Genomic DNA, 57,671 nt, shown 5'->3' with positions numbered 1-57,671 from the left:
TGGAGCGCTCGATTGCGACCCGCAGGTTGCTGCCCGCAGCCGCGGCGATTCTGATCGCCGCGCTGACGGTCACGTGCGGTCCCTCCGGATTCATCTGCTTCGCGCCGCTGATCGCCGGGGCACGACCGGTGTTGCAGATCGTCGTGGCCCGCGCGCGGCAGTTCCGCAGCCCTGTGCTGGGCGCGGTGACGCTGCTCGCCCCGCTGATCGCGTCGGGCACGGTGGTTCTTGTGTTCGCGTTCGGCAACCAAACCGTGGCCGGCATGCTCGAGATGCAGCGGGTGCACAACGCGGTCGGGCCGAGCCAGGCCTGGTTCGACGAGTACCTGCGCTACCAGTGGCTGATGAACATGGACATCGACGGATCGCTCGCGCGCCGCTTCGGAGTGTTCGTGATGATCGTCTCGCTGATCACGGTGGTCGTGGCGATGCTGCGCAAGGGCGGCAAGATTCCCGGCACCGCAACCGGTCCCGCGCGTCGGATCGTCGGCATCACCGTCGGGGCGATGGCCCTGATGATGATCACCCCCACCAAGTGGACCCACCACTTCGGTGTCTTCGCCGGACTCGCCGCGTCGGTTGCGGTACTGGCAGCCCTGGCGACCGGTGCGGCGGTACTGCGATCGCGGCGCAACCGACTCCTCTTCGCCGCATCGGTTTCGTTTCTACTGGCCGTCGCATTCACCGGAACCAACGGCTACTGGTACGTCTCCGCATGGGGAGTTCCGTTCTGGGACAAGCCGATCCTGGTAGCCGGCCTCGGCATCTCGACCATGTTCCTCGGTCTGACCCTGCTGCTGTTGCTCGCCGCCGTCTGGTTCCACCTCCGCGAGCCCTATGTGCGCACCGACAAACCGATGGCGCGATGGTGGTCGGTGCCGCCGATCGCTGTCGGGGCCGCCCTGATGGTGCTGGTGGCCGTCGCGTCGATGGCCAAGGGCGCTGTGGCGCAATGGCCGTCGTACTCGATCGCGAAATCGAACCTCTCGGCGCTGACCGGTGACACGTGCGGTCTCGCGAACGACGTGTTGCTCGAGACGAACCCCAATGCCGATGTGCTGCAACCGGTCAGCGGGGACGCGTTCGCCGCACTGGGCGCAGAGAACGACGGGTTCACCCCCGACGGTGTGGCGGGCGACCTCACCGCAGACAAGGAATCCTCGGCGTCGGGCACCTCGAACACCGTCGATACCGAGGAACAACAGCAGCCGACGTCGACCACCGGAGCCGGAACCGGTGGCAGCGCATTGCCGTTCGGCCTGGACCCGCGAGAAGTCCCGGTGCTCGGGTCGTTCGGATCCGATGCCCCGGCCACACTGACGACCGGGTGGTACGCACTGCCCGCCGATCCCGGCGACCTGATCTCCATCGCCGCTGCCGGACGCATCCGCTCGGTCGACTCCGACGGCATCGTCACCTACGGGCAGAGCCTCGAACTCGAGTACGGCGTGGACGGCCGAGCAGAGGGGCGAGTGACGCCCATCGACATCGGCCCGACGCCGTCGTGGCGCAATCTGCGCGTGCCCATGGACCAGATTCCGGCCGATGCCAACACCATTCGGCTGGTGCTCACCGACGCCGATCGCGACCCCGACCAATGGTTGGCGGTCACCCCGCCGCGAGTTCCGCGGACCCAGACGTTGAACGAGGTCGTCGGCCGTGACGCTCCGGTGCTGCTGGACTGGGAGGTCGGCTTCAACTTCCCCTGCCAGCGTCCGTTCGATCACCGCCTCGGCGTCGCCAAGGTTCCGCAGTATCGGGTGCTGCCGGACCGCAGCGGTGCCGTCATCACCAACGCGTGGCAGGACCACTACGGCGGCGGGCCACTCGGATGGATCGACATCGTTGCCTCGGCCCGCACCATTCCGTCGTATCTGGCCGGCGACTGGGACCGTGACTGGGGATCGATCGAGCAGTACACCCCGTACGACGACTCGGCGCGGGCGGCGCAGATCACAGCCGAAGAGGTCCAGCGTTCGGGTCTGTGGACGCCCGGTCCGATCAAGACCGGTTAATCTCTACGCGTTCGGAAGTCCTTTTACCGACCAGTAGAGAAACGGGGACAGGGCAATGGCGAACGCTATAGAAGTAGAGGACCTCGTACTTCGGTACGGCAAGAACGTCGCGCTCGACGGGATCGATTTCACCGTTCCCGAGGGCACGGTGCTGGGTGTGCTCGGACCCAACGGTGCCGGAAAGACCACAGCAGTCCGTATTCTCGCCACCTTGCTGCAGGCGACATCGGGCTCGGCCAGAATCTTCGGACTCGACGTCGCCAAGCAGGCGAACGAGGTGCGCAGCACGATCGGACTGACCGGCCAGTTCGCGGCCGTGGACGAGTACCTCACCGGGTACGAGAATCTCGAGATGGTCGGCCGACTGTTCGGCCTGCGCAAGGCGGAGGCCAGGAAGCGCGCCGACGAACTGCTCGTGCGCTTCGACCTGGAGTACGCACGTGACCGCACCGCCAAGCAGTACTCGGGAGGTATGCGTCGGCGACTCGACATCGCGGCCAGCCTGATCGGGCGGCCACGAGTGGTGTTCCTCGACGAACCCACCACCGGGCTCGATCCACGAAGTCGAATCACCATGTGGGAGTTCATCGCAGATCTCGTCCGCGACGGAACCACCATTCTGTTGACCACCCAGTACCTCGAAGAGGCCGATCGTCTGGCCGATTCGATCATCGTGCTGAACAAGGGCAAGATCATCGCCCGCGGCACTGCAGACGAGCTCAAGGCTCAAACGGGCGGCGAGCGAGTCGAATTCGTGCTCACCGATCGATCCCAGGCCGATCGTGCGATGCAGATCCTGGCCCCGATCGGCGTCGAGCCGCCCACCCTCGACGATCAGGTCGGCCGGATCGTGATGCCCGTCAACGGGGGATCGAAGGACCTGTCCGCCGCACTGGTCCAGCTGGAAACGAACGGAATCGAGGTGGTCGACGTCGGTCTGCGGCGGCCGAATCTCGACGATGTGTTCCTGAGTCTGACCGGTCAGACCACCGGCGAGCCCGAGACGGCGGAGGAAGAGAAATGAGCAACGTTCTCCTGGATTCGGCGATCATCACCAAGCGAAATCTGATCAAGCTCAAGCGAGTTCCCGATCTGCTGTTCTTCGCCACGCTCTCCCCGATCATGTTCGTCCTGCTGTTCGCCTACGTCTTCGGCAGCGCGATCGAGGTTCCCGGCATCGACTACAAGAGCTTCCTGATGGGCGGCATCTTCGTGCAGACGATGATCTTCGGTGCCTCCATCACCGGGTCCTCGCTGGCCGAGGATCTGCAGAAGGGCGTGATGGATCGGTTCCGGTCGTTGCCGATGGCACGGTCGGCCGTCGTCATCGGGCGCACCGCAGCCGACGTCGGAAACAACATCGTCACCATCACGATCATGTCGATCACCGGCCTGATCGTGGGTTGGCGGATCACGTCGTCGTTCTTCGACGCTCTGCTCGGGTACGTGCTGCTGCTGCTGTTCGCATACTCGATCTCGTGGGTGATGGCGCTGGTGGGCCTGATCGTGCGCTCGCCGGAGATCTTCAACAACGCGTCGTTCATCGTGATCTTTCCGCTGACGTTCATCGCCAACACCTTCGTCCCGATCGACAATTTTCCCAGCGTGCTCAAGACGATCGCGGAGTGGAATCCGATCTCGTCGGTGACGTTGGCGGTGCGAGAGCAGTTCGGCAACACCAACCCGATGGCGCCGCCGCCGGAGGTGTGGCCACTGCAGAACCCCGTGCTCTACACCCTGATCTGGGTCGTGTTGATGCTCGTGGTGTTCGTGCCGCTGTCGGTACGCAAATACCAGAAGACGATGACCGCCTGACCCTGCACACGGAAAAGCACCCCCGGTCGCTTGGCGACCGGGGGTGCTTTCGACGTCTTCTGAGAGAAGGCTTACGTGTGGTACGGCTCCGCGCTCACGAGCGTGACCTTCATGGTCTTGCCGTTGGGCAGCGTGTATTCGCGGGTGTCGCCGACCTTGGCGTCGATGAGCGACCCGCCCAGCGGTGACGCGGGGGAGTACACCTCGAGCTTGTTGTCGCGGGCACCCTCTTCACGAGTGGCGATCAGGAACGTCTCCGTGTCGGACTCGTCGCCGTCGTAGTAGACCTTGACGACGGACCCGGGCAGTGCGACACCGGACTGAGTGGGTGCCTCGCCGACCTTCGCGTTGTTGAGCAGCTCCTGCAGCTGGCGGATACGTGCTTCCTGCTGGCCCTGCTCCTCACGCGCAGCGTGGTAGCCGCCGTTCTCCTTCAGATCGCCCTCTTCGCGACGCTCGTTGATCTCGGCGGCGATGACGGGGCGATTGGAAATGAGCTGGTCGAGTTCGCTCTTGAGCCTGTCGTGTGATTCCTGGGTAAGCCAGGTCACCTGGGTCTCGGTCATCTCGATCACTCCCTCGTAGTCGGAATCTCGAGTTCGGATTCCGGTTTCTGAGCAGGTAGGGCACGCAACGAACAGGGGACTCCAATGGTTGGATCCCCTAGGTCGGCCCACATCCTGGAGCCGTCGTCGTCGTTCGCAGGTGAACCCTGCCCGCAATGCAGCAATACACGGCACCTACTGCGGTGGCCGTGTATGGGCCGAGCTTACCACGAACAGGCAGTTCGCCTATCGGGCTCGTAAATATTCGGGAACATCGAGGCTGCAGCCGTAGACGTCGCCGACGGCAGGGGCGGCCGACGTCGTCACCTCGGTGGTCATCTCCACGGTGGTCGACGCCGACTCCGGTGGGACGTACACCTCACGTCTGCCGGTCTCGGAGCCGTCCCGCGATCGGGCGCGAACGATGCACACGGCCGGTTGCTCGGGATCCTGCCGGGTGACGCTGAACCTGATCGACATCGTCGAGTCGTCGACGATGTCGAACGAGAGTTGACTCCCCTCGATGGGTTTGACCGAGAACTTGCTGTACGCGTAGTAGGCCACGCCTACTCCGACCAGCAGGACCAGGGCCACCAGTGCGATCTTCGTCGCACGTTTCGGAGCCTGCCGAATGCCGCTGGGACCGGAACCCGACGGGTATCTACCTGCGGGAAGTGCGTTGGTCATGTCAGCTCTCGGGGTCGATTCGGGGGTGCCGCTGGGGGCCTGTCGGCGTCAGGTGGAACTATAGGTCAGGCAAGAACCAGGCGAATCCGAGGTGAGGAAGAACGTGTCCGGACTGCGGCTCATGGCAGTGCATGCCCATCCCGACGACGAGTCCAGCAAAGGTGCTGCGACAACGGCTCGCTACGCGGCCGAAGGGCACGAGGTTCTGGTCGTCACGCTCACCGGCGGCGAGCGGGGCGACATCCTCAATCCGGCGATGGACATTCCGGGTGTGCACGAGCGCATCCGGGACGTTCGACGCGAGGAGATGGCCGAGGCCGCCCGCATCCTGGGCGTTCGGCAGACGTGGCTCGGCTTCGAGGACTCCGGTTTGCCCGAGGGCGATCCTCTACCGCCTCTCCCCGAGGGTTGTTTCGCGCTGGTCCCGCTGGAGGTCTCCACCGAGGCGTTGGTGAAGGTGGTTCGCGAGTTCAAGCCGCACGTCATCACCACCTACGACGAACGCGGCGGCTACCCGCACCCCGACCACATCCGATGCCACGAGGTCTCGATGGCGGCATGGGAGGCAGCGGGCGATCCGGAACGCTTCCCCGACGCAGGTGAGCCCTGGACTCCGCTCAAGCTCTACTACTCGCACGGGTTCATCCGCAAGCGCATGCAGCTGTTCCACGACTGGTTCATCGACCGCGGTGAGGAGAGCCCGTTCGTCGACTGGCTGAAGCGGTGGGACGGCCAGCGCGACGAGATCATGGGTCGCATCACCACGCAGGTCACCGTCGGCGACTGGTTCGAGCAACGCGACGACGCACTGCGCGCACACGCGACTCAGATCGATCCCAACGGGTCGTTCTTCGCCGTGCCGCTGGACGTGCAGCGCAAGCTGTGGCCCACCGAGGAGTTCGAGCTGGCCCGCACTCGGGTCACGACGTCGCTGCCCGAGACGGACCTGTTCGCCGGAATAGAAGAGACCGACAAATGATCGTTTCGATCCTCGCCCAGCAGCCCACCGGTCCCGAATTCGGCAAGTCGTCGCCGATCGGACTGGTGATTCTGGTCGCGCTGTTGGTCGGAACGGCACTGCTGATCTGGTCCATGAACAAGAAGATCAAGCGTCTGCCGGCCACGTTCGAGAAGGAGGATCCGACGCTGGATCAGGCCCTCGACGAGGGCACCGATCGCGGCGGGATCGCAGATCCGTTTCCACCGGAACCGAAGCGAACCGAACCCGCCGTCACCGACGAGCCCTGATGCTCGACGCCAATGCCCTGGGTGAGTCCACCAGCCCGTATCTGAGGCAGCACGCGGACAACCCGGTGCACTGGCAGCAATGGGGACCGCAGGCTCTGCAGTCGGCCCGCGATCGCGATGTTCCGATCCTGCTGTCGATCGGATACTCGGCGTGCCATTGGTGCCACGTCATGGCCCACGAGTCGTTCGAGGACGAGGCGACCGCGGCGCTGATGAACGAGCATTTCGTGTGCATCAAGGTCGATCGCGAGGAACGACCCGACCTCGATTCGGTGTACATGAACGCCACCGTCGCGATGACCGGCCAAGGTGGGTGGCCGATGACGTGCTTCCTGACCCCCGACACCGAACCGTTCTACTGCGGCACGTACTTCCCGCCGTCCCCGCGTCAGGGAATGCCGTCGTTCCAGCAGTTGCTCACCGCGATCGCCGACACCTGGTCGACGCGGCGACAGGAGGTGTTCGACGCCTCCGCCGACATCGTCACCGAACTGCGTAAACACAGCGCAGGCGTGCCCGCAGGCGGTCGCCCGATCGACGCCGACGCACTGGCGGCGTCGGTTTCGGCGATCTGCGCCGACGAGGACACCACCTACGGCGGCTTCGGCCGGGCACCGAAGTTTCCACCGGGCGCGCTGCTCGAAGGTCTGCTCCGGCACTACGAGCGCACCGGCGACACCGAGGTCCTCGGCGTCGTTCGCCGTACCGCGTCCGCCATGGCGCGCGGCGGCATCTACGACCAGTTGGGCGGAGGATTCGCGCGTTACTCCGTCGATGCCGAGTGGGTCGTCCCGCATTTCGAGAAGATGCTCTACGACAACGCTCTGCTGTTGCGCTTCTACGCGCACGCAGCCAGGGTCGACGACGATGCGCTCGCCCGGCGGGTGGCGTCGGACACTGCGGAGTTCATCCTCCGTGAATTACGCACGGCCAACGGTTGTTTCGCGTCGGCGCTCGATGCCGACACCGAAGGCATCGAGGGTCTGACCTACGCGTGGACCCCGGAACAACTGATCGAGACCCTCGGCTTCGAGGACGGCGTCTGGGCAGCCGGGTTGTTCGCGGTGAACTCGGCAGGCACGTTCGAGGCCGGCATGTCGGTACTGCAGCTGCCCGCCGAACCCGAGGACTACGACCGATTCGCCCGGGTGCGCGGAGCTTTGTCGGCCGCGCGCGCGACACGGCCGCAACCCGGCCGCGACGACAAGGTCGTCACCGCGTGGAACGGGTTGGCGATCACCGCACTGGTCGAGGCCGGTACCGGGCTGGGGCAGCCGCGGTGGGTCGACGCGGCAGTCGAGTGCGGCGAGCAACTGTTCGCCGGCCACGTCGAGTCGGGCCGGGTCCGCCGTGCGTCTCTCGGTGGCGCGGTCGGCGAAGCCACCGGTGTGCTCGAGGACTACGCGTGTCTCGCGGTCGCCGCCGCAGCGCTGTTCCAGGCCACCGGAGACGCAGTCTGGACCGAGCGCATGACGTCGATCATCGATGCTGCGATCGACCATTTCGCCGACCCCGACGACGTCGGCGGGTGGTTCGACACCGCCGACGATGCGGAGACTCTCGTGACCCGGCCTCGTGACCCGATCGACGGGGCCACCCCATCGGGAGCGTCCACGATGGCCGAGGCGCTGCTCACCGCAGCTGCGATGGTCGATCACAATTCCTCGGCGCGTTACGGCGAACTGGCGACTGCGTCGCTTTCGCGATCGGCGTCGATTCTCGAACGAGCGCCCAGGTCCGGTGGGCACTGGCTGGCCGTCGCGGAGGCGTCCGTTCGAGGTCCGATTCAGATCGCGGTGTCGACGGCACCGGGTGGTGACCTGCTCTCGGCCGTGCGGGCACTCGCCCCGGGAGGTTCCGTGGTGGTGGCAGGCGTGACGGATTCGTCGGTGCTGCTGACCGACCGTCCACCCGTCGACGGCCTCGAAACGGCGTACGTGTGTCGCGGCTTCGTGTGCGACCGTCCTGTGACGTCTGCCGAAGATGTGCGGTTCGCACTGCAGAGGTGACCACGCTCGTCGATGCTTCGACGGAAGAACAGTACTGTTGCCGGGAGTTTCCTCGGCCTGGGGTGGTCGAACGTCTACCAATGGATCGACGGTGTCATGAGTGAAGGTGTCATGAATGAGGGTGTGACGCGTGCGGACACCGTGCACGTGGCAGTGACAGACGAACAGCGCGCTGCCGTCGCCGAGTTCGTGGCCGCAGTGCCGATGGCAGCCATGGTGCATTCGATGCAGTACGAGGTGGTCGGTGCCAACGTCCTGTGCGAGGGCGTGCTCGGGTGCGCCGTGGACGACATGGTCGGGCGACCCGTGGCAGATTTCGTGCCGCTCGGCGATCGCGCGTCGGCGACGCGCATCGCGGTCGAGCTCGAGCACCGCTACCCGGACGCAGGCTCCACCGAACACGGTCGACCGATCGGAGCGCTGCGTCGCGTGCGGCGCGGCGACGGCGAGGTCGTCTCCTGCTGGATGCATGTCGGAATCGCGACGATCGCCGGGCGTCGGTTCATCGTCGCACTGCTGGACCTGGTCAATCCCGTCGTGGACGACACCGTTCGTTGGCGCGATCGCGCCGAGCGCGACGAGCTGACCGGATTGCTGCGACGTGGGCCCTTGCTCGCCCACGTCGACGAATGGATCGTAGAGGATCTGCCGGTCGCTCTGGCCTTCGTCGACGTCGACAGGCTGAAATCGATCAACGACTTGCACGGTCACGCTGCGGGCGACGCCATTCTGGAGGCAGCGGGACGTCGCCTGCACCAATGGTCGCCGCGCGGGAGCGTCGTCGGTCGGTACGCGGGAGACGAGTTCGTGTTCGCCGTGTCGTTCGACGGAGCGAAGGGGACCGACAGCGCCCATATCGCGGATTCGGTGCGGTCGGCGATCTGCGGCGAGCCGGTGCCGTTCGGATCGACTCTGCTCGGGGTGTCGGTCAGTGTCGGCGTTGCGGTGCGTGAGCCGGGGGAGTCGAGAGACCGACTGATTCAGCGTGCCGATGCACTGATGTATCGAGACAAGGCAGCCCGAAACACCTGAGGGCGGATCAGAACAGTACGAGCCACACGGCAACCAGGTGGCAGGTTGCCGCCAATACCGTTGCCGCGTGGAAGAACTCGTGATGGCCGAAGGTCGTCGGCCATGGATTCGGCCACTTGGTGGCGTACAGCACGGCCCCGACGCTGTAGAAGACTCCGCCCACGAGCAGCAACAGAAACGGTGCATAGCCGACGTGCTCGATCAACGCGGGCGCGACCGGGACGATCGCCCAGCCGAGCAGCAGGTACAGCGGTACCCCGACCCAACGGGGAGCGGTGGGCCACAACATCTTCAAGGCCACTCCGGCGAGAGCCCCGACCCAGACGACGATCAGCAACATGCGTCCGGTCGACGCGGGTAGACCCAGAACGGCGAACGGGGTGTAACTACCTGCGATGAACAGGAAGATCATCGAATGATCGGCTCGCTTCATCCAGATCTGCGACGCCGTGGTCTTCCAGTGCACGCGATGGTAGGTGGCACTGACCCCGAACACACCGCAGACGGTGATTGAATACACGCTCACGGCCACACCCGCACTGACCGAGACCATGCTGAACGCGAGCGTGACGAGAGTGATCGCGCACACCACCGCCACGCCGAACGCGTACAGGTGAATCCAGCCGCGCATACGTGGTTTGACGGGTATCTCGTCGAGTCCGAACATCGTCATGTCGATTGCCTCCCGTGCCGCCGCCTGAACCTACGCAACCGTAGGTTCTGACGCTACTGTACCGGCGACCGGCTCGCAGACGTCGGCGTAAGGTGATCCTTCGTGGTGATGAGAGCAGCGGTGACGGGGCAGTGGTGACGAAGCAGTGGTGATCATTCCGCAGAAGGTCCGCGGCGTTCTCTACAACGTGTACGAGCGGCGTCTGCTGAGCCAGCTCGAAGGGGTTCAACACCCTCGGCACGTGGCGGTGATGTGCGACGGCAATCGCCGCTGGGCGCGCGAGAACGGATTCACCGACGTCGCGCACGGGCACCGCATGGGAGCCCTGAAGATCGCCGAGATGCTCGGCTGGTGCGACGCGGCCGGAATCGAGATGGCCACCATCTACCTGCTCTCCACCGAGAATCTGCGCCGAGACGCGGACGAACTGGATTCACTGCTCGACATCATCACCGACGTCGTCGAGGAGATCTGCGGACCCGAGATGAACTGGGGCGTCAAACTCGTCGGCACCCTCGACCTGCTGCCCGCCTCGACTGCGCGTCGACTCAAGGAAGCGGCAGCGCTGACCGAGGGACGATCGGGAACGCACGTCAATGTCGCCGTCGGATACGGCGGGCGGCAGGAAATCGCCGACGCCGTCCAGTCCCTGGTGAGCGAGAAGATCGCCGAGGGCGTCAGCGGCGACGAGCTGGTGGCATCGATCAACGTCGACGAAATCGGCAGTCACCTCTACACCTCCGGCCAACCCGATCCGGATCTCGTCATCCGCACCTCGGGTGAACAGCGACTCTCCGGCTTCCTGCTGTGGCAGAGCGCGTACTCGGAAATCTGGTTCACCGAGGCCTACTGGCCCGAATTCCGGCGCGTCGACTTCCTGCGCGCACTACGCGACTTCGCGGCCAGACACCGCCGGTTCGGTATCTGACGTGCGAGGCAGGACTGTCCGGTCGTTCCGCGGGCTCCACTCCTGCTCGTAGCTTGCTACGAATTTCCGCTCACGACCCCGGAGCACTACGTACTTGTGGTTGTACCGCTACGTAATCTGTAGCGCGATCGTCTCGAGGCTCGGAAAATTTGCCATCGTGGACTACAACGTGCTCGGACCCATGGTGGTGCGCGACGCGACCGGCGTGAAGGCGGTCGGAGGGCTCAAACAGCGAGCCGTGCTGGCGGCGCTGCTGGTGGACGCGGGGAACGTCGTCGAGTTCGATCGGCTGATCGATCTGGTCTGGGACTGCCGTCCGCCGGCGAAGGCACTGACGTCACTGCGTGCGTACGTGGCCAATCTGCGTCGGGTACTGGGCGCGGAGGACGGCGCTCGGCTCGTCACGACGTCCTGGGGTTATCGGTTGGATCTGGGCAGCGACCGACTGGATATGCGCGAGTTCGAGATGCTGGCCACGCGCGGGCGGGAGGCACTCGGCCGGCGTCGGTTCGCCGAGGCCGACGGCCAGTTCGGTCGCGCCCTTGCGCTGTGGCGGGGCCCAGCTCTCGTAGAATTCGGTGATCTGGCTTTTGCCGTCGACGAGCGGGTCCATCTCGACGAGGTGCATGCCGTGGTGCTGGAATCGGCTTTCGAGGCCCGTCTGCAGCTCGGTCGACACGAGACGGTGATCGCCGAGATCGAGCGTGCACTACGGGCCGCCCCGTTGCGCGAACAGCTGTGGGGTCAGTTGATGATCGCCCTCGACCGGTCACACCGGACGGCCGATGCGGTGGTTGCCTTCCGTCGGGCCGAGGCGGTTCTGCGAACCGAGCTCGGAGTGGCACCGTCGCGATACCTGCGCGATATCGAGGCCTCGCTGTACACCGGCACGGTCAATCGAGCAGTGATCCTCGTAGCGATGTGAGCTCGGCGCGGGTGCTGATTCCCAACTTTCCGAAGATGCGATTGAGGTGCGTTTCGACGGTGCGGATCGACAGCACCACGGCGTCGGCGATATCGCGGTTGGAGAGGCCGGATGCGGCGAGGGACGCGATCTGCCGTTCGCGTGTCGTCAGGGCCGGGTCTCGTGTTCCGTGCATCAGCGGGGTGCTGGGATGTCCACAGCGCGCGGCCAATACGTGGCCCTGCCTTCCCGCTGTCGCCGCGGCGCGAGGGCTACTGCGCAGCAACAGGTTCTGCGCATGGAAGTACATCTCGGCCGCGTGCAGGTCCAGGCCGTGTTTCTCTGCGCTCGCGGCCACGGCCACCACTTGTTCGGTGACCGCCTCGTTCGACCCGGACGAGGCGGCGAGCACCTCGACCATACGTACCTCGGTGCGGGCGAGATCCCCTTCGATCAGGCCTGCCAGCTGGAGGACGGGACCCAGCGCCGCAGCTGCCGCGCCGCACCGAGCGGCATCGACGTAGGAGAACAGGGCAGGCAGATGGTGGTCGATGGCCGCATGGGCCTCGGCGGAGGCGATCAGCAGCTCGCAGGCCTCGCCGACGTCGCCGCGGGCTGCGGCGGCCCAGCCCAGCGCCGCCAGACGCGTGCCGCGAGCTCCGAACAATGCGGGCGACGCCGGATTGTCGAGGTCGGCCGCCTCGATGAGATCCGACGCCTCCTCCGCACGCCCGTCGAGCGCCAGGGCGCGGACCAGATCGCAGGCCACCATCGGTTCCATCGACCGCTGGCCGAGAGTCCCCGCGAGGGTGTAGGCCTCCGAGCACCACTGGATCGCTTCGGTCGCGTGGCCCCGGGAGAGCAGGAGACCGCCGCGGGCCCAGCCGAACCAGGCCTGCTGCAGGGGCGAGAACTGTTCAACCGCTTCGTCGTACCGATACCGAGCGAGAGCGGTGGCCTCCTCGAAGTTGCCGGCGCAGGCGATCGTGAAGCACCGCGTCAGGTCCAGCACCGTTGCCGCCGGGTTGTGGGGTTCGGGCTGCACCCGGGCGAGTGCGGAGAACGCGGCCGACAAACGGCCCGCGACGGTGGCCCCGGCGGCGACGGCAAAGCTGGCGGAAATCAGCGTCGCGCCGTCGAGATCGTCCATCAGAGGTTCGAGCAAGGCCAGCGAGCCTGCCGTGTCGCCGATGGCATGCATCATCAGGCCGCGCTGCGCCCGCAGCTGTGTGCGAATCCCGGGATCGACGACGGCGAGTTCGGTACTGGAGTTCAGGGCCAGTGCCCGCGTCGGATCCGCCAGCCGCAACACCATGTTGTCGGTGCACGCGCGCACGGCCGTCGCGCGGCGAATGTCGTTGTCGGCCCCACGAAGAAGCTCGTCCAACCGCAGCTGCGCCGACTCGGTCATGCCGAGCTGACTCTCCGCGGACGCCAGAATGAGCTGGGCGTCGAACCCGCCGCCTGCCGCCGCAGCGGCCGAGGCCAGCTTGCGCGTCGTCTCCGGGGGTACGAAACGCCACGACAACCGAGCCGCTTCCACTGCTGTCGGGGCATCGAGCGAGACGCCGGCATCGATACGAAGCAGTGCGGCGATGACTCGTTCGCGCGGTCCGAGCCCGTCTCTCGAGGCGTCGAGAGCGTCGGCCACCGTCCGGCTCAGTCGACGTCTGCGCAGTACTGCCATGTCGTCGGTCCGCACCTGGGCGGTGATGGGCGTCGAGAACGTCACCCTGTCGACGTTCTGTTCGGTCCGGATCGTCAGTACGCCCGCCGATTCGAGTTCCTCGATCAGCCGCGGATCCATCACTGCGGACGCGGCTCCGAACGCCAGCGAACCGGCCAGGGCGACCATGTCGAGCGCGTCGTCGATCTCGGCCGCACCGGCGTAATCGGCGAGTGCGATCACCTCGGCCAGATGATCGCGCACCACATCGGCCAGACCGGCCGACACGGGGAGGGGAGAGGCAAGGCGCCACACGTGGGACGCGACCGTCAGTGCCCCACGATCGACCGCCGTCGACACCAGATCTCGCAGCACCACGAGATTGCCCGAGGACAGCGCGGTGACCGCGAAAGCTGCTGCACTGTCGACTATTTCGCCGTTGCGGCGGAGCATCGTTTCGATCGACGACCGGCACTGCTCGGGCGTGAGAGGTTCGAGATCGATGCGGTCGATCACGCCGTCCTTCCACAGTGCGTCGAGCACCGGGGTGCGGCGTCGGCCCGCGCTGACACTCGCCAGAACGAACAGATCCCTCGAACCGATACGACGCGCGAGGAGTTCGATGGTCGAATCGGCGAGCCACTGGGCGTCGTCGATGACCACGACCGTGCGCCTGCCGCTGTGCGCGTCGGCCAGCGCGGCGGCGAGAGCTCGGTCCGATTCGACGGGAACGAACCCGCTACCGGTCGGCATCACCGTCACCACCCGGTGGGGATGCCACCCGAGACCCACCAGCGACCGCACCGCCTCGGTCAGCAAGCGGGTTCGGCCGACACCGGGCGCGGCCTTGACGGCCATCCCGCCGTACCTGCCGGCGGCATGCAGAATTCTCTGCATTTCGCCGTCTCGACCGATCAGCGGCACCTCGCCGATCGACCGCTTGTCCACCGTCATTGGTGGATTATGGTCTACAACTTACGAAGCCGCAGCCGGTTGATCGCGTGGTCGTTGTCCTTGCGTAAAACCATCGTCGCTCGCGGTCGAGTCGGCAGGATGTTCTCCACCAGATTGGGCAGATTGATCGAATGCCACAGATCCTCGGCCGCGATCTGCGCGTGGTCGTCGGACAGGCCGGCGTAGTGGTGGAAGTGCGAGGACGGATCGGTGAAGGACGTCTTGCGCAATGCGAGAAAGCGTTTGACGTACCAACTCTCGATGTCCTCGATCCGCGCGTCGACGTAGATCGAGAAGTCGAACAGATCCGAGACCATCAATCGCGGTCCGGTCTGTAATACGTTGAGCCCCTCCACGATCAGGATGTCGGGCTGCCGGACCATGTGGTACTGACCCTTGACGATGTCGTACGAGACGTGCGAATAGACCGGTGCGCCCACCTCTTCGGTCCCGGACTTGACCTCGGTGACGAATCTGAGCAGCTTGCGCCTGTCGTAACTCTCGGGAAATCCCTTGCGGTGCAGTATGCCTCGACGCATGAGCTCGGCCGTCGGATACAGGAATCCGTCGGTGGTGACCAGATCGACCCGCGGATGATGGTCCCATCGGGCCAGGAGTGCCTGCAGCACACGGGCCGTCGTCGACTTTCCGACGGCGACACTCCCCGCGACACCGATGACGAACGGGACCTGACGGTCGGGGTGCTTCTCGCCGAGGAACGTCGCGGTCGCGGCGAACAGTCGTTGCCGAGCCGCGACCTGAAGGTGGATCAGTCGTGCCAGCGGCAGATAGACCTCCGCCACCTCGTCGAGATCGATCTGTTCCCCCAGACCACGCAGACCGACGAGTTCTTCCTCGGTCAGCACCAACGGCGTGGATTGGCGCAGCGTGCGCCACTGCACACGGTCGAACTCGACGTATGGGCTGGACTCGCTCACGCACGACTCCAACAGGTCGGAGCTGCGGAGGGTTCGGCTGAGCTCCTGTCGAGCGCGAGTCGCATGGTTCCAGATTGTGCTCGGTGCCGGTCGATCGCGCACGGGCGGGGTCGTTCGCCGTACTAGGGTTCGGATATGGATGCTGCTTCCCTCGTTCGTGAATACCTGCTGCTGGGCCTGAGTTTCGACCGGCTCGAAGACGGATTCGTCGACGCGTACACCGGCGATCCCGAGTTGCGTCGTATCACCGAGAACGCCCCCGCGCCCGAGCCGCGTGAGCTGATCCGTCGAGCCCAGACACTGCGTGCCGAGCTCGGAAACGTCGATCTGACACCCGAGCGCACGACGTTCCTCGACGTCCACCTGCGCGCACTCGAATGCTCGGCGCGCAAATTCGCAGGCGAGGACATCGGCTTCGTCGACGAGGTGTACGCGTACTTCGACGTCCGAATCTCCGCGGGCGATCAGGACCAGTACCTGCAGGCACACCGCAAGATGGACGAGGTCCTCGCCGGTCCCGGGTCGCTCGGCGAACGGTTGATCGCGCATCGCCGTGCCGACGTGATTCCGGCCGACCGACTGCAGGACTGCGTCGAGGCGTTCTCGTCCGCGCTGCGCGACCGCGTCCGCGCCGAATACACGCTGCCCGACACCGAGAAGGTCACCTACGAGGTCGTCGGAGACAAGCCGTGGTCGGGATTCAACTACTACCTCGGCGACTACCGCTCGACCGTCGCGATCAATTCCGACATCGAGCAGCAGATGGCCAATCTGCCGCACCTGATCGCGCACGAGTCCTACCCGGGACACCACACCGAACACTGCCGCAAGGAGACCGGACTGGTCGGTGCAGGGCAGCTCGAGCAGACGCTGTTCCTGGTCAACACCCCACAGTGCCTGATGGCCGAGGGCCTGGCCGATCACGCGCTGGGAGCCGTCGTCGGCGAAGGGTGGGGTGCGTGGGCGCAGGAGATCTACGCCGATCTGGGACTGCGATTCGACGGCGAGAAGGCCGAGCGTCTCGCGGCCGCGTCGAGCCAGCTGTTGGGGGTGCGGCAGGACGCTGCGCTGCTACTGCACGATCAGCACAAGAGCGAGGACGACGTGGCCGCCTACCTGGAGCGATGGTCGTTGGCATCGCCGCAGCGCGCCCGGCACAGCCTGCGGTTTCTGTCCTCCCCACTGTGGCGGGCGTACATCAGTACCTACGTCGAGGGCTACAAGCTGCTCGCCGGCTGGCTGGACCGTGGTGAGACGGCGAGTGAGCGCGCGCAGTTGTTCGGCAGGCTGCTCGACGAGCCACTGACACCCGGTGCATTGCGCGTCTCGTAAACTGGCCCACGCCCCTCTTACTCGCTGTCCCTTGGAGACTCTCGTTATGACTGACGTCAACAACCTGTCGCTGGCCGAACTCGATCCCGAGGTCGCCGAGGCGATGGCCGGTGAACTGGGACGTCAGCGCGACACCCTGGAAATGATCGCCTCGGAGAACTTCGTTCCCCGTGCGGTGCTGCAGGCCCAGGGCAGCGTCCTGACCAACAAGTACGCCGAGGGCTACCCCGGCCGTCGCTACTACGGCGGCTGCGAGCACGTCGACATCGTCGAGGATCTGGCGCGTAACCGGGCCAAGGAACTCTTCGGTGCCGAGTTCGCCAACGTGCAGCCGCACGCAGGCGCACAGGCCAACGCTGCCGTACTCATGGCCTTGATCAACCCGGGCGACAAGATCATGGGCCTCGACCTGGCGCACGGCGGCCACCTCACGCACGGCATGAAGCTCAACTTCTCGGGCAAGCTCTACGAGGTCGAGTCATACGGTGTGTCCAAGGAAGACCACCGAATCGACATGGACGAGGTGCGCAAGCAGGCCATCGCCGCCAAGCCACAGGTGCTCATCGCCGGCTGGTCGGCCTACCCGCGCCACCAGGACTTCGCTGCGTTCCGCTCCATCGCCGACGAAGTGGGCGCACTGCTCTGGGTCGACATGGCGCACTTCGCCGGACTCGTCGCCGCAGGCGTGCACCCCTCACCCGTGCCGTATGCAGACGTCGTCTCCTCGACCGTGCACAAGACCCTCGGCGGACCGCGCTCCGGCATCATCCTGGCCAAGAAGGAATGGGCCAAGAAGCTCAACTCCGCAGTGTTCCCGGGCCAGCAGGGCGGGCCGCTGATGCACGCCATCGCCGCCAAGGCCGTGGCCTTCAAGATCGCTGCGACGCCCGAGTTCAAGGAACGCCAGGAACGCACCCTCCTCGGTGCATCACTGCTCGCCGAGCGACTCACCGGTGCCGACGTGGCAGACAAGGGCATCTCCGTCCTCACCGGCGGCACCGACGTGCACCTCGCACTCGTCGACCTGCGCAACTCCGAGCTCGACGGCCAGCAGGCCGAGGACCTCCTGCACGAGGTCGGCATCACCGTCAACCGCAACGCAGTGCCCTTCGACCCGCGCCCGCCGATGGTCACCTCCGGCCTGCGCATCGGCACCGGCGCACTGGCCACCCGCGGATTCGGCGAAGCCGAGTTCACCGAGGTAGCCGACATCATCGGCACCGCCCTGGCCACCGGCGAGGCCAGCGATTCCCTCAAGAACCGCGTCGTGAAGTTGGCACAGAGCAAGCCACTGTACGAGGGCCTCGAAGACTGGGGATTGCTCGGCTGATCCAGCTCTCGCGCCAACCCCGGTCCGCGTCAATGGACCATTGCACCGCTCAGACGTATGCAGTGGTCCATTCACGCAGAACCCTGGTCTGGGTCAATGGACCATTGCAGCGCTCAGACGTGTGCAATGGTCCATTGACTCGACGGGGGAGGGCACTTTCGGCACCGCTCGATTGCCGACCTGGGGCGATTCGGCCGTAACGCGTTGTTCACCGACACGCCAGACTTCCAGCGAGCCGAACCTCGATTTCGGCTGTACCGTCGGCAGTAACAGGCAGCGGGGAAGCTACCTGTGCGGGAGGTTCTGATACGTGACTGAGCTAGTGAGCGCGAGAGGGCCGGTACCCGGTCCTCGTGTCACCTGACACATCGGACCCGACCGGCCGAGCGACAGAGTTTGCGCGGTACCGCGCAGACGTAGGAGCCCCACGTGACCACTTCACGCTCCGTTTCCGCCCCTCTTCGGACATTCGTGCTCGATACCTCGGTTCTGCTCTCGGATCCGTGGGCAGTCATCCGGTTCGCCGAGCACAATGTGGTACTTCCGCTGATCGTCATCAGCGAGTTGGAGGGCAAACGCCACCATCACGAATTGGGATGGTTCGCGCGGGAATCCTTGCGCATGCTCGACGACCTGCGTGTCGAGTTCGGTCGACTCGACCAGCCGGTTCCCATCGGAACCTCCGGTGGCACACTGCAAGTCGAGCTCAATCACACCGATCCTTCGGTTCTTCCCGTCGGCTTCCGTACCGACTCCAACGATTCTCGAATCCTCGCCTGCGCGCTGAACCTGAAGGCCGAGGGCAAGGACGTCGTGCTCGTCAGCAAGGACATTCCGTTGCGCGTCAAGGCCGGTGCCGTCGGGCTTCCCGCCGACGAGTACCACGCTCACGACGTCGTGCCGTCCGGTTGGACCGGAATGACCGAACTCGAAGTGCAGTCCGACGCAGTCGACACACTGTTCAACGACGGCGTCATCGATCTCGCGGAGGCGCGAGACCTGCCGTGCCACACGGGAGTTCGACTGCTTGCCGGACGGCAGAGCGCGCTGGGGCGCGTCACGCCCGACAAGCAGATTCAACTCGTGCGCGGTGAGCGTGAGGCATTCGGCCTGCACGGCCGTTCGGCGGAACAGCGAGTGGCGCTCGATCTTCTGCTCGACGAGAGCATCGGCATCGTCTCGCTCGGTGGAAAGGCCGGCACCGGTAAGTCCGCTCTGGCGCTGACCGCCGGGCTCGAGGCTGTCCTCGAACGTCGCTCGCATCGTAAAGTCGTTGTGTTTCGGCCTCTTTACGCCGTCGGCGGCCAGGAGCTCGGCTACCTCCCCGGTAGCGAGAGCGAGAAGATGGGCCCCTGGGGTCAGGCGGTCTTCGACACCCTCGAAGGGCTCGCCAGCCCGGAGGTGATGGAGGAGGTCATCGCCCGCGGAATGCTGGAAGTGCTGCCACTGACGCACATTCGCGGTCGATCGCTGCACGACTCCTTCGTGATCGTCGACGAGGCACAGTCGCTCGAGCGCAACGTGCTGCTGACGGTTCTGTCCCGACTCGGTTCGGGCTCACGCGTCGTACTCACCCACGACGTCGCTCAGCGAGACAACCTGCGCGTCGGACGACACGACGGTGTTGCTGCAGTGATCGAAAAGCTCAAGGGGCACCCGCTTTTCGCGCACATCACCCTCACCCGCAGCGAGCGTTCACCGATCGCGGCACTGGTGACGGAAATGCTCGAAGAATTCGGGCCTTCGGGAGCCTGACCCCGATTGTGAGCGTGGAGCCTGCGGGTCGTTCCGCAGGCTCTACTCCTGCCTCGTAGCCCACTACGAAGTTCCGCTCACAAGGGTCACCGGCCAACCGCGGCCCGGAAAACCCCTCGCACAGTACCTTTCAGGAAGTCGACGCTGTCGAAGTAGTCCCGCCACACGGCTACTTTGCCGTCGCGCAGCTCGAAGGTTCCGCACACCCAGAATTCGATTCGGAGCCGCCGCCAGATCAGCACGTCGGTGCGTTCGGTGAGCACGACATCTCCGTCGGCAGCGATGTTGTGCACGATCACGTCGAAGCCGAACGCGGGCTTGGCAAGCGTTGCCATGAACTTGCCCACGTTCGAGTGGCCGCGTACCTTCGGCAATCCGACGTTGTGCCAGACGATGTCGCCGTCGAGGAGCGACATCGCGCGCTCGGTGTCTCGACTTCTCAACGCGTCGAACAGATTCACTACGGTCTGGGTTGCCTGCTGTGTCTCGGTCATTTCGTGAATCGTCCCAATCCATCGCCGTCGAAGAATTCCAGCGTCAGCGTATTCGCGTTGAACGTCGCCTGGGAAATGGATCCGTCGGGTGCATTCTCACCGCTCGGCTCGAAGGTGAACGTGTCACCGTCCCAGTGCGTCAACTCGTAGGAGGTTCCGTTCGGCCCGATGGCCAATACCAGTTTCCCGTTGACCTCCGTTATCGTCGCCGGTCCCCAATAGCTGTTCTGGTAAACCCCTGTGTACGACGTGAGTGGTTGTGGCGCAGCAGCATTCGTGGGAGGGGTCTTGCCGGCGAGCTCGCCCTCCGGTTCGCTCATGCCGGCAAACGCATTCTTGTACAGCGTTCGCCAGTCCTCCCGCACCTCGCCGAACTGGACGAGGTCCGCGAACTCGGCGGTCACCGTTTCGGCGATGCCGATGGGTGCGGCGTTGGTCAGTACGACGATGGCCACGTCGAGCGATGGAATCCAGACGAAGTTGGTGCCCGCTCCGAGCGCGAATGCTCCCGAATGGCTCACCGTCGTGCGACCGGCGGCACTGGTGGAGACGTTGAATCCGTATCCGTAGTAGCCGGCGCGTGAATCCGGTGTCGCCGACGGGCTCGAGACGATCTGCGCGCTGATCGCGGGCAGGAGGGCGTCGGGATCCACAAGCTCTCGCCCGTCGTGGCTTCCGTCGGCGATCAGCATCGTCAGCCACTTCGCGAGATCGTTCACCGAGGAACTGACGCCACCGGCAGGGGTCTGTGGATCGGGTTCCCGCTGATACTTCGCCTGGTACTCGCCGTCGACGAGTACGTGGGGTACGGCCCGATCGGCCCGCGTGATGTAGTCCGCGAACGACGAGCTGGTCGAGGTCATGCCGAGCGGGCCGTAGATCGTGTCCTGGCTGAGGGTGTCCCAGTCCTTGCCCGACGCCGCGGCGACGGCCTCGGCCGCGGCCGTGATGCCGAAGTTGGTGTAGTGGTACGTGGAGCGGAACGGGTCGAGGGGGACCTCGCGCAGGCGTTCGAGAATCTGTCTGCGGTCGTAGCCGAGGTCCTCGAGGAGATCGCCTTCGTGCTCGGGCAGCCCGCTTCGATGTGCATAGAAGTCGCCGACCGTGACGTTCTGGGTCACCCACGGGTCGTCGAGCGCGAACCACGGCAGCTGCGAGACCACCGGCGTCGACCAGTCGACCACGCCCGCTCCCACCTGGGACGCGATGACCGTCGCACCCACCGATTTGGACAGCGACGCCAACTGGAACACCGAGTCCCCGTCGACCGGGTCGTCCGTGCCCACTTCGCGAACGCCGAACCCCTTCGAGTAGACGACGTCGGATCCGTGCACGACGGCTATGGCCATACCGGGAATGTTCGACGACGCCATCAGCTCCTCGGCGATGCCGTCGAGCTTGCCGACCGCGTCGTCGACGCGGCCGTCGGGAACGTCGACTCCCGCGACCTGACCAGGGGAGAGGTCGCTGGTCGGTGCGGGCTCGGAGGTGGGTGGACTGTCTGCGGTCGGTGCGTCGTTCGAGCATCCGACCAGCACGATCATGGAGCAAGCAACAGCAAGACACAGAAAATTTCGACCCGACCGCATCACGAGGAGTCCTCACTTCGGTGACTGGATGCACCTGAGAATAGACCCGCAACGACCTGGCGTTAGGAGAATTCACAATGGTCAGGGGCGCGACGTCGGGCGCTCGGGTGTAGGCGCTACGGTTACCGCATGTCTACGAACCTGTCCGACGGTGATCTGCTGGTCCGTTTGGAGCCCGCGGTCGAAGAGAATCTACGACGCCACATCGAGGCAGCGAGCGATTGGCACCCCCATGACCTCGCGCCGTTCGACGACGGCAAGAACTTCGCTTTCCTCGGCGGCGAGGACTGGACGCCGGAGCAGTCGCACCTGAGCGATGTCGAAATCCTGTCCGCCACGGTCGGCGTTCTGGTGGCCGACAACCTGCCCGCGTACCACCGCGAACTGGCCCACGCGCTCACCGGCCTCGGAGCCTGGTGGAAGTGGACCGGCCGATGGACGTCGGAGGAGAACCGGCAGTCGATCGTGCTGCGTAACTTCCTGGTGCTCACCCGCGCAGTCGATCCGGTCGCGCTCGAGCGGGTTCGGATGGAGCACATGACACTCGGATTCGACGCCCCCAGCCAGGGTCTGCTCGACATCCTCGCGCATTTCGCCATCGAGGAAGCCGCCGCGTCACTGCGCAACCGCAACACCATCGCCCTCGGCAAGGACCCGGTGCTGGCCACGATCCTCGGCAAGATCGCCGACGACGACGCCCTGCAGTCGACGTTCTACGCCAACATGATCGACGAGGCATTCGCGGTGGTGCCCGACCAGGCCGCCCGCGCCATCGCCGACCGGATCAACGGATTCAAGATTCCCGAGGTCGATCTCCCGGACCGCGGTAGCAGCACCGCCGCCCTCGCCGAAGCCGGAATCTACGACGCCGATCAGGAACGCGACAAGGTGTTCAAGCCGCTGCTCGCGGGCTGGAAAATCTTCGATCGCACGGATCTGGGCGAGGACGGACTGAAGGCACGCGAGGAACTCGCTCACCTCGCCTGAGGTTCGGCCCCTTTCGAAAGCGTGAATGGTCCATTGCACACGTCTCGGCGGTGCAATGGACCATTCACGCGTTCAGGGGTTCGGCGGGCGAACGGGAAAGCTAGTCCTTGACCTTCGCCATGGCGAGGACGTCGAGGCGCTTGTCGAGTTCGGCTTCGCTGAGCTTGTCGCCGATCAGTCCGCGGTCGATGACCGTCTGACGGATCGTCTTCTTCTCCTTCAGTGCCTGCTTGGCGACGGCGGCAGCTTCCTCGTAGCCGATCGCGGAGTTCAGCGGCGTCACTATGGACGGCGAGGACTCGGCGAGGGTCTTGAGGTGCTCGACGTTGGCTTCGAGGCCGACGACGCACTTGTCGGCGAACAGCACCGAGACGTTGGCGAGCAGCTTGAACGACTCGAGGACGTTGCGCGCCATCATCGGGATGTACACGTTGAGCTCGAATGCGCCCGACGCGCCGCCGAATGCGACTGCGGCGTCGTTGCCGATGACCTGAGCCGCGACCTGCGTAACAGCCTCGGGCAGAACGGGATTGACCTTGCCGGGCATGATGGAACTACCGGGCTGCAGGTCGGGGAGGGCGATCTCGCCGAGTCCGGTGAGCGGTCCCGATCCCATCCAGCGAATGTCGTTGGCAATCTTGGTCAGTGAGACCGCGATGGTACGCAGTGCGCCCGATGCCTCGACGAGTCCGTCACGTGCGGCCTGCGCCTCGAACGAATCCTTGGCGGCGGTGAGTGCATCGATACCGGTCGACGCGACCAGTGCTGCAACCACTTTCGGGCCGAAGCCGTCGGGTGCATTGAGTCCGGTGCCGACGGCGGTGCCGCCGATGGGCAGTTCACCGAGCCGCGGCAGGGTGGCCTCGACGCGTTCGATGCCGGCTTCGATCTGACGGGCGTAACCGCCGAATTCCTGTCCGAGGGTGACCGGAACGGCATCCATGAGGTGGGTGCGGCCGGACTTCACGACGTGCTTCCACTCCGTTGCCTTGACGACAAGAGCCTCGTGGAGGTGACGCAGCGCGGGCACGAGCGACGTCACGGCTGCCTCGGTGGCGGCGACGTGAGTGGCCGTCGGGAACGTGTCGTTGGAGGACTGCGACATGTTCACGTGGTCGTTGGGGTGCACCTCGACGCCTGCCGCCTTGGCGATCGACGCGATGACCTCGTTGGCGTTCATGTTCGAGCTGGTGCCCGAGCCGGTCTGGAAGACGTCGATCGGGAACTGGTCGTCGTGCTTGCCGTCGGCGATCTCGGTGGCGGCGGCGATGATCGCGTCGGCCAGCGTGCCGTCGAGCAGACCGAGGTCCTTGTTGACCTGCGCGCAGGCTGCCTTGAGCAGGCCCATCGCACGAATCTGAGTGCGCTCGAGCGGACGGCCCGAGATGGGGAAGTTCTCCACGGCACGCTGCGTCTGGGCACGCCAGAGCGCATCGATGGGAACGCGAACCTCTCCCATCGTGTCGTGCTCGATCCGGAACTGCTGTTCGTTCTCTGTCATTGACCTCTTGCCTCGGTAGGGGAGCGGAAACTGCGTCGAGCGGACGGTCAGAAGGACGGGATGGCGCCGGAGGTGTCGCCGTCGAAGTCGATGGTCGAGTACTCCTTGAGCTTGTTGAGCTGGTGGTACGCGTCGATCATGCGGACGGTGCCGGACTTCGAGCGCATCACGATGGACTGCGTGTGTGCGCCGCCGCCCGAGTATCGGACGCCCTGGAGCAGGTCGCCGTCGGTGACGCCGGTTGCGGTGAAGAAGACGTTCTCGCCCGAGACCAGGTCCTCGGTGGACAGGACGCGATCGAGATCGTGTCCGGCGTCGATCGCCTTCTGGCGCTCGTCGTCGTCGGTCGGGGCCAGCATGCCCTGGTGCGCGCCACCCATGCAGCGCATGGCGGCGGCGGCGATGATGCCTTCGGGAGTTCCGCCGGTGCCCATGAGGATGTCGATGGGGGAGGTGGGGCGGGCGGCGGCGATGGCACCGGCGACGTCGCCGTCGGAGATCAGTCGAATGCGAGCGCCGGTGTCGCGCACCTGCTGGATCAGCTCGGCGTGCCGGGGTCGGTCGAGGATGCACACCGTGACGTCGGAGGTGGATCCCTTCTTGATCTTGGCAACGCGGGCGATGTTCTCCGCGACCGGTGCGGTGATGTCGATGACGTCGGCGAAGTCGGGTCCGACGGCGATCTTCTTCATGTAGAAGACGGCGGACGGATCGAACATCGCGCCGCGCTCGGCGACCGCGAGAACCGAGATGGCGTTGGGCATGCCCTTGGCCATCAGCGTGGTGCCGTCGACGGGATCGACGGCGAAGTCGACCTCGGGGCCGTTGCCGTTGCCGACCTGTTCGCCGTTGTAGAGCATCGGCGCTTCGTCCTTCTCGCCCTCGCCGATGACGACGACGCCGCGCATCGAGACCGAGCTGACCAACTGACGCATGGCGTCGACTGCTGCTCCGTCGCCACCTTCCTTGTCGCCGCGACCGACCCAGCGACCCGAGGCGAGCGCACCGGCCTCGGTGACGCGTACGAGTTCGAGTGCGAGGTTGCGATCTGGCGCCATGGCGCGAGTGGTCTCGGTGCTGGCCGTCATCGGTTTGTAGCCTCCTGGTTGGTGGGGTGTTACCCAGGCGCGATTATCTCACTTCTGTGATGCCCGCGGTGGGGTCGGGTCGTCTGTGAGGCACGCGCCGATCGAGCACTGCTGCGCAGAGGGGATACTGGTGGGGTGGCAAACAGCAAACCTCGGATTCTCAACAACAGCCGCGACATGGTGTGGTCGCTCATTCCGCTGGTCATCGCGTGTTTGTTGATTGCGGGCATCGCCAGTCAGTGCTCGCTGAGCCCCGGCGGGCCCCAGCAGGGCCCCATCCCCAACTTCGACATCGACACCGCGCTGCAGTACGACGCGTCGGAAATCGGCTTTCCGGTGCGTAATCCGGCTGTTCCCGAGGATTGGACACCCAACTCGGGTAGTCGCCCGACGATCGCAGGCGACAACGGCGGACCGGTGTCGACTGTCGGATACATCACCGGATCGGGTGCGTATCTGCAGCTGACCCAGACCAGCGCCGTCGAGGAAGTGTTGGTTCCCTTCGTCGCAGGCGACGAGACGGTGTACGCGTCGGGCGCGCAGAACGTATCGGGTCGAGATTGGGTCGTCTACGGCGAGGAGGGCTCGCGGAAGTACTGGGTCTCGGACTTCGGCGACGTGCGAATCCTGCTGGGCGGTACCGCGAACGATGGGGACTTCACCACGCTCGCCGAGTCCCTCGAAGTCACCGAACCGCTCGCGCCCTAGCTGTCCTTCTCGGTGCTCGCGAGCGCGGTCTCGATCCGCTTGCGGGCACCGGCGAGCTGCTCCTCGCATCGAGTGGCCAGCTGCTCTCCGCGCTCCCACAGGGCCAGGGAGGCGTCGAGATCGAGCCCGCCCTGTTCGAGAATCTTCACCACGCCCACCAGCTCGTCGCGGGCCTCTTCGTAGCCCAGTTCCGATACCGGCTTGTCGTTCTCGCTCATGCGTACTCCTTCTGTCATTTGACTCGCCCCATGACTGCGGCGGTGACGGCACCGTCGGCCACGCGCACTCTGATCTGTGTACCCGGTGGCGCGTCCTCGACCGAACGCAGAACCTCGGGATCCGAACCCGCGACCACCCGCTGTACGACGGCATAGCCCCGAGCAAGTGTGGCAGCAGGCCCCAGCGTCGACAGTCTGGCCCGCAGATGTTCGACGAGCGTGTCCTGGGTGGTGAGTTCGCGTTGCACGTCGCGACGGGCCGCGTCGAGCAGCCGTCGAACCTCCTCGCGACGTTGTTCGAGCGAGGCCAGTGGGTCCGCCAGTACCGGCCGGTGTCGGAGCATGTCCAGGCCGCGCGCCTCGCGCTCGACCCAATTACGCAGCGCTGCAGCACTTCTCGACTTCAGTTCCGAGACAAGGGCCTGTTCGGCGACGGCGTCGGGCACCACGAGCTTGGCGGCATCGGTAGGCGTTGCGGCGCGCAGGTCGGCCACATGATCGCTGAGCGGGCTGTCGGGCTCGTGGCCGATGGCACTGACGATGGGCGTGGTGGCGCGGGAGATCGCGCGGCACAGGGCCTCGTCGGAGAACGGCAGCAGATCCTCGACGCTACCGCCGCCGCGGGCGAGGATGATGACGTCGACGGCGGGGTCGTCGTTCAGCTCCTTCAGCGCGTCCAGAATCGCCGGCACCGATTGCGGACCCTGAACAGGTGTGTTGCGAACCTCGAATCGAACCGCGGGCCAACGCCTCTGCGCGACGGTCAGCACGTCCTTCTCGGCTGCGCTGGCGCGCGCGGTGATCAGGCCGATGGTGCCCGGCAGGAATGGAAGCGGACGTTTGAGGCGTGGGTCGAACAACCCCTCCGCGGCGAGCAGAGCCCGGAGTCGTTCGATGCGAGCCAGCAGTTCGCCGACGCCCACCGCGCGAATGTCCGTGGCGCGCAGCGAGATCGTTCCCCTTCCGGTGAAGAACGAGAGCTTGCCGTAGAGGATGACGCGGGCACCCTCGGTCAGCGGAACCGGTGAACGATCGAGCAACTGCGGCGAACACGTCACCGACAGCGACATGTCGGCCGACGGATCACGCAGCGTCAGAAAGGCCGTCCTGGTGCCGGGACGAGCGTTGATCTGGGTGAGCTGGCCCTCCACCCAGATGGAGCCGAGCTTGTCGATCCAGCCGGCAACCTTCATGGCGACGGTACGCACCGGCCACGGCTGTTCGGCGGTGCTCGCGCCTGGTTGGGTGGGACCGGACTGGGTTGGGGGAGTGCTCACTTGGCCTTGGCGGTGGTGATGCGGTTGGCGAGCATCGTCTGGAAGGGGGCGCGGGAGAGCGTGTCGTTCTCGTAGTCGAGCAGGGTTTCGAGATCCTCGATCGAGAGCGTGCGCAGGCGGGCGCGCAGCTGAGCCAGGGCGAGGGTGTCGAAGTCGATCATCTCGACGATCTCGGGCTTGTCGGCGGAGGGCGCGCGCTTGGCCGAGGTGTCCTGAACCGGCTCGTCCAGCGGAGGCGTCGAGTACAGAGCGAAGCGACCGTTCGCAGCGACCGGCTCGGCCACGGGGGCGTCCGGGACATCGACGTCGTCGGTGATGACGGGGGCGTGGAACGTGTCTTCGTCTTCGTCCTCGTCGAAGCTGGCCCAGGAGGGCTGCTCCTCGCTCGGGGTCCCGATGACCGGCAAGGTCGCGATGATCAGATCGCCCTTGATGGCCAGCGCCGTCACCTGCTGCTGGAATCGCATGCCGCGCGCCAGTGCCTCGCTGACGACCGTCATCGGCAGCATCAGGGCGGAACCGGGAAGCTTGCGAGCCTCTTCCACGACGGTCACGGCGACGCCTGCAGCCACACGCGCTGCAAAGGGGACTCGAGTCATGTGCACCAGACTGCCCGAAACGGTGAACTTTGGGTAGCCGACAGGCTGTACGACCCTTCTCGGCGGGGGCCGAGGGACATGGAAACGAGGCAGGCGAGCTCGGTGCACGTATCCTGGGAGGTATGTCTTCGGCTGTTCCACTGAATCTTGGTATTGCACAGTCCGCCGGTACGGGTAAGTCCTCGTACGCAGGGGGTAAGCGAGTGCTGCTCGCGGAGCCGCGGGGCTACTGCGCGGGTGTCGATCGTGCGGTCGAGACCGTCGAGAAAGCGCTCGAACAGCACGGTGCGCCGGTGTACGTGCGCAAGGAGATCGTGCACAACCGGCATGTGGTCGAGACGTTGTCCGATCGCGGCGCGGTATTCGTGGAGGAAACCGACGAGGTTCCCGAGGGATCGCTGCTGGTGTTCTCCGCGCACGGCGTCTCACCTGCCGTGCACACCTCTGCGGCCGAGCGAAACCTGCGCACCATCGACGCCACCTGCCCGTTGGTGACCAAGGTGCACCAGGAAGCCAAGCGCTTCGCCAGGGATGACTTCGACATCCTCCTCATCGGCCACGAGGGCCACGAGGAGGTCGAGGGCACCGCAGGCGAAGCTCCCGAACACATTCAGCTGGTCGACGGCCCCGAGTCGGTCGACAACGTCACCGTTCGAGACGAGAACAAGGTCATCTGGCTGTCCCAGACCACGCTGAGCGTCGACGAGACGATGCTGACGGTCGCCAAGCTGCGTGAGCGCTTCCCGACGCTCCAGGACCCGCCGAGCGACGACATCTGCTACGCCACGCAGAACCGTCAGGTCGCGGTGAAGGCGATGGCACCGGAATGCGATCTGGTGATCGTCGTCGGCTCCAAGAACTCCTCGAACTCGGTGCGGTTGGTCGAGGTTGCACTGGGCGCGGGTGCGCGAGCGAGCTACCTCGTCGACTACGCGAAAGAAATCGACTTGGCCTGGCTCGACGGGGTCGAGACGATCGGCATCACCTCGGGTGCATCCGTACCGGAGATTCTGGTGCAGGGCGTCATCGAACTGTTCGCCGAGCACGGCTACGCAGACGTACAGCCGGTCACCACCGCCAACGAGACTCTGGTGTTCTCCTTGCCCCGCGAGCTGCGCCCAGCTCGCTAGCTGCAACGTCCACGAAGACGTTCGCCTCGTATCGGAACCCCTGCGCAGGAGCAGGGAACCGATACGAGGCGTTTTTCGATGTTCGAGCTAGTCGCTGTGGCGGTCGCGGTAGCGAACCCGCGGCACCGGATGCGGGGGAATGTCGTCCCGGTGCGTGCTGGGCAGAGCGTGATCGCCCTGTCCGTCGCCTGCACTGGACGCGCTCGTCCGGGGAGTGACGACGGGCCTGGCTCCGGTGCTGTACGGATCGGCAACCTCGCGAGGAGCGTGGACCCGGGCCGAGCGCTCGCGACGGGGTTCGGTCGAATACCGAGGCTCTGCCGAGTAGCGCGACTCGGACGGTTGTGGCCGCTGCGCTTCACGTGATTGCGTCTCGCGTGGCTGAGTCTCACGGGACTGCGGTTCACGGGACTGGGCCTGTGGATACTGCGTTCGCGGGTATTCGGGCTTCTGGTATTCGGGCTTGTAGTTCTGCCGAGGGGAGTCGGTGGCGGCGTAGCGAGTCTGCGGTGCCGACGCAGCCGATCGTCGTGGGCTCGAACTCGAGCGAGGTTCGGTGTCGGGTCGAGGGCGAGAATCGGTGCTCCGGCGACCGACGTACGGACCGGGCACGATGTCGGTGGCCTCGGCTGCGGAGTCGGAGCTGCGATCGGCTGCGGCTGCTCGCCTGCGTGACCGTTCGGGGCGCTCTTCCTGTGCTCGGCGCTGGGCTCTGGTGGGCTTGTCGTCGCCGGGTTTCGGGCTGCGTCGAACAGTGCTCTCGGCCTTCTGGCTTCGCCGAAGGGTGGGGGCATGCGTGTTCTGCCGTTTGAGCACGATGCGCAGGACTCCGAGTCCGACGGCGACCACGGTGCCGAGCAGCATCAGCGGAAATCGGTTGACCAGCGGAATGGCAACGTTGAGGATGATGTCCTTGAGGCTGGTGCCTGCGTTGTCGGTGAAGTACTGGTACGACAGCGGCACGGCCACGAACAGGATCAGTGGTGCTTGCACCATCGCGGTGAACAGTCCGCGGAAGCGAACGAGAAGAACGCCTGCGATGCAGCCGAGGACGTACAAGAACGCGAACGCACCGGTCAGCTCGGTACCGCGAGCGGCATCGATCAGAAATCCGAGAAAAGTCAGTCCCGCGGCGATCGCGACGGCACCCCATGCGGGAACGCCGGGCAGGGTCGCGAGGATGGATCGGTGATCCAGCGGTACCCCGGAGCGGGCACGTTGGGAGGTAGACACCCCCCGAGGTTAGCCGTTGTTCAGCCGACTGCATCGCTGACATGACCGAAGTCGTGCCGGTAGCGGGACGAATCGGACAGTTTGGGCCGCTCGTCGACTCGGGCGATGTCCACCGGCTCGGCGTCGAACAGCTCGAGCTCGTGCAGCTTTCTCGCCGTCACGCTCACCCGGGTATCGACGGACCCGACGGTGGAATTGAAGGACTCGACGGCCTTGCCGAGGTGGGCACCGAGCTTGTCCAGGTGTGTCGAGACGACACCGATCCGCGTGTACAGCTCGCGCCCCAGTTGCTGGATGCGTGCCGCGTCCTCGGCCAGTGACTCCTGCTTCCACGTGTAGGCGACGGTCCGGAGCAGCGCGACCAGGGTGGTCGGGGTGGCCAGGATCACGTTCCGACCGAACGCGTACTCGAGCAGACCGGTGTCCGACGTCAGGGCCGCGTCGAGAAACGGGTCGCCGGGAACGAACAGCACGACGAATTCCGGCGTCGGCTCGAACGCCTGCCAGTACGCCTTGTCGGCCAACTGGTCGATGTGGGTCCGCAGCTGCTTTGCATGGCGTCGCAGATTCTTCTCCCGCGCATCGGGATCCTCGTCCTGGGCGGCGTCGAGATACGCCGCGAACGGCACCTTGGCGTCGACGACGATCTGTCGACCGCCCGCGAGACGGACGATCATGTCGGGTCGGATGCCGTCCTTGCTCACCTGCGTGTCGAAATCGCAGTGCTTGAGCATGCCCGCCAGCTCGACGACGCGCTCGAGTTGGATCTCGCCCCACCGGCCCCGGATCTGCGGTGCGCGCAGCGCCGTGACGAGCTGACCGGTCTGGGTCGACAGATGCATCGACGCACGATGCATACCGGTGACCTGCTCCGACAATCCCGCGTACGCCCGGATGCGATTGTGCTCGACCTGCCGGACGTGCTCGGAGAGCGCATCGACGGCATCGTGCAACGGCTCGACCAGGTGCGAGACCTGCTGGCCGATCACGGTCGAATTGCGTCGCGCCGAGTCCTCGTTGACCGCACTCAGCGACTGCCGAAGCATGCCTTCGTGCTCGCGCAGCGCGGCCAGTTGGGCTTCGGCTCGTACGGCGCGATCGCCCATCCGCGAGGCGTGCAACAGCCAGCCGACGACCGCGCCGATGCCGAGTGCGACGAGCAGTCCGAACGCGGTGAGAATGTTCATGGGGCAGATGATGCAGGACGGTACCGACAACTTCGGTTCTCGAAGGCTGTGGACCGAGCTCACGTCCGACAGGCCGAGGCACCTCGAGGAGTTTGTCGGTGGTTCCCGATAGCGTCGAACGCATGAGAATTCTGCACACCTCGGACTGGCACATCGGTCGCACCTTTCACGGTGTCGACCTGCTGGCCGATCAGGGCGCTGTGCTGAGGTCCATCGCGGAACTGGTTGCGGCACAGTCGATCGATGTGGTGGTGGTGCCGGGCGACATCTACGACCGCGCTGTTCCCAGTGCCGATGCCGTCCTGGTCTGCAACCGCGGACTGGAGGCCATTCGAGCGGCCGGTGCCGTGATCGTCGCGACGTCGGGAAACCACGATTCGCCCGCGCGACTGGGAGCGGGCGCTGCTTTCGCGTCGGCAGGGGGGCTGCATCTGATGACGCGAGTGGGCGACGTCGGCACCCCGGTCGTCATCGACGACGAACACGGCTGCGTTGCGTTCTACGGCATTCCGTATCTCGAGCCCGAAACCACTCGCGCCGAACTCGACGTTCCCACTGCGCGTACCCATGCCGACGTACTCGGTGCCGCAATGGATCGGGTGCGCGGCGATCTCGCGACGAGAAGTGAGGCAGGGCAACGCGTTCGCTCGGTCGTGCTCGCCCACGCTTTCATCGTCGGCGGTGAGGCGACCGGATCGGAGCGGTCGATCTCCTCCGGCGGTATCGAAACTGCGCCTGCGTCGGCATTCGACGGCGTCGACTACGTGGCGCTCGGACATCTGCATTCGCCCCAGACCCTCACCGACCGGGTGCGGTACTCCGGTTCGCCGCTGCCCTATTCGTTCGGCGAGCGCTCGCACCACAAGGCGGTATGGATTCTCGATCTCGACGCCAACGGTCTCGGCAGTGTCGAGCGAGTCGATCTGCCGGTGGTGCGCGGGCTCGCCCGCATCGAAGGCACGGTCGAGGAATTGACAACGGACGCAGCATATTGCGAGCTCGAGGATCACTACGTCTCAGCCGTGCTCACCGACGAGGTACGACCGGTCGACGCAATGCGCTTGCTGCAGCAGCGTTTCCCGCACGCGATCCACTTGGAATGGCGTCGTCCGGAGGGATCCGGCGAGCTTCGCTACCGCGACCGTGTGCGCGGCCGCAGCGATCTCGACATCGCCACCTCGTTCGTGACGGACATGCGCAGCGTGCCGACGGTAGCGGAGTCCGCGCTTCTGGCTCGCGCTCTGGCCTCGGTGCAACGTGAGACCGAGGCCGTCCGCGGGACGGCCACCACAGCCGACCGCGGTGCTGCATGAGGTTGCATTCACTCGAGATCACCGCTTTCGGTCCCTTCGCGGGCACGGAGACGGTGGACTTCGATGCACTGGGAGCCGACGGGCTCTTCCTGTTGCACGGTCACACCGGGGCCGGCAAGACGACGGTGCTCGACGCCGTGGCGTTCGCGCTGTACGGAACAGTGCCCGGAGCTCGTCGCGAGGGCAAGCGGCTGCTGTCCGATCACGCGGCCAAGGGTGCGGTACCGCAGGTCACGTTGGAAGCGACCCTCGGTGGGCGGCGCATCAGAATTGTGCGCAGTCCGGAGTTCCTGCGGCCCAAGCTCCGAAGCACGGGCACCACCAAGCAACACGCCAAGGCCAGTCTCACCTGGCTCGACGGCCGCGGGCAGAACCTCACCCGGCTCAATGAGATCGGTGACGCCGTCAACGCGCTGCTCGGGATGAGTGCCGACCAGTTCTTCCAGGTGGTGTTGCTGCCGCAGGGTGAGTTCGCGCGTTTCCTCCGGGCCGACAGCGACGAACGCGGGAACCTGCTCGAAAGACTCTTCGACACAGGCAGATTCGGCGACGTCGAAGAGTGGTTCGCGCAGCGCCGCCGGGAGCTCGCCGCCGAACTCGCCGACGCTCACCACGCCATCGACATCATGCTCGGCCGGGTGTCGCAGGCATCGGGAGTGCCCGAGCCCGCGGGCGAGGACGGCGAACAGCCGGACCCCCTCGAATGGGCGGCCGACGTCCTCGACGATGCCCGGCAGAATCGGACCCTCGCGCAAGGTCGGGCAGTGCTGATCGACGCGGCGGCCCGGCGTGCATCGGCAACTCTGAAGAAGGCCACCACCGTTGTCGATCTGCAGCGGCGGCGGGCTCTCGCCGAGGGGCAACTCGTGCAGTATCGGGAGGGCGAGACGGTGCGAGCAGCGCGCAGAACCGAGCTCGCCGATTCCGCGGCCGCCGGACCGATCGCGGACGCTGCCGCAGACCTCCGTCTCGCGCGGCTGACAACCGACGCCGCAACGTCCGCACTCGCGGCGGCAGAGCGTGCCCTTCCGGCTACGGCGGAGGGTCGACGCTTTCACACTGCACTGCACTGGCCACCGTCTCCGGCGGATCCGTCGGCCGAGCGCACGGTCGTTGCACAGTTCGTCCGTGACTGGACCACCGATGTAGCGCGGTTGCAGTCGCTGCTCGGTCTCGCCCGCGAAGCCGACCGACTCGACGGCACCCTCGCCGAATATCGTGCGCAGCAACGTACTACCGCGGCGGCGATCGAACGTACCGTGCACTCGCAGGCCTCGATGCCCGAGCAGATCGCAGCGGTCGAAGCACGGATGGCCCGAGCCGCCGCGGCTGCGGCAGAGTTGCCGGGTCTGGATGAGCGCTGCAGTCGGGCTCGCGCGGCAGCAGAGTCCGCACTCGAATTGGTGCGCACACGCGCGACTCTGGCCGAGGCAGAGCGAGCTCGCGACAGCGCGGGAGCCGCGCACAACACGGCCTGGGAGCATCTGCTCGATCTCCGTGAGCGACGCATCGACGGGATGGCAGCCGAGCTGGCGGCCCGTCTGGAGGCGGGGGAGCCGTGCGTCGTGTGCGGATCGGAGGTGCACCCGCATCCCGCTGCTGCGTCCACGTCGACGGTGACCAAGGCACAGGAAGACAAGGCCGCCGCCGCGCAACGCAAGGCCGCTGCTGCGCTCGATCGGGCGGTCGCAGTCGTCGCAGAAGCGCAACGCGGCGTGGACCTGCTGCACGACCGCACCGGAGGGGCCTCGGCTGCGGACCTGACCCGGATCCTCGATGCGGCTACCACCGCAGTGCAGGACGCCCGCGCGCGTGCCGCCGATGTCGAACCCGCAACCGCGGAACTGAATCGTCTGCGGAGCGAGTCGGACGCGCTGACGGTCACACTCCACGACCTCGTTGCCTCGCGTAGTGCCGTGGACGAACGGATCTCGGCCACCGAGGAATCGCTGGCGCAGATGCGTGCGTCGATCGCCGAGGCAGTGGACGAGGGCGCATCGTTGGCAGACCGAATAGCGGAGCGAGAAGCTCTGATCGACGGTGCTCGGCGAATCCAGGAGGCGCGTATCGCCTGGCTCGACGCCACTGTTCGCGCCGATGAGCTGGCAGCCGAACTGGACCGACGCGTGGAGGCGTCGAATTTCGAGTCCGTCGACGCGGCGGCCGGGGCAGTGCTGGCTGCAGACCGCGTCGAGCAGATCGAGACCGAACTGCGCACCGCCGAGGAGGCGCGAGCGCATGCCGAGCACGTGCTGCGCGAGCCCGCCATCGTGGACGTGGCCGGTCGGTTGCCGGTGGACCTGGGTCCGCTGGAGCAGGCGTGCGCCGAGCTGGACGAGAAGGTCAGGGCCGCCGCCGCGGCGGTGGCGGAATGCCGAAGGCGTGCAGACGATCTGGAGCGGCTGATCGCCGAACTGTTCACCGCCGCCCAGGCCATCGCGCCACAACGTGCCGAGTTCGACGAGCTCGCCAACCTCGCGGACGTGGTGGCGGGCCGGGGGCAGAATGCACGCAAGATGTCGTTGCGCTCGTACGTCCTCGCGTCCCGACTCGAGGACGTCGCAGAGTCCGCATCCGCACGGCTGCGGCGAATGTCCTCGGGCCGCTACGAATTCGTGCACTCCGACGAGGCAGGCGTCCGCGGCAAGCGGGGCGGTCTCGGATTGGACATCAGGGACGACTACACCGGCGTCGTGCGCTCGGCCAAGACACTGTCGGGCGGTGAGGCGTTTCTCGCATCGCTCTCGCTCGCGTTGGGCCTCGCCGATGTCGTGGCCGCCGAATCCGGCGGTGTCGTCCTCGACACGATGTTCATCGACGAAGGATTCGGCACACTCGACGCCGACACCCTCGAATCGGTGATGGCGGTCCTCGACGAACTACGTGCGGGCGGACGCGTCGTCGGCGTGGTCAGCCATGTCGACGAGATGCGTCAACGCATTCCCAGCCGCCTCTACGTCAAGCGGGAGCGCACCGGATCGACACTTCAGGTCGTCGCGTCCTGACCTGACGCAGGTTTGTCGGACTTCGACTCGTCCTCGTCGTCCAGACCGGCCTGCTCGTCGGTCAACCCCTCGGGCGGCGGGATCTCGTCCTCGAGTTCGTCCTGGTCCGGTTCGTTCGAGCGCTCGTCGATCTGCTCGGACAGGTATCTGATCAGCACGGCAGCGACCGCCGCAGCCGGGACGGCGAGGAACGCGCCGATGATGCCGAACAGTGAGCTGCCGCCGGCCACGGCCAGCAGCACGATCGCCGGATGCAGGTTCATGCTGCGGCTCTGCAGGATCGGCTGCAGCACATTGCCTTCCAACTGCTGCACCGCGACGATGATGGCGAGCACGATCAGCGCAGTGGTCAGCCCGTTCGCCACCAGGGCCACCAGTACAGCGAGAGCGCCCGCCACGAACGCACCGACGATCGGGATGAAGCCACCGATGAACGTCAGGGTCGCCAGCACCAGCGCCAGCGGAACACCGAGAATCACCAGTCCGAGGCCGATGAAGAAGGCATCGATGAAACTGACGATGGCCTGAGTTCGGATGAACCCGCCCAGCGTCGCCCACATGCGTGAGAGCACCTCGCCCAGGTGTCGTCCGGCGCGGCCACCGGAGAACCCGTGCAACCACGGCAGAAACTTCGGACCGTCCTTGACGAAGAAGAACGTCAGCACCAACACCAGCGCCAGGGTGACCAACAGTGAGCCCGCAGCGGATACACCGGTGAACACGCCGGTCGCGATGACCTCGCCGCTGTCCTGCAGCCGAGCAACGATGGCCGACACGGCCGAGTCGATCTGGTCGTCGCCGATGTTCAGCGGCGGACCCTTCAACCAGTCCTGAACCTGCGCGATACCGCCCGACGCCTGGTCGACCAACTCCGGTGCCTGCTCGGCGACCGACGGAACGATCAGCGTGATGATGCCGCCGATGACGACGAAGAACACCACGAGCGAGACCGACGCGGCCAGGGCGGGAGGGAATCCCAGACGCATCATCAGCTTCGCCGGCGGCCACAGCACCGTCGCGACGATCACGGCGAGCAGGACCGGCAGCAGAATCACCCAGAGGTGCCCGATCAGCCAGCCCAACACCCACGCCCCGGCTGCGATCGAAATGAGGATCAGCGACCACTTGGCCAGCCACATACCGCCGACCCCGATGAGGTCACCGCGATCATTGCCGGACTTCTCGGACTTCGACGTCCTACCGGGAACTGCCGATTCGGTCACTGTGGGGTCCTCACATTCGGCGGGTGGCGGTTCGTGAAGAACCATAACGTCCCGGCGTGCCGAGTCTGTATGTCACCGCCATCCGCCGACCCGTCGACGAGGTGCGATCAGGCAGCCTCGTGCGCCAGCAACCATTCCTTCACCGGCAGTCCCCAACGGAAACCGCCGAGCGCCCCGCCGATTCGAACCACCCGGTGGCACGGCACGAACAGTGCGGCAGCATTGCGAGCGCACGCCGACGCAGCACCGCGGATGGCTGCCGGTCTGCCCGACAGTTCGGCGAACTGGGAGTAGGTCACCGGCGCACCGGGTTCGACGGTGCGGAGCACTCCCCAGGCATGCATGAGAAATTCGCCGGATCGTTGCGCGACGGCAACGGAGTCGATGACGGTCAGCTCACCGCGGTGATAGTTCTCCACGGCGCGCGTCACGTCACCGAGATCGGCCACCGTGCGCACGCTGTCGGGTCGCATCGTCGGGTGGATCAGGACGCGAAGTTCTTCGACGTCGGCGGTCCACCCGGATGCGAGCACGCGTTGATCGTCGTCGACGATGGTGCTGAACGGCCCGATCGGGGTGTCCTGGGTGGCGGCGGTGGCAGTCATGGCTGTCTTCTTTCCAGTGCGGTGATCCACAGGTGCATCGAGACGTACGAACGCCACGGTGCCCAGCGGGCAGAATTGTTCAACGAGATGCCGAGTGCCTGAGCGCCTTGGCGGACGACGAGATCGGTGTCGAGCAGAACATCGGGATCGCCGAGTAGCCGCATTACGACGTACCGGGCGGTCCAGGGTCCGATTCCTTTGAGCGCGAGCAGTTCTCGTTCCAGCTCCGGCCCTTCTCGCGCGGGATGGAGCACGACGGTTCCCGACGCGATGGCGTCGGCGACGCGGATGACGGTCTGCACCCGGGCGGCGGGTCCGGTGAGTACCTCGTGGCCCCGCTCGGCAATGACGGCTGGTTCGGGAAACAGCCTGGTGACGGCGTCGTTGCCGAGGTCGAGCGGTGAACCGAGAGCATCGACGAGCCGGGCGGTGTGGGTGGCCGCAGCTTTCAGCGAGATCTGCTGTCCGATCACGGTGCGCAGCAACATCTCTGCGCCGTCGACCACTCCCAGGGCGCGGATGCCAGGGTGGGCGTCGACGCTCGGTGCCAGCTGCGGATCCGTGCGCAGGGCGTCGTCGACAGCGAGTGGGTCGGCGTCGAGATCGAGCAGGTGTCGAATCCGGGCGACGGCGGGGGCCAGGTCGCGCATGTCCTGCAATGTCACTGCGGCGCTGACGAATCCGTCCATCACCCGCAACGCCACGAGCCCGGCGGCGTGCGGCAGGCGCAGGGATCGCACGTATTCACCGTCCTCCGAGAAGGATTCGATGCCCTCGACCACGTGGCCCCGTAGGAACCACTCGATCCAGCCGCGGTCGAGCGGTGGGCGATACGGCAATCGAAGGGTGACCGTTCCACCCGCGGTCGGGACGGCGGTGCGGTGGGCTTCTCGACGCAACGTCGACGGGTCGACGGCGAAGACTTCCTTGATGGTGTCGTTGAATTGCCGAACGCTGGAGAAGCCGGCCGCGAAGGCGACGTCGGCCATCGACATGTCGGTGGTCTGAATAAGGGTGCGTGCGGTGTGGGCGCGGTGCGCGCGGGCCAATGCCAGCGGTCCTGCACCGACTTCGGCCGTCAGCACGCGCGTCAGCTGACGGGTCGAGTAACCGAGCGTGCTGGCGAGGCCGTCGACGCCACCACGTTCGACGGCTCCGTCGGAGATCAGTCGCATGGCGCGAGAACTGAGGTCCGAGTGGATGTTCCAGCGTGGGGAACCGGGGGTGGCGTCGGGCTGGCAGCGGCGGCAGGCTCGGTAGCCGGATTGTTGCGCCGCCGCTGCGGTGGCCATGAACGAGACGTTGCCGGGCTTGGGTGTGCGGGCCGGGCAGGAGGGTCGGCAGTAGATACCGGTGGTGGAGACGGCGGTGAAGAACTGGCCGTCGAACCGTGCGTCACGCGAGGAGACCGCGCGATAACACCGATCGAAGTCCAGTTCTTGCACCTGCCGTTCGCTGCTCATGCACCTACTGTGTCAGCGCGGACGCGTCGGTGCTAGCGGAAATCGGACATCACCGTGTCAGCAGCAGCGCGCCCCCGGGTTTCGGTCCGCCTCCGCGTGCCGGTCCTTCCAGTACTGCCGCACGGTCGGTGGTTCCTGGCCCGGGTGGTGGCGGGCCAGATGGGCGACGTACCGGTCGTAATCGTGGTCGCCCATCACCGAGGTGATCCACCACCACAGCCCGCGCATCTAGTGCGCCGATCCGGGGCGGCGGACGGTACCCGCCTCGATCAGCTCGTCCCACTCGGCCTGGATCTTCTTCTCGGCCGGGGTGAGGACGAAACCGGTGGGACCGAAGATCTTCGACGGCACCTCGGGCTCCTCGTTGTCGGGCAGGTTGTCTCCCCGCACTGCCTTGATGCACACCCACACTCCGGCGAACACGACCACCAGGACGAGCGCCGCGAAGATGATCGACAGCGTGCCCTGAATGAAGGTGTTGCGGATGACGGCGTCGATGGCCTCGGGTGTCTTGGCGCTGCCGAACTCGCTCAGGCCCTGCGCCTTGGCGTCGCGGAACTGCGAGTGCTGCGTCCAGTAGCCGATGGCCGGGACCGAGGAGAAGATCTTCTGGTACGACGCAGTCATCGTCACGATGAGGTCCCAGGCGAGTGGAACTCCGGGGATCCACGCCCACTTGTAGAGGCCTCGTTTGACGACGATGACGAGGACCACCGTCAGTGCGATCGCGGCCAGCAGTTGGTTGGCGATACCGAACAGCGGGAACAGGGTATTGATGCCGCCCAGTGGATCGGTGACGCCCATGAGAAGGATTGCGCCCCAGGCCGCGACGACGATCAGCGAGCAGATCCAGGCACCGGGACGCCACGACGGATCCTTGAACTTCTTGGCCGATGCGCCGGGCAGGTTGCCGATGCTGTCGGAGAGCATGAAGCGCGCGACGCGGGTGCCTGCATCGACGGTGGTGAGGATGAACAGTGCCTCGAACATGATCGCGAAGTGGTACCAGAACGACTTGAGCCCCGGCCCGCCGAACACCTGGTGCAGTACCTCGGACATGCCGAACGCGAGTGTCGGTGCGCCGCCGGTGCGCGAGATGATCGATTCCTCACCCACATCGGCTGCGGCCTGGCTCAATTCGGCCGGGGTGATGTCTCCGCCGCTCAGCGGCAATCCGTTGACGTACTCCGCCGCGGTCTCGGGAGTGCCACCGGTCAGCGTCGTCGGGGCATTGAGTGCGAAGTAGATGTGCTGATCGAGGACGCACGCCGTGATCAGAGCCATGATGGCGACGAACGATTCGGTGAGCATGCCGCCGTAGCCGATCATGCGCATCTGCTTTTCCTTCTCCAGCAACTTCGGCGTGGTGCCGGAAGAAATCAGAGCGTGGAAACCGGACAGTGCGCCGCAGGCGATGGTGATGAACAGGAACGGGAACAGCGATCCTGCGAATGCCGGGCCGTTGCCCTCGGTGGCGAAGCTCGTCATGGCGGGCATCTGGATTTCGGGGCGCGCGATGAGGATGCCGACAGCCAGCAGGGCGATGGTGCCGACCTTCATGAACGTCGACAGGTAGTCGCGTGGGGCGAGCAGCAGCCACACCGGCAGGATGCAGGCGAGCAGGCCGTAGCCGATCAGCAGCCAGGCGACGGTCACCTTGGAGAGGGTGAACCAGTCGGTGCCCCAGTCGGTTTCGGCAACCCAGCCACCGGCGACGATGGCGAGCAGCAGCAGGACGACGCCGATGAGTGAGACCTCGGTGACGTTGCCCGGTCGCAGGAAGCGCAGGTATACGCCCATGAACAGTGCGATCGGAATGGTCAGCGCAATGGAGAAGACGCCCCACGGGCTCTCGGCGAGTGCGTTGACGACGACGAGTGCGAGCACCGCGATGAGGATGATCATGATGACGAACACCGCGACCAGAGCGGCGGTGCCGCCGACGACTCCGAGTTCGTCGCGGGCCATCTGGCCGAGGCTGCGGCCGTGGCGTCGCGTCGAGATCCACAGCACGAGGAAATCCTGTACGGCACCGGCGAACACGACGCCGATGATGATCCACATGGTGCCGGGCAGGTAGCCCATCTGAGCGGCGAGGACGGGTCCGACGAGCGGGCCTGCTCCGGCGATCGCGGCGAAGTGGTGGCCGAACAGCACCCGACGGTCCGTCGGCATGTAGTCCTTGCCGTTTTCCAGAATCTCGGCTGGCGTGGCGCGGTCGTCGCGGGGGAAGACGATCTTGCGTTCGATCAGCCTGGCGTAGAAGCGAAAAGCGAAGATGTAGGTACACACCGCGGCGATGACGAACCAGACGGCGTTGGGATTTTCTCCGCGGACGATCGCGATGATCGTCCACGCAACACCGCCGAGAAGGCCGATGGCGACGAGCATGAGGCGCTTGATCGGGGTCATCGGATGTGACTCGACGACGCCGACGGGCGGCAGATCGGGATCTGTCTTCAGCAATTCGACGTGTGGTTCGTCGGCCGCTTTCAGTGACATGTGTGGGGTCTCCAGGCTCGCAGGTGTGACTGCGATCACCCTATGTCCGGCGCGGGCGCACGTCCTCGAATCGACGCATCGTCGTGCGCCCGGCGGTTGCTGGAGTGCGACGAGCGGCAACCGTGCCGACGGCGCTTGCCGATCAGCCGCCGAGGGCGTCGTCGACGGCTCTGGCGCTGAGCACCTGATCCAACACCAGCGCGGCGCTACCGATGACCCCGGAGAGATCGCCGTGGGTGGTGGCCTGGATGGTGAGGGCCTTGGTGGCCAGTGCGGTGGCGTTGCCGTAGACGGTTTCACGCAGCCCGGCGACGAAGATGTCGTAGGCGTTCGCCATGTCGCCGCCGACGATGAGTACCTCGGGGTTGAGCAGGTTCACGGCCCCGGCCAGGGTTTCGCCGATGTGGCGACCGCTGTCGCGGATGAGTCTGCGTGCCTCGGGGTCGCCGCTCACTGCGAGATCGACGACGCCGCGGACGTGGCCGACTGCGCGGCCCTGCTCGTTGAGTGCGCGCACCAGTGCCCAGCCGCCTGCGATGGCTTCGAGGCAGCCGCTGTCGCCACATCGGCAGGCGACACCTGCTGCAGCTGCGGTCTTGGTGTGACCGAATTCGCCTGCAGCCCCAAGTGATCCACGTTGCAGCGCGCCGCCTGCCACGATCCCGGCGCCGAGACCCGTCGAGGCCTTGACCAACAGGGCGTTCTGGAAGCGATCTCTGTTGTCGCGACGTTCGGAGAGGACCATCGCGTTGGCGTCGTTGTCGAGAAACACCGGAGCCGACGTCGTATCGGCGAAGAACGGGGCCAGCGGCACCCCGTCCCAGCCGTGCATGATCGGCGAGTCCAGGCTGCACCCTCGGGCGGTGTCGGCGGTGCCGGGGATGGACAGCCCGACCCCGAGGATGCGATGTCCGGTTCGGTGCGACTCGTCGAGGAGTACCTGCAGTCGCTTGGTGATCTGCGGCATCAGTTCGTCCGGGCCGACGCCGATTTCCTGGTCGACGGTGTCGCTCGCGAGCAACTCGCCGCCGAGGGTGAAGACGCCCAGTTGGGAGCGGCTGCGTCCGATCGCGGCGGCGAGCACGACACCGGCGTCGATGTCGAAGGACAGTCTCGCCGGAGGACGTCCGCCCGTCGACTGGGTGTCCTCGGTTTCGATGATCAAGCCGAGTCCGGCGAGTGCAGCGACACGGGAGGCGACGGCCGAGCGAGACAGTCCGGTGATCCGGCCCAATTCGGCGCGAGTATCTGCTTCTCCGTCGCGAACCAGAGCGAAGATCTCACCTGCGGTCGCAGGTGGAGCGCTCAGGCGCGGCATCGACATAGACGCCATTCAACCAACTGGCAACTTTGACGGCAACACCCAAAGAAATCCTACTTAGAACTTTGAAAAACATAAGTTGGGTTGCTGATCGACCTAACCGGTCTTAGGCTGAGTCGTGAGAGACCGAACATCGGAGATACTCATGGACACACTTCATCCGGTCCTGCGTCAGGTCACCGACCGCATCGCAGACCGCAGCCAGTCCGACCGCACCAAATATCTCGCTCGAATCGCTGCTGCCGGGGAGCAGGGCCCGGCCCGTGGCCGACTCGCCTGCGCCAACATCGCCCACGGGTTCGCGGCCTCCGGCAAGGCCGACAAGCAAGCGCTGCGCGGCATGGTCAAGCCCAACATCGCCATCGTCTCGGCGTACAACGACATGCTCTCGGCGCACAAGCCGTTCGAGAACTACCCCGCCGTGCTGAAGAAGTCCGTCATCGATGCCGGTGGCATCGCGCAGTTCGCCGGTGGAGTCCCCGCCATGTGCGACGGCATCACCCAGGGCCGCGACGGCATGCAGCTCTCGCTCTTCAGCCGCGACATCATCGCGATGTCGACCGCAATTGCGTTGTCCCACGACATGTTCGACGCCACCCTGATGCTCGGGGTGTGCGACAAGATTGTCCCCGGAATGCTCATCGGTGCACTGAGTTTCGGCCATCTTCCCGCGGTGTTCGTGCCCGCAGGTCCGATGACGTCAGGACTTCCCAACGGCGAGAAGGCAAAAGCGCGCCAGCTCTACGCCGAGGGCAAGGTGGGCCGCGAGGCACTGCTCGACGCCGAGGCCGCGTCGTATCACGGCAGTGGTACCTGCACCTTCTTCGGAACGGCCAATTCCAATCAGCTGCTGATGGAGGTCATGGGCCTGCATCTGCCGGGGTCGTCCTTCGTCAATCCCGGAACCGCGATGCGCGACGCATTGACCCGCGAGGCCGCGCACGTAGTGACCGGTCTGACGTCGCTCGGTGACAATTTCACGCCGGTGGGGGAGGTCGTCGACGTCAAGTCCATCGTCAACGGCTGCGTCGCATTGCTCGCCACCGGTGGTTCGACCAATCACACGATGCACCTCGTCGCCATCGCCAAGGCCGCCGGAATCACGTTGACCTGGCAGGACTTGTCCGATCTGTCGGCCGTCGTGCCGCTGATGGCGAGGATCTACCCGAACGGCAAGGCCGACGTCAATCACTTCCACGCAGCAGGCGGCCTCGGGTTCGTCATCGGGTCACTGCTCGATGCCGGACTCATGCACGAGGACGTGAAAACCGTTGCTGGGCCAGGGCTGCGACGCTACACACAGGAGCCGAAGCTCGACGGCGACGGGGTGATGTGGCAGGACGGAACTCGAATCAGCCACGACGCGAGCGTGTTACGCGGTGCAACCGAGCCGTTCAGTGCCGACGGCGGACTGAAGATGTTGACCGGGCCGATCGGCAAGTGCGTCATCAAGACCTCTGCGGTGGCACCGGAACATCGGGTGGTCAGCGGTCCGGCGCGGGTGTTCGACGACCAGGCCGACTTCCTGGCAGCATTCGACGCAGGCCTGCTCGACTGTGACTTCGTCGCGGTTTTGCGGTACCAGGGACCGCAGGCCAACGGCATGCCCGAACTGCACAAGCTCACCCCCGCGCTGGGTATCCTCCAGGACCGCGGCCGGTCCGTCGCGCTGATCACCGACGGCCGGATGTCCGGAGCCTCCGGAAAGGTGCCTGCGGCAATTCACCTCACGCCCGAGGCCGCGAGCGGTGGACCGATCTCCAAGATCCTCGACGGTGACGTGATCACCGTGGATTCTCTCGGTGGCACATTGTTGATCGACGTTCCGCTCGCCGAGTTCGACGCACGACCGGTCACCGGTCGAGTGCCCGACGCCGACGAGTGGTCGAGTACCGGTCGTGATCTGTTCTCCGGGATGCGTGCGCTCGTCGGGCCGGCCGACGAGGGCGCGATGTTCGTGATGCGTTGAGTCCCTGTAACTCCAGAAGAAGGTAAGAACGTGACTGCATCCCTGCTCGACCGCGTACCCGTCATTCCCGTCGTCGTCATCGACGATCTCGAGCACGCCGTTCCGATTGCTCGCGCCCTGGTGGCGGGCGGAGTTCCGGTTATCGAGCTGACCTTGCGTACTCCGGTGGCGCTCGACGCCATCGAGCGCATCGCCGCCGAGGTTCCCGATATCCTCGTCGGCGCCGGCACGATCATCACTCCCGGCCAGGCCAAGCAGGCCGCCGACGCGGGCGCACAGTTCCTGGTCTCGCCGGGCTGCACCCCGTCACTGACCAAGGCGATGCGAGACAGCGGGCTGCCCCACTTGCCCGGTGCCGCAACGGTGTCCGAGGTGCTCACCCTCCTCGAGGTCGGCTACACCGAGCTCAAGTTCTTCCCCGCCGAGGCGTCGGGTGGCGCGAATTTCCTCAAGTCCATCCATTCGCCGATCCCGGCCGCACGCTTCTGCCCGACGGGTGGAATCTCCACCGCAAATGCATCGACCTACCTGACGTTGCCGAACGTCGGATGCGTCGGGGGATCGTGGCTCACTCCGGCTTCGGCCGTCGCACAGGAGGATTGGGACGCCGTCACTCGGTTGGCCGAGGCGACCTCGACGCTGAAGACCGCCTCCCAGTAGCGGTCCGCGGTGCGCGTGTTCATCCGCGGGTGACCGAAATGCCGCCGTCGACGTAGAGCGTCGTGCCGTGCACCATCGCGGCGTCGTCGGAGACGAGAAACAGCACACCGTTCGCGATGTCCTGCGGCTCGAGCACTGTGCCCGCGGGAGTTCCGGCCGTCATGGCGTCCAACACCTCTCGCGCATCCTCGTTGCCCGGCGTGAGCGTCGCGCCGGGTGCGAGGGCGTTGACCCGCACACCGCGCGGACCGAACTCGGCAGCCCAACTGCGAGTGAGTTGTTCGTCGGCGGCCTTGGTTGCCGAGTACATCGCGGCGAACGGGCTCCCCAACGTGGCCATCCACGATCCGATGTTCACGATGACACCACTGCCGCGCTCGGCCATGGCCGGTGCCAGTTCACCGACGAGTACGTGCGGAGCTCTGACGTTGACGGCAAGCATGGCGTCGAGTTGCTCGTCGGCGAGATCTGCGGTTGCGGTGGCGGGATAGATGCCGGCGTTGTTGACGAGAATGTCGACGCGGCCCCCGAGAGCGTCGGTGGCGCGGGTGGCGAATTCGCGAAGCTCCTGATAGCTGCCCGAGAGATCGACGTCGACGAAGGTCGCAGTGCCGGATGCTTCTGTGATGCGGTGTGCCAGGGCCTTGCCGCGCTCGGCGTCGCGGCCGCTGACGACCACCGATGCCCCCTCGGCGGCAAGGGTGAGCGCGATGGCGGCACCGATTCCGCTGGTGGATCCGGTGATGACGGCGGTCCGTCCGATGAGTCGTTGTGCTGCTGAAGAGGTCATGACGTCATGTCTACGGGCGGTCCAGCCGGCCAACCAGGAGTCACTCTGCCTAGGTCTCGCATGACCAGGCTGGCAACCGCCGGTGTCGCTACTGTGGGATTCGTGAGCAACGACCGGTCCGCCCTCAGCGCATTTCTGCGTGATCGACGCGACCGCATCACCCCGATCGAGGCCGGGCTTCGCACGTACCCCGGTGCCCGACGAGTGCCCGGACTGCGGCGGGAAGAACTCGCCGCCATGGCCGGAGTGAGTCCCGACTACTACAGCAAACTCGAACAAGGTCGACAGGCGAACGTCTCGATCGAGGTGCTGCGCGCAATCGCCAGGGCATTGATGCTCGACGAGGTGGAGTCGGCGCACCTGTTCGATCTCGCATCCCCGTCTGCATCGACAGACAACGCTGTGCAACAACCGGACGCAGGGTTGCTCCAGGTGATGAAGGCCCTCGATCACGTTCCGGTGCTTCTGCTCGGTCGCAGCGGTGCCATCCTGGCCAGCAATGCGCTTGTTCGATCGGTGTTGAGTCTGCCGTCGTCGGCCGGAGACTCGCTCTTTCACTACCTGTTCAGCAATCCCATCGCCCGTGAGCGGATTGTCAACTGGTCGCAGTTCGCGGCAGCCTCGGTCGCCGGGTTGCGCCGCGACCTCGCTCGTCGACCGGGGGACCGCGCGCTCAACGCCTTGATCGCCGAATTGCGTTCCACAGAGCCTTCTTTCGAGCAATGGTGGAGCGACCACGAGGTTCGCGAATTCGAGCGCGCAACAAAGATCATTCAGCACCCGGCGGCCGGGACCCTCGAATTCGGTATCGAATTTCTGACCTCGCCCAGCGAGCCGGATCAGAGTCTGATCGTCTACACGGTCGAGAACGGGTCGAGCACTGCCGAAATACTGCCGATCTTGGCGAGTTGGGACTCGAATTCGGCGATCAGCACTTGACCTCGACATAACTCGAGGTTCTAGCGTCACGGACATGGACACACTCGGTCTCGGCAGACTCGGCATTTCCATCGACGTATCGCCGTCGTATCTCGACGACGCACGCACGTTGGAGTCTCTCGGCTTCACAGCTCTGTGGCCCCCGGGCGGTCAGATCGATCGACTCGGCAGGTTGGTCGATCTGGTCCGTGCCACCGAGACCGCCACCATCGTCCCCGGCATCGTGCCTGTCGATGTGTTCTCACCCGAGCAGACAGGAAAGCTGTTCGAGGAACTTGCAGAGTCGGGTCGATTCGTCCTCGGGCTGGGTGGGCCGCAAACCGCCCGTCCATTGGCGGGGCTGCACCGCTACCTCGACGAGTTGGCTGTGCCCTCGGATCGGATTCTGCTCGCGGCGCTCGGACCCAAGAAGTTGGAGATGGCTCGGGACCGCGCTGCCGGCGCGGTCGGGCTGCTCGTGACGCCCGAGTGGACGGTGCAGGCGCGGCACTCTCTGGGGACGGCCGAGCTGGTCGTCGATCAGTTCGTCGTCGTGGAGTCCGATCCGGATCGTGCCCGTACTGCCGCCCGTCAGCCGCTGACCTTTCTCGCCACGGTCCCCGGCTATCGGCAGAACTTCCTGCGGATGGGATTCGCCGAGGCCGACGTCGACCAGCTCAGCGACCGATTGGTCGACGCCCTGGTCGTGTGGGGGAGCATCGAGAAGATCGCTCCGCGCGTGTCGGAGCACCACGAGGCGGGAGCGGATCACGTCGTTCTTGCACCCCTCGGTGCTTCCAGTATCGACGCTGGCCGGGCACTGTCCGAGCTGGTGGTGTCGTCAAAGTAGACTCCATAGACCGTGAGCCTCACCCTCGGAATCGTCGGACTGCCCAACGTCGGCAAGTCCACCCTCTTCAATGCACTGACCAACAACGATGTGCTGGCCGCGAACTATCCGTTCGCCACCATCGAGCCCAACGTCGGAGTGGTCGCGCTGCCGGATCCTCGGCTCGAGAAGCTGGCCGAGGTGTTCGGTTCGGAGAAGCTCGTGCCTGCGCTGGTGTCGTTCGTCGACATCGCGGGCATCGTCAAGGGTGCGTCCGAGGGCGCAGGCCTGGGCAACAAGTTCCTCGCCAACATTCGTGAGGCCGACGCCATCTGCCAGGTCGTTCGTGTATTCGCCGACGACGACGTGGTGCACGTCGACGGTCGCGTCGACCCGACCGCCGATATCGAGGTCATCGAAACCGAACTCGCGATCGCCGATCTGCAGACCCTCGAGAAGGCCATCCCGCGCCTCGAGAAAGAGGTGCGGATCAAGAAGGATCGCAAGCCTGCTCTCGACGCTGCGCTGGCCGCGCAGGCTGTGCTGAACGACGGCAAGACGCTGTTCTCGGCCAAGGCGAAGCTGGACTTCGAGCTGCTCGGTGAATTCCAGCTGCTCACCACCAAGCCGTTCCTCTATGTCTTCAACGCCGACGAGTCGGTGCTGACCGACGACGCGAAGATCGGTGAACTCGCTCGCCTCGTCGCGCCCGCCGATGCGGTGTTCCTCGACGCGAAGATCGAGTCGGAATTGCTCGAACTCGACAAGGAGTCGGCAGCGGAACTGCTCGAGTCTGTCGGACAGACCGAGCCAGGTCTCGACGCTCTCGCGCGCGCCGGCTTCCACACTCTCGGCCTGCAGACCTACCTCACCGCAGGCCCGAAAGAGGCTCGCGCGTGGACAATTCATCGCGGTGACACCGCACCCCAGGCTGCGGGCGTCATTCACACCGACTTCGAGCGCGGGTTCATCAAGGCCGAAATCGTCTCCTACGAAGACCTCATCGCCGCGGGCTCCATGGCCTCGGCCAAGGCCGCGGGCAAGGTGCGCATCGAAGGCAAGGACTACGTCATGTCCGACGGCGATGTAGTGGAGTTCCGCTTCAACGTCTAACGGTCTTCGGCGTGTCAACGGCCTAAGGCCCAGGTGACCAGTAGCCGCCGCCTTCTGCGCCGTCGGAGACGCAGAACATGTCGAATCCTTCCGGCGACACCGCGATGCCTCTGACGATCGGATCGCATGCCGATCCTGCCTCCGCGTTGTTGTCGATTATCGGCGCGGACTGCACCCACCGCGCGCTGGTCGACCCTGCATAGGTGCACTTGAGGAACGTGCCATCGGCGGAAGTGTCGTGATTGTCGGTGCTCGGATCGCATGGACCGTTCACCTCGGGCTGCGAGACGATGGGGACCTCGGTCGAGTCGGCGGTGGTCTCAGCCGGAGGTAGCGGCGTCGTGGTGGAAGGAACAGTGAAGATCGCGGTTGCGGGTAGTGAATAAGGTGTCAACGTTTCGCTGGATGCCGAATCGCTCGGTGTGAGAGATCCGAAGCCGTAAAGAAGCGTCGCGACAACGAGCAATTCGACCACTCCGATTGCTAGGCCAGCGATGGCAATTCCTCTACCGGCAGGTCGCCAGAACGCCAGGATCCCGAACACTATCGCGACGGGGAACAGCCCCAGGAGAGCTGCCACCAGTGAGATCACGGCGTACGGGTTGACCGGTCCGGCGGTGCGGTCATCACCTTTGGTGAGATCTACGGTCATCGAATCGTTCCCCGTTCGAGGTGTGGAAGGTCTATCTGTGCGAACGGTACAGGCATCGGCTGCGGGTAGGAGTCAGCCGTTGTCAGCCCGGGGATTCGATGTTGACTACGCTTCGAATCGGACGATAGGAGAACGTGAATGGGTCTGCAGGAACTCGAAGCCTTGGTGCACCGAACGGCCACTGCTGGGGAACCTTTCGAGCGTGGAGCCGATGAGGCGGAGCAGGCATACTTGTCTTCGCTTGCGGCACGGGAGAGTACGAAGCTGATCTGTGAGGTCGGGTTCAATGCCGGCTTCTCGAGTTGGGCGTTCCTCGACGCATCGCCCGATACGACCGTCGTGTCCTTCGACCTGGCCGCCTATGCCTACAGCGACGCCGCGAAAGCCCATATCGACGAACACTTTCCGGGCCGCCACACTCTGATCCCGGGCGACTCGCACACCACCATCGCGGCCTACGCGAAGGAACATCCGGACGTACGGTTCGACGTCATCTTCATCGACGGCGACCATTCGGTGGAAGGTGCTCGCGCAGACCTCGACGACCTGCGTCCACTCGCCACCGCGGACTCGATCGTGATCATGGACGACATCACCCCGTGGCTCTGGTTCGGCGAAGGTCCCACTCAGGCGTGGCAGGAAGCCGTCGACACGGGCCGGATTCTGCATACGCAGTACTTCCGTGACGGCGAACCTGTCGATGCGGTGACACCTCCGGCTGCCCGCGCCTGGGCCGAGGGGCGCTACCCCTTCTGAATCTCAGCGCGGGGTCGAGCAGCGTTCATCACCGACAGTCGGACACGGCCTGCCGTACCAACTCGGCGGCCTCGTCGGTGGTCGACGCGAAGTGGACGTTGTCGAAGCGGTGCAGGTAGGCGTCGTAGATACCGGATACCTTCCTGTTCGCATTGTCCATCGCCACAACACGCTTGCCCATCATTGCCGCCAGTACCGCAGCATGCAGTCGATCGGTGAGGACGACGGGTGCGAGATCCAGAATGCGTTGGGCCACACGAAGGTTGAGCTTCGCCGTCTGCTCGTACGAGCGTCGAAGGGCGGGGTAGAGCAGACGATTCGTTCTGGGGAAACGTTGCGCAATCAGAGTCGGCAGCATCACCGCCGTCGAGATCGCCAGATCCGTTCCGTGCAGGCCCCAATCGTATTGGACGGACGACGCGTCGATGTTCACCGATGCATGACCGAGGCTCTCCGAGTCGGCGCGCAGTAGTTTCACGACATCCACTGCAGAGCCTTCGACGCTGCGCGCGATCTCGGCACCGAACGCCATGTCCGGACAGTATTCGACGCGATTGCTCGGGAAATGCGCGAGCGCCAGTTCGTACGAACGTTTTTCGCGGAGCATGAGGGTGAGATCCGGGTGCCGCGCGTACAGGGCTGCGGTCCTCGTAAGGGCTTCGGTGTCGGCAAAGTCGATGCTCTGGGGGAGACAAACTATCTTGTTGCGAGGAAACCGTTCAACGATTGCTTCACGAAATTTCTGGTCGATCGGCCAGCGGTCGCCGAAATTTCCCCCGCCTTGCAAGAATAGGGTCCCGTCACCGACTCGTTCCTCGAGGAGGGCATCGTTGTGGGTGAACGGATCGGACACGTAGTCGACGTGCACGTTCAACCGCTTCAGGTACTCGACCTCACCGGCGTGGATGAGGGAGTCACCGGCATTGTAGTGATTCGGAAAGTCCAGGTGCGCCACACGATCTCCCGGTTCCGCGTGAGGCCGCAGGACGCCGAGAGTCTCCTCGCGTAGCGCATCGATGGTCTCGTGTGTCATCACACGCTCGGTCTCTGTCGTCGGCCGAGCGTCGTCACTCGAATCCGCAGTGCGCCGTAGTGAATCCCGATGTAGTGAGCCCACAAACCACTCGGCATCGGTCTCAGTATCTTCGGCAGCCACGGATTACGAACTGTCGCAAGATAAAGGATCGACACTGCATGTACGGGGATCTTGACGACGGACGAGGGGTGTGGGCAGCCCGATGCGCGGTGCTTCGTCGACAGTTGGTACGACGTCCGGCCGTACGCCCGACCTTGCTCGAACGATCGACGGACCGTCGTTCTGACGCGGTAGGCAACCACTGCATCCGCGGCATGTCCGAGTGTCGATCCCGCCTGCTGAATTCTCCACGAGTAATCGACGTCCTCGGCGCCACCGATGAAGTCTTCGTCGAAGTCTCCGACCTTCTCGAATACTCTCCGCCACATGGCGAAATTGCTACCCGGTGCGTACGGCAGGTAGGCGGAGCGGAACAGGGCGCCGGGCGGCGGAACAGCTCGCCACGCCGCCACCTCCGGCGAATTGAGGGATTCGACTTCGAGTGCGCCGCCCACAGCGTCGAAGCTGTCGAGTGCGCGCACCAGTGCCGTCAGCCAATTCGTGTGAGCGACGTCGTCATGGTCGATGAAGGCGAGTACGTCACCGCGCGCAGCTTTCACTCCGACGTTTCTGGCGTACGAGACTCCACGCTTGGCGGAGGCGTCGACCATGCGGATCGTCATGGGCAGAGAGAGATTTTCGAGGTGTGCGCGCAGGCCGTCGGTCGAGCCGTTGTCGCTGACTATCAGCTCGACGTCGCCCGTGTAGTCCTGTGCGGCGACGGCCTCGAGCTGCTCATCCAGATCGGGCAACCCGTTGTACACGGGGAGGACGATGGAAACGAGACTGATCGGCACGGTCCGACCCTACCGCGAATTCGGGCACCGTTCGGTCGCGTGCCCCGCTGCCCAGGCAGATTTCGGCTACTTCTTTCCCCGCAACTTCTTCTCCAGCGGCGTCGGGAAGGACGGGACCACAGGGGTGCCGTCGAGCAGGATAGTTATTCTTTCTGCCTCGGCTGCAACGGCTTTCGACACCGGAGATCCGACGTCCTCCAGGAATTCGGTCACCACTTCTCCGGAACCGGTGACCGCCCAACCGCCGACTATGCGGCCCCCGGACCAGATGGTCGGGCCGATGTTTCCGAAGGTATCGAACAGCGGGGCCTTGTGCTCGCCCAGGTACCAGGCGCGGTGTTTCCATCCCATCGGGGTGGGATCGAGTGCAGGCAGCAACATAATGCCTGTGCGAGAGGGCTTTTCGAAGGTAGTGCCGGGCAACATGATTCCATCGCCCTCGGTCAGTTCGACCGCCACGGTGTCCAGGCCCGAGACTGCTCCCCGAGTCTGCGTCTTGTTCCAGCCCGTCCACCACTGCAGGTCGTCGAGGGTCGCAGGTCCGAACACCTCGAGCCAGCGTCGGGCAAGGTCGGCACGTGCATCTGTCTCGTCGAGATCGGGAATCCCGTCCGGCCACCAGTGATCGATCGGTGCCCACGCGTGCCGTCGAGATGTCCACGCGCCCCGCGGTTCGACGCGCACCAGCCTTCCCTCGGCGGCCATCATCACCAGTACCTCCGAGGTGACGTACCGCTTGACGTCGTACACCTTGTCGGTGGTCGGCAGCAGCGCGGTCTTGAGGCCGGGGACGGCGGCGGACAGCTCGGCTCCGGTCGCGGTCCCCATCGACCGCAACGCAGATTCGGTCTCGGCTTCGGTTGCAGCGAGCCATGATTCGACATCGGCGATTACCGGTTCGGTGGGCAACGTGGAGACTTGCTTGATCAGGCGTGCTCGCATGGTGCGCGCAACCCCGAGGCTCGCCGCAGCGTGAATCATCGGAACGTCGTCGTGTGCGACGACGAACATCGTGCGCCGCATCGCCATCAACCGCACCAGACTCCGGCGCTCGTACATCGCGTCGCGAACATCCGAGAGTCCCAGTGTTCGAGCGCGGGCCAGCACCGACAGATACACCGTCGCCGGATCGGTCGCATGCAACGCGAGGAGTGACGACACCACAGCTTCGGTGGTCGAGGCACGGGCGAAGTGCTGCGCGACGAGCCGGTGTCGGCGCTGAGCGTCGGTGATCTTCACGCGCTCAGTGTGACTGCTCTTGTGGCGCAGGGCCGACAAATCCGGTGAGAAGAGCGTTGGCGATGGCGCTCATACCGTGTGCGCGGGCATCGTTGGCAGCGCCGACGTGGTCGTACTCGACCATCTCGAACGAGACCGTCCAGCTACCTGTGCCGTGATCGTCGAGTATCGCGTAGCGCGCATGCGGCGACCCGGATTCCATGACGTGCGGGTAGGGCTGATCGTCGTCGTACGCGGGCGCGCCGACGCTTCCCGGATTGACCACGAGTGTGCCGCTGGGGAGAGTCCACTGTCGCTGCAAGTGGGTGTGCCCGCAGGCGATGACAGCCCTGTCGGTGAAACCCGCTGCCCGGTCGAGAATCTCGGCATCGGTGGCCTCGCGAGAGCCGTCGAGGTCCACCGAGTGCAGAAAATACTGCTGATCGTCGGTCGGCGTACCGTGCACTGCCAGGATTCCGGGATCCAGCTCGAGTGAGAACGGCAGCGAGCCCAGCCACTGTCGATGCTCGTCGTCGAGTCGATCATGGGCGTGCCGATCCCAACTACCCATGGCCTCGGGAGCCTGCTCGAGCAGATAGCGGTCGTGATTGCCCGCGATAGTGGGAAAACCCAGCGCCATCAGCCGGTCCGCAGTTCGACGCGGATGCAGGCCGCCGGAGAGCAGATCGCCGAGATTGACCACCGAGTCGACACCTTGCCGTTCGATGTCGTCGAGAACGGCGTCGAGCGCCGCGATGTTGCCGTGAATATCGGCAATGAGAGCTACTCGCACGTCCACAGGATCGCAGCGTGGGCATTCGACTGCAACCGCGGCCCGTGTCGAGTGCTGGCTGACCGAACCGTGGTTCGCCCCGGGCGTGGTGATGGCAGTTCTCCTGGTGGTCAGCGGCAGACTGCGAACACAACCATAGGACCGTACGAACCAAGCGCTGTCAGGGTGTGAATACCTTGCCCGGGTTGAGGATTCCGTGGGGATCGAGTGCTCTTTTGACCGCTCGGTGCATCTCGAGCACCACCGGATCCAGTTCTTGCACCAGGCCGTCCATCTTGAGCAGTCCGACTCCGTGCTCACCGGTCACGGTGCCACCGAGTTCCAATGCAGCGTCGATGATCTCGGCAAAGGCGGCCTGAGCGCGCTCGCGAGCCGGAAGATCGTCGTGCGGAGTGATGAGCAACGGGTGGAGGTTGCCGTCACCGGCATGGGCGATGTTGGCGATCGTCGTTTCGTAGCGAAGGCCGATCTGCTCGATGCGCGAAAGCATCTCGGGTACGTGCTTCTTCGGCACGCACACGTCCTCGGTCAACACCGGGCCCAGACGTTCCATCGCCGGATAAGCCAACCGTCGAGCCGCAAACAGCGCGTCGGCCTCTTCCTGATCGGTCGAGACGGCAGACCACGTGGCCCCGGCCTCGTCGAAGCACGAGAGCATCTTCTCGGCTTCCTGATCTCCGATCAGTCCCGGATCGTCGATACGTCCGAGCAGCACCACATTCGCCTCGACCGACAGGCCCATGTTCTTCCACGCGTCGACGGCGATGAGGCACTGCTTGTCGATCAGCTCCAATGCGGACGGCGTCAATCCGGCGGCGGCAACCGCGGCGACGGCACGCCCGGCGTCGACGATCGAATCGAAATAGCCGGCCACGGTGCGTTGCGGATCTTGGAGCGGACGCAGTTTGAGCGTCACCTCGGTGATGATGCCGAGCGTGCCCTCCGAACCGACCATCAAGCCCGCAAGATCGTATCCGGCAACACCTTTCGCGGTCTTGCGTCCGAGCCGGACAAGTTCTCCGGTACCGGTGACGACCTGCATACCCATGACGTAGTCGCGGGTGACGCCGTACTTCACGCAGCACAAGCCGCCGGCGTTGGTAGCGACGTTGCCGCCGATGGTCGACCACGGCGCACTGGCCGGATCCGGGGGATACCACAGACCCTGCTCGGCAACGGTTGCGCGCAGATGGTCGTTGACGACCCCCGGCTCGACGACGGCGTAGCGCTCGAGTGGGTCGATCTCCTTGATCGTGTCCATGCCGTCGAGCGGGAGCACGACGCATCCCTCGGTGGCATTCGCACCACCGGACAGGCCGGTGCCCGCTCCCCGGGTGACGACGGGTGTCCCGTCGGCCAGACAGGCGCGAACGACAGCTTGGACTTCTTCGGCGCTGCGGGGCCGCACGACGGCGACCGGCGTCGAATACGGCGCCCATTCGGCCTCGTCGTGCTGGTAGGAGGCGACGACGTCAGGGTCCACCACGATCCGATCCGCAGGCAGGACCTCGGACAATTGTTCGACGAGCGACATGTGTTCGACTTTAGCTGTGACGCGGGTCTCGGCCAATGTAGGTTTTCTCCATGTCGCTCGCGAAGTCATGGATGGAAATGCTGCTCGACGACGCGTCCGTCGACGAATTGGAAGCCCATCGACGGGATCTTCCCGGTGCCGAGGCGCATGCGGCGTTGCGTCTGCGCACTCTGCTCGATCAGCGCAAGCAGCGCAGCACCGAGCTGTCGGCGCTCAACGACATCGCGGTGCGCCTGACGACTGTGCGCGACAATCGGATTCTGCTGCAGGAAGTGGTGGACCAGGCCCGCAGGTTGCTGGGCGTGGATCTGGCCTACATGGGTTCGGTGTACGGGGACGAGTTCGTCATCGAGGTCACCAGTGGTGCCCTCACCCCGCAGTTGGTGGGCATCAGGCTCACGCTGGACGAGGGGCTCGTCGGGCTGATCGTGCGCGGTGCCTCGCCGTCGTGGACACCCGACTACCAGAGCGAACCTGCATTTCGGCACATCACGGGAGCCGACAGTGCTGCGCGGTCGGAGAACATGCGCGGTTTGCTGGGCGTACCGCTTCGGGTGGGCGACCGCGTGATCGGCGCACTGTTCGCGTGCAAGCGGCAGGAGCGGGATTTCGCAGACAGTGAGATCGCTCTGCTGTCCGCACTGGCCGCGCACGCGGCCATCGCCATCGAGAACGTGCGAGCGATCGACACGCTCGAAACTCTCAACGCCGAATTGTCGCTCCGCACCACGGAATTGGAACAGACCCTGCAATGGGACCGCACGTTGACTCAGGTCGTGCTCCAAGGGGGCGGTGTGCGGAGTCTGGTTCGGGAGGTGGCGTCGGCCACCGAACGCCCGGCGTATTTCGTGGCCGATGGCGCGTCCGTACCGGTTGTACTGGAGGACAGAGCTGTCCAGGTCGAAGCCTTGGCCGAACGCTGCAGGGCGGGCACCGACACTGCCGTCGACGATGAGATCACCGCGCGTCGCGTGGTGGCTGCCGGTCGCTTCCTGGGGGTGTTGATCTCCGTCGGACCGGACGAAGACCAGACCCGTCTACTTCTCGATCGGGCTGTGCCGGCCATCGCGCTGTCGCTGGCCGAGGAGCGCGCGGCGGCGGAATCCGCACGCCGAGCGCAGGACGCATTCCTGCTCGATCTACTCCTCCATCCGACGTCGACGCCCGAGGACGAACGCAGGCAGTTCCACCGTGCCGGCCTGACTCCCGACGTGACGTATTGTGTGGCGGTCG

Annotated in this window: 51 protein-coding genes (2 of these 51 cut by a window edge); 24 read left to right on the top strand and 27 right to left on the bottom strand. The window is 65.4% G+C overall.

The genetic code is table 11. The annotated features are described in order from the left end of the window. The 3 genes in view from CH251_RS06635 to CH251_RS06625 are tightly spaced (at most 55 nt apart) and all read left to right on the top strand, a layout consistent with a single transcriptional unit that may run on beyond the window. Positions 1 to 2,015 carry the 3' portion of an arabinosyltransferase domain-containing protein gene (locus CH251_RS06635; protein ID WP_094612430.1) on the top strand. It extends 1,117 nt beyond the left edge of the window, so 2,015 of the gene's 3,132 nt are visible here — the last part of the coding sequence; the start codon falls outside the window, past its left edge; it ends in the stop codon at positions 2,013 to 2,015. A gap of 55 nt (positions 2,016 to 2,070) precedes the next feature. Continuing rightward, positions 2,071 to 3,039, top strand: coding sequence for an ATP-binding cassette domain-containing protein (locus tag CH251_RS06630; RefSeq protein ID WP_094612429.1), 969 nt, complete (start codon positions 2,071 to 2,073; stop codon positions 3,037 to 3,039). Further along, entirely contained in the window at positions 3,036 to 3,830 is a 795-nt protein-coding gene (locus tag CH251_RS06625; protein ID WP_032394017.1) for an ABC transporter permease, read from the top strand. Before CH251_RS06630 ends, CH251_RS06625 begins: the two co-directional genes overlap by 4 nt. Before the next feature lie 71 nt (positions 3,831 to 3,901). On the opposite strand, the gene greA is transcribed toward CH251_RS06625, so the two are convergent. Together greA and CH251_RS06615 are read right to left on the bottom strand one after the other, a co-directional pair. Further along, the gene (gene greA, locus CH251_RS06620; protein ID WP_032394210.1) at positions 3,902 to 4,396 is read right to left on the bottom strand and encodes a transcription elongation factor GreA; all 495 of its coding nucleotides are present in this window, start codon (positions 4,394 to 4,396) and stop codon (positions 3,902 to 3,904) included. A 225-nt stretch (positions 4,397 to 4,621) separates the two neighbouring features. Then, complete coding sequence (locus CH251_RS06615) at positions 4,622 to 5,062, bottom strand: DUF4307 domain-containing protein (RefSeq protein WP_094612428.1); 441 nt, start codon at positions 5,060 to 5,062, stop codon at positions 4,622 to 4,624. Positions 5,063 to 5,165: 103 nt separating this feature from the next. Here CH251_RS06615 and mca point away from each other — a divergent pair, with 103 nt between their 5' ends. From mca to CH251_RS06595, 4 genes are all read left to right on the top strand, one after another. Then, positions 5,166 to 6,041: a mycothiol conjugate amidase Mca gene (gene mca, locus CH251_RS06610; protein WP_179273546.1), complete on the top strand. Its 876-nt coding sequence runs from the start codon at positions 5,166 to 5,168 to the stop codon at positions 6,039 to 6,041. Continuing rightward, positions 6,038 to 6,310: a hypothetical protein gene (locus CH251_RS06605; protein WP_094612427.1), complete on the top strand. Its 273-nt coding sequence runs from the start codon at positions 6,038 to 6,040 to the stop codon at positions 6,308 to 6,310. Before mca ends, CH251_RS06605 begins: the two co-directional genes overlap by 4 nt. After that, on the top strand, positions 6,310 to 8,319 hold the full coding sequence (locus CH251_RS06600; RefSeq protein WP_094612426.1) for a thioredoxin domain-containing protein: 2,010 nt from the start codon (positions 6,310 to 6,312) through the stop codon (positions 8,317 to 8,319). The genes CH251_RS06605 and CH251_RS06600 overlap by 1 nt, the downstream gene beginning before the upstream one ends. Before the next feature lie 111 nt (positions 8,320 to 8,430). Beyond that, positions 8,431 to 9,351 carry a GGDEF domain-containing protein gene (locus CH251_RS06595; RefSeq protein ID WP_143537889.1) on the top strand — a complete coding sequence of 307 codons (921 nt, stop codon included), beginning with the start codon at positions 8,431 to 8,433 and terminating at the stop codon, positions 9,349 to 9,351. Positions 9,352 to 9,358: 7 nt separating this feature from the next. Here CH251_RS06595 and CH251_RS06590 read toward each other — a convergent pair whose 3' ends face one another. Then, positions 9,359 to 10,024: a hemolysin III family protein gene (locus tag CH251_RS06590; RefSeq protein ID WP_094612424.1), complete on the bottom strand. Its 666-nt coding sequence runs from the start codon at positions 10,022 to 10,024 to the stop codon at positions 9,359 to 9,361. Between the two features lie 145 nt (positions 10,025 to 10,169). Here CH251_RS06590 and CH251_RS06585 point away from each other — a divergent pair, with 145 nt between their 5' ends. Further along, positions 10,170 to 10,952: an isoprenyl transferase gene (locus tag CH251_RS06585; RefSeq protein ID WP_094612423.1), complete on the top strand. Its 783-nt coding sequence runs from the start codon at positions 10,170 to 10,172 to the stop codon at positions 10,950 to 10,952. A 157-nt stretch (positions 10,953 to 11,109) separates the two neighbouring features. Continuing rightward, entirely contained in the window at positions 11,110 to 11,877 is a 768-nt protein-coding gene (locus CH251_RS06580; protein ID WP_094612422.1) for an AfsR/SARP family transcriptional regulator, read from the top strand. On the opposite strand, the gene CH251_RS06575 is transcribed toward CH251_RS06580, so the two are convergent. Both CH251_RS06575 and coaA read right to left on the bottom strand, forming a co-directional pair. Next, positions 11,846 to 14,476, bottom strand: a complete 2,631-nt coding sequence (locus CH251_RS06575) for a LuxR family transcriptional regulator (protein WP_094612421.1) — start codon at positions 14,474 to 14,476, stop codon at positions 11,846 to 11,848. The genes CH251_RS06580 and CH251_RS06575 overlap by 32 nt on opposite strands. Before the next feature lie 14 nt (positions 14,477 to 14,490). Next, entirely contained in the window at positions 14,491 to 15,426 is a 936-nt protein-coding gene (coaA, locus tag CH251_RS06570) for a type I pantothenate kinase (protein WP_179273561.1), read from the bottom strand. Positions 15,427 to 15,549: 123 nt separating this feature from the next. On the opposite strand from coaA, the gene CH251_RS06565 reads away from it, so the two are divergent. From CH251_RS06565 to CH251_RS06555, 3 genes are all read left to right on the top strand, one after another. Further along, positions 15,550 to 16,746: a DUF885 domain-containing protein gene (locus CH251_RS06565; protein ID WP_094612420.1), complete on the top strand. Its 1,197-nt coding sequence runs from the start codon at positions 15,550 to 15,552 to the stop codon at positions 16,744 to 16,746. A gap of 46 nt (positions 16,747 to 16,792) precedes the next feature. Next, positions 16,793 to 18,076: a serine hydroxymethyltransferase gene (gene glyA, locus CH251_RS06560; RefSeq protein WP_094612419.1), complete on the top strand. Its 1,284-nt coding sequence runs from the start codon at positions 16,793 to 16,795 to the stop codon at positions 18,074 to 18,076. Between the two features lie 429 nt (positions 18,077 to 18,505). Next, positions 18,506 to 19,831 carry a PhoH family protein gene (locus tag CH251_RS06555; protein WP_179273545.1) on the top strand — a complete coding sequence of 442 codons (1,326 nt, stop codon included), beginning with the start codon at positions 18,506 to 18,508 and terminating at the stop codon, positions 19,829 to 19,831. A gap of 86 nt (positions 19,832 to 19,917) precedes the next feature. Here the strand turns inward: CH251_RS06555 and CH251_RS06550 are convergent, their stop codons facing one another. Then, positions 19,918 to 20,325 (bottom strand): limonene-1,2-epoxide hydrolase family protein, encoded by a 408-nt coding sequence (locus CH251_RS06550; RefSeq protein WP_094612417.1) that lies wholly within the window; start codon positions 20,323 to 20,325, stop codon positions 19,918 to 19,920. Beyond that, positions 20,322 to 21,914, bottom strand: coding sequence for a serine hydrolase (locus CH251_RS06545; RefSeq protein WP_094612416.1), 1,593 nt, complete (start codon positions 21,912 to 21,914; stop codon positions 20,322 to 20,324). The genes CH251_RS06550 and CH251_RS06545 overlap by 4 nt, the downstream gene beginning before the upstream one ends. Positions 21,915 to 22,043: 129 nt before the next feature. On the opposite strand from CH251_RS06545, the gene CH251_RS06540 reads away from it, so the two are divergent. Then, positions 22,044 to 22,901: an acyl-ACP desaturase gene (locus CH251_RS06540; RefSeq protein ID WP_094612415.1), complete on the top strand. Its 858-nt coding sequence runs from the start codon at positions 22,044 to 22,046 to the stop codon at positions 22,899 to 22,901. A 100-nt stretch (positions 22,902 to 23,001) separates the two neighbouring features. On the opposite strand, the gene CH251_RS06535 is transcribed toward CH251_RS06540, so the two are convergent. Next, positions 23,002 to 24,402, bottom strand: coding sequence for a class II fumarate hydratase (locus CH251_RS06535; protein WP_094612414.1), 1,401 nt, complete (start codon positions 24,400 to 24,402; stop codon positions 23,002 to 23,004). A 47-nt stretch (positions 24,403 to 24,449) separates the two neighbouring features. Beyond that, positions 24,450 to 25,490: a class II fructose-bisphosphatase gene (glpX, locus tag CH251_RS06530; protein ID WP_094612413.1), complete on the bottom strand. Its 1,041-nt coding sequence runs from the start codon at positions 25,488 to 25,490 to the stop codon at positions 24,450 to 24,452. A 135-nt stretch (positions 25,491 to 25,625) separates the two neighbouring features. Between glpX and CH251_RS06525 the strand changes: the two genes are divergently transcribed. Next, positions 25,626 to 26,198 carry a DUF4245 domain-containing protein gene (locus CH251_RS06525; RefSeq protein WP_037191411.1) on the top strand — a complete coding sequence of 191 codons (573 nt, stop codon included), beginning with the start codon at positions 25,626 to 25,628 and terminating at the stop codon, positions 26,196 to 26,198. Here the strand turns inward: CH251_RS06525 and CH251_RS06520 are convergent. From CH251_RS06520 to CH251_RS06510, 3 genes are all read right to left on the bottom strand, one after another. Next, positions 26,195 to 26,416 carry an exodeoxyribonuclease VII small subunit gene (locus tag CH251_RS06520; protein WP_037191413.1) on the bottom strand — a complete coding sequence of 74 codons (222 nt, stop codon included), beginning with the start codon at positions 26,414 to 26,416 and terminating at the stop codon, positions 26,195 to 26,197. The genes CH251_RS06525 and CH251_RS06520 overlap by 4 nt on opposite strands. A 14-nt stretch (positions 26,417 to 26,430) precedes the next feature. Next, positions 26,431 to 27,609, bottom strand: a complete 1,179-nt coding sequence (gene xseA / locus CH251_RS06515) for an exodeoxyribonuclease VII large subunit (protein WP_218828272.1) — start codon at positions 27,607 to 27,609, stop codon at positions 26,431 to 26,433. Between the two features lie 80 nt (positions 27,610 to 27,689). Beyond that, positions 27,690 to 28,292: a lipid droplet-associated protein gene (locus CH251_RS06510; RefSeq protein ID WP_094612411.1), complete on the bottom strand. Its 603-nt coding sequence runs from the start codon at positions 28,290 to 28,292 to the stop codon at positions 27,690 to 27,692. A gap of 122 nt (positions 28,293 to 28,414) precedes the next feature. Between CH251_RS06510 and CH251_RS06505 the strand changes: the two genes are divergently transcribed. Further along, on the top strand, positions 28,415 to 29,422 hold the full coding sequence (locus tag CH251_RS06505) for a 4-hydroxy-3-methylbut-2-enyl diphosphate reductase (protein WP_094612410.1): 1,008 nt from the start codon (positions 28,415 to 28,417) through the stop codon (positions 29,420 to 29,422). An 87-nt stretch (positions 29,423 to 29,509) separates the two neighbouring features. Here the strand turns inward: CH251_RS06505 and CH251_RS06500 are convergent, their stop codons facing one another. Beyond that, the gene (locus CH251_RS06500; protein WP_179273544.1) at positions 29,510 to 30,655 is read right to left on the bottom strand and encodes a DUF6542 domain-containing protein; all 1,146 of its coding nucleotides are present in this window, start codon (positions 30,653 to 30,655) and stop codon (positions 29,510 to 29,512) included. Positions 30,656 to 30,675: 20 nt separating this feature from the next. Then, a complete protein-coding gene (locus CH251_RS06495; RefSeq protein WP_094612409.1) occupies positions 30,676 to 31,842 on the bottom strand; it encodes a DNA recombination protein RmuC in 1,167 nt (388 codons plus the stop codon). Positions 31,843 to 31,964: 122 nt separating this feature from the next. Between CH251_RS06495 and CH251_RS06490 the strand changes: the two genes are divergently transcribed. Both CH251_RS06490 and CH251_RS06485 read left to right on the top strand, forming a co-directional pair. After that, positions 31,965 to 33,155 carry an exonuclease SbcCD subunit D gene (locus tag CH251_RS06490; protein ID WP_094612548.1) on the top strand — a complete coding sequence of 397 codons (1,191 nt, stop codon included), beginning with the start codon at positions 31,965 to 31,967 and terminating at the stop codon, positions 33,153 to 33,155. Continuing rightward, a complete protein-coding gene (locus tag CH251_RS06485) occupies positions 33,152 to 36,160 on the top strand; it encodes an AAA family ATPase (protein WP_094612408.1) in 3,009 nt (1,002 codons plus the stop codon). The genes CH251_RS06490 and CH251_RS06485 overlap by 4 nt, the downstream gene beginning before the upstream one ends. Here CH251_RS06485 and CH251_RS06480 read toward each other — a convergent pair. The 6 genes from CH251_RS06480 to CH251_RS06455 all read right to left on the bottom strand — a co-directional run bounded on the left by CH251_RS06480 (position 36,142) and on the right by CH251_RS06455 (position 43,277). After that, entirely contained in the window at positions 36,142 to 37,383 is a 1,242-nt protein-coding gene (locus CH251_RS06480; RefSeq protein WP_256978869.1) for an AI-2E family transporter, read from the bottom strand. The genes CH251_RS06485 and CH251_RS06480 overlap by 19 nt on opposite strands. Before the next feature lie 107 nt (positions 37,384 to 37,490). Continuing rightward, positions 37,491 to 37,988, bottom strand: coding sequence for a methylated-DNA--[protein]-cysteine S-methyltransferase (locus tag CH251_RS06475; protein ID WP_094612406.1), 498 nt, complete (start codon positions 37,986 to 37,988; stop codon positions 37,491 to 37,493). Then, entirely contained in the window at positions 37,985 to 39,451 is a 1,467-nt protein-coding gene (locus tag CH251_RS06470; protein ID WP_094612405.1) for a DNA-3-methyladenine glycosylase 2 family protein, read from the bottom strand. Before CH251_RS06470 ends, CH251_RS06475 begins: the two co-directional genes overlap by 4 nt. 57 nt (positions 39,452 to 39,508) lie before the next feature. Then, entirely contained in the window at positions 39,509 to 39,679 is a 171-nt protein-coding gene (locus tag CH251_RS06465) for a YbdD/YjiX family protein (RefSeq protein ID WP_072692145.1), read from the bottom strand. Next, the gene (locus CH251_RS06460; RefSeq protein ID WP_094612547.1) at positions 39,680 to 41,953 is read right to left on the bottom strand and encodes a carbon starvation CstA family protein; all 2,274 of its coding nucleotides are present in this window, start codon (positions 41,951 to 41,953) and stop codon (positions 39,680 to 39,682) included. A 142-nt stretch (positions 41,954 to 42,095) separates the two neighbouring features. Beyond that, positions 42,096 to 43,277, bottom strand: a complete 1,182-nt coding sequence (locus CH251_RS06455; protein ID WP_094612404.1) for an ROK family transcriptional regulator — start codon at positions 43,275 to 43,277, stop codon at positions 42,096 to 42,098. 142 nt (positions 43,278 to 43,419) lie between these two features. Between CH251_RS06455 and edd the strand changes: the two genes are divergently transcribed. Together edd and eda are read left to right on the top strand one after the other, a co-directional pair. After that, a complete protein-coding gene (gene edd / locus CH251_RS06450) occupies positions 43,420 to 45,243 on the top strand; it encodes a phosphogluconate dehydratase (RefSeq protein WP_094612403.1) in 1,824 nt (607 codons plus the stop codon). Positions 45,244 to 45,273: 30 nt separating this feature from the next. Then, positions 45,274 to 45,903: a bifunctional 4-hydroxy-2-oxoglutarate aldolase/2-dehydro-3-deoxy-phosphogluconate aldolase gene (eda, locus tag CH251_RS06445; protein ID WP_094612402.1), complete on the top strand. Its 630-nt coding sequence runs from the start codon at positions 45,274 to 45,276 to the stop codon at positions 45,901 to 45,903. A gap of 19 nt (positions 45,904 to 45,922) precedes the next feature. Here eda and CH251_RS06440 read toward each other — a convergent pair whose 3' ends face one another. Further along, positions 45,923 to 46,693: an SDR family NAD(P)-dependent oxidoreductase gene (locus CH251_RS06440; RefSeq protein WP_094612401.1), complete on the bottom strand. Its 771-nt coding sequence runs from the start codon at positions 46,691 to 46,693 to the stop codon at positions 45,923 to 45,925. Between the two features lie 102 nt (positions 46,694 to 46,795). Between CH251_RS06440 and CH251_RS06435 the strand changes: the two genes are divergently transcribed. From CH251_RS06435 to ychF, 3 genes are read left to right on the top strand one after another with little or no spacing between them, the layout of a single operon-like run. Beyond that, positions 46,796 to 47,632, top strand: a complete 837-nt coding sequence (locus tag CH251_RS06435; RefSeq protein WP_094612546.1) for a helix-turn-helix transcriptional regulator — start codon at positions 46,796 to 46,798, stop codon at positions 47,630 to 47,632. A gap of 34 nt (positions 47,633 to 47,666) precedes the next feature. Further along, complete coding sequence (locus CH251_RS06430; protein WP_094612400.1) at positions 47,667 to 48,461, top strand: TIGR03620 family F420-dependent LLM class oxidoreductase; 795 nt, start codon at positions 47,667 to 47,669, stop codon at positions 48,459 to 48,461. Between the two features lie 12 nt (positions 48,462 to 48,473). Beyond that, positions 48,474 to 49,553 (top strand): redox-regulated ATPase YchF, encoded by a 1,080-nt coding sequence (gene ychF / locus CH251_RS06425; RefSeq protein WP_094612399.1) that lies wholly within the window; start codon positions 48,474 to 48,476, stop codon positions 49,551 to 49,553. Positions 49,554 to 49,575: 22 nt separating this feature from the next. Here ychF and CH251_RS06420 read toward each other — a convergent pair whose 3' ends face one another. Then, complete coding sequence (locus tag CH251_RS06420; protein ID WP_094612398.1) at positions 49,576 to 50,205, bottom strand: DUF4190 domain-containing protein; 630 nt, start codon at positions 50,203 to 50,205, stop codon at positions 49,576 to 49,578. 138 nt (positions 50,206 to 50,343) lie between these two features. Here CH251_RS06420 and CH251_RS06415 point away from each other — a divergent pair, with 138 nt between their 5' ends. After that, entirely contained in the window at positions 50,344 to 50,961 is a 618-nt protein-coding gene (locus tag CH251_RS06415) for a class I SAM-dependent methyltransferase (protein ID WP_094612397.1), read from the top strand. Between the two features lie 28 nt (positions 50,962 to 50,989). Here the strand turns inward: CH251_RS06415 and CH251_RS06410 are convergent, their stop codons facing one another. From CH251_RS06410 to CH251_RS06390, 5 genes are all read right to left on the bottom strand, one after another. Beyond that, on the bottom strand, positions 50,990 to 51,994 hold the full coding sequence (locus tag CH251_RS06410) for a polysaccharide pyruvyl transferase family protein (RefSeq protein ID WP_094612545.1): 1,005 nt from the start codon (positions 51,992 to 51,994) through the stop codon (positions 50,990 to 50,992). After that, on the bottom strand, positions 51,994 to 52,893 hold the full coding sequence (locus tag CH251_RS06405; protein WP_094612396.1) for a glycosyltransferase family 2 protein: 900 nt from the start codon (positions 52,891 to 52,893) through the stop codon (positions 51,994 to 51,996). Before CH251_RS06405 ends, CH251_RS06410 begins: the two co-directional genes overlap by 1 nt. A 66-nt stretch (positions 52,894 to 52,959) precedes the next feature. After that, positions 52,960 to 54,132: a winged helix DNA-binding domain-containing protein gene (locus tag CH251_RS06400; protein ID WP_094612395.1), complete on the bottom strand. Its 1,173-nt coding sequence runs from the start codon at positions 54,130 to 54,132 to the stop codon at positions 52,960 to 52,962. Between the two features lie 4 nt (positions 54,133 to 54,136). Beyond that, positions 54,137 to 54,904 carry a metallophosphoesterase gene (locus CH251_RS06395; protein WP_094612544.1) on the bottom strand — a complete coding sequence of 256 codons (768 nt, stop codon included), beginning with the start codon at positions 54,902 to 54,904 and terminating at the stop codon, positions 54,137 to 54,139. Between the two features lie 160 nt (positions 54,905 to 55,064). Next, positions 55,065 to 56,438, bottom strand: a complete 1,374-nt coding sequence (locus CH251_RS06390) for an FAD-binding oxidoreductase (RefSeq protein ID WP_094612394.1) — start codon at positions 56,436 to 56,438, stop codon at positions 55,065 to 55,067. Between the two features lie 71 nt (positions 56,439 to 56,509). Here CH251_RS06390 and CH251_RS06385 point away from each other — a divergent pair, with 71 nt between their 5' ends. Further along, positions 56,510 to 57,671 carry the 5' portion of a GAF domain-containing protein gene (locus CH251_RS06385; RefSeq protein ID WP_094612543.1) on the top strand. It continues 587 nt past the right edge of the window, so only the first 1,162 of its 1,749 coding nucleotides appear in the window; it begins with the start codon at positions 56,510 to 56,512; the stop codon falls past the right edge of the window.

The organism is Rhodococcus sp. 06-462-5 (assembly GCF_002258315.1).
GTDB lineage: Bacteria > Actinomycetota > Actinomycetes > Mycobacteriales > Mycobacteriaceae > Rhodococcoides.
Note: the sequence above shows the minus strand (reverse complement) of the source record. Positions and strands in the feature narration are given on the sequence as shown.

Excerpts from the sequence above, each read along its gene's own strand:
- CH251_RS06630 (WP_094612429.1), top strand. The coding sequence starts at position 2,071 with ATGGCGAACGCTATAGAAGTAGAGGACCTCGTACTTCGGTACGGCAAG.
- CH251_RS06625 (WP_032394017.1), top strand. The coding sequence starts at position 3,036 with ATGAGCAACGTTCTCCTGGATTCGGCGATCATCACCAAGCGAAATCTG.
- greA (WP_032394210.1), bottom strand. The coding sequence starts at position 4,396 with ATGACCGAGACCCAGGTGACCTGGCTTACCCAGGAATCACACGACAGG.
- CH251_RS06615 (WP_094612428.1), bottom strand. The coding sequence starts at position 5,062 with ATGACCAACGCACTTCCCGCAGGTAGATACCCGTCGGGTTCCGGTCCC.
- CH251_RS06605 (WP_094612427.1), top strand. The coding sequence starts at position 6,038 with ATGATCGTTTCGATCCTCGCCCAGCAGCCCACCGGTCCCGAATTCGGC.
- CH251_RS06600 (WP_094612426.1), top strand. The coding sequence starts at position 6,310 with ATGCTCGACGCCAATGCCCTGGGTGAGTCCACCAGCCCGTATCTGAGG.
- CH251_RS06595 (WP_143537889.1), top strand. The coding sequence starts at position 8,431 with ATGAATGAGGGTGTGACGCGTGCGGACACCGTGCACGTGGCAGTGACA.
- CH251_RS06590 (WP_094612424.1), bottom strand. The coding sequence starts at position 10,024 with ATGACGATGTTCGGACTCGACGAGATACCCGTCAAACCACGTATGCGC.
- CH251_RS06575 (WP_094612421.1), bottom strand. The coding sequence starts at position 14,476 with ATGACGGTGGACAAGCGGTCGATCGGCGAGGTGCCGCTGATCGGTCGA.
- CH251_RS06565 (WP_094612420.1), top strand. The coding sequence starts at position 15,550 with ATGGATGCTGCTTCCCTCGTTCGTGAATACCTGCTGCTGGGCCTGAGT.
- glyA (WP_094612419.1), top strand. The coding sequence starts at position 16,793 with ATGACTGACGTCAACAACCTGTCGCTGGCCGAACTCGATCCCGAGGTC.
- CH251_RS06550 (WP_094612417.1), bottom strand. The coding sequence starts at position 20,325 with ATGACCGAGACACAGCAGGCAACCCAGACCGTAGTGAATCTGTTCGAC.
- CH251_RS06545 (WP_094612416.1), bottom strand. The coding sequence starts at position 21,914 with ATGCGGTCGGGTCGAAATTTTCTGTGTCTTGCTGTTGCTTGCTCCATG.
- CH251_RS06540 (WP_094612415.1), top strand. The coding sequence starts at position 22,044 with ATGTCTACGAACCTGTCCGACGGTGATCTGCTGGTCCGTTTGGAGCCC.
- CH251_RS06535 (WP_094612414.1), bottom strand. The coding sequence starts at position 24,402 with ATGACAGAGAACGAACAGCAGTTCCGGATCGAGCACGACACGATGGGA.
- glpX (WP_094612413.1), bottom strand. The coding sequence starts at position 25,490 with ATGACGGCCAGCACCGAGACCACTCGCGCCATGGCGCCAGATCGCAAC.
- CH251_RS06520 (WP_037191413.1), bottom strand. The coding sequence starts at position 26,416 with ATGAGCGAGAACGACAAGCCGGTATCGGAACTGGGCTACGAAGAGGCC.
- xseA (WP_218828272.1), bottom strand. The coding sequence starts at position 27,609 with ATGAAGGTTGCCGGCTGGATCGACAAGCTCGGCTCCATCTGGGTGGAG.
- CH251_RS06510 (WP_094612411.1), bottom strand. The coding sequence starts at position 28,292 with ATGACTCGAGTCCCCTTTGCAGCGCGTGTGGCTGCAGGCGTCGCCGTG.
- CH251_RS06505 (WP_094612410.1), top strand. The coding sequence starts at position 28,415 with ATGTCTTCGGCTGTTCCACTGAATCTTGGTATTGCACAGTCCGCCGGT.
- CH251_RS06495 (WP_094612409.1), bottom strand. The coding sequence starts at position 31,842 with ATGAACATTCTCACCGCGTTCGGACTGCTCGTCGCACTCGGCATCGGC.
- CH251_RS06490 (WP_094612548.1), top strand. The coding sequence starts at position 31,965 with ATGAGAATTCTGCACACCTCGGACTGGCACATCGGTCGCACCTTTCAC.
- CH251_RS06485 (WP_094612408.1), top strand. The coding sequence starts at position 33,152 with ATGAGGTTGCATTCACTCGAGATCACCGCTTTCGGTCCCTTCGCGGGC.
- CH251_RS06475 (WP_094612406.1), bottom strand. The coding sequence starts at position 37,988 with ATGACTGCCACCGCCGCCACCCAGGACACCCCGATCGGGCCGTTCAGC.
- CH251_RS06470 (WP_094612405.1), bottom strand. The coding sequence starts at position 39,451 with ATGAGCAGCGAACGGCAGGTGCAAGAACTGGACTTCGATCGGTGTTAT.
- CH251_RS06465 (WP_072692145.1), bottom strand. The coding sequence starts at position 39,679 with ATGCGCGGGCTGTGGTGGTGGATCACCTCGGTGATGGGCGACCACGAT.
- CH251_RS06460 (WP_094612547.1), bottom strand. The coding sequence starts at position 41,953 with ATGTCACTGAAAGCGGCCGACGAACCACACGTCGAATTGCTGAAGACA.
- CH251_RS06455 (WP_094612404.1), bottom strand. The coding sequence starts at position 43,277 with ATGTCGATGCCGCGCCTGAGCGCTCCACCTGCGACCGCAGGTGAGATC.
- edd (WP_094612403.1), top strand. The coding sequence starts at position 43,420 with ATGGACACACTTCATCCGGTCCTGCGTCAGGTCACCGACCGCATCGCA.
- CH251_RS06440 (WP_094612401.1), bottom strand. The coding sequence starts at position 46,693 with ATGACCTCTTCAGCAGCACAACGACTCATCGGACGGACCGCCGTCATC.
- CH251_RS06430 (WP_094612400.1), top strand. The coding sequence starts at position 47,667 with ATGGACACACTCGGTCTCGGCAGACTCGGCATTTCCATCGACGTATCG.
- CH251_RS06420 (WP_094612398.1), bottom strand. The coding sequence starts at position 50,205 with ATGACCGTAGATCTCACCAAAGGTGATGACCGCACCGCCGGACCGGTC.
- CH251_RS06415 (WP_094612397.1), top strand. The coding sequence starts at position 50,344 with ATGGGTCTGCAGGAACTCGAAGCCTTGGTGCACCGAACGGCCACTGCT.
- CH251_RS06410 (WP_094612545.1), bottom strand. The coding sequence starts at position 51,994 with ATGACACACGAGACCATCGATGCGCTACGCGAGGAGACTCTCGGCGTC.
- CH251_RS06390 (WP_094612394.1), bottom strand. The coding sequence starts at position 56,438 with ATGTCGCTCGTCGAACAATTGTCCGAGGTCCTGCCTGCGGATCGGATC.